The organism is Pseudoselenomonas ruminantium, assembly GCF_900113715.1.
Lineage (GTDB): Bacteria > Bacillota > Negativicutes > Selenomonadales > Selenomonadaceae > Selenomonas_A > Selenomonas_A caprae.
Window position 1 is genome coordinate 1 of record NZ_FOQK01000026.1, and the last position, 47116, is coordinate 47116.

At 53.6% G+C, this 47116-nt stretch carries 52 protein-coding genes, 1 pseudogene and 1 other annotated feature; of the genes and pseudogenes, 9 read left to right on the top strand and 44 right to left on the bottom strand.

From position 1 onward, the window contains the following. Positions 1-335: 335 nt before the first annotated feature. The 8 genes from BM181_RS12090 to BM181_RS12125 all read right to left on the bottom strand — a co-directional run bounded on the left by BM181_RS12090 (position 336) and on the right by BM181_RS12125 (position 6426). Positions 336-671 (bottom strand): hypothetical protein, encoded by a 336-nt coding sequence (locus BM181_RS12090; protein ID WP_143092190.1) that lies wholly within the window; start codon positions 669-671, stop codon positions 336-338. Between the two features lie 15 nt (positions 672-686). Continuing rightward, on the bottom strand, positions 687-1100 hold the full coding sequence (locus BM181_RS12095; protein WP_075445301.1) for a UPF0158 family protein: 414 nt from the start codon (positions 1098-1100) through the stop codon (positions 687-689). Between the two features lie 84 nt (positions 1101-1184). Next, positions 1185-2081 (bottom strand): prephenate dehydrogenase, encoded by an 897-nt coding sequence (locus BM181_RS12100; RefSeq protein WP_075445303.1) that lies wholly within the window; start codon positions 2079-2081, stop codon positions 1185-1187. Then, entirely contained in the window at positions 2078-3091 is a 1014-nt protein-coding gene (aroF, locus tag BM181_RS12105) for a 3-deoxy-7-phosphoheptulonate synthase (protein WP_075445305.1), read from the bottom strand. The genes BM181_RS12100 and aroF overlap by 4 nt, the downstream gene beginning before the upstream one ends. Before the next feature lie 84 nt (positions 3092-3175). Next, positions 3176-3407, bottom strand: a binding site (T-box leader). Between the two features lie 96 nt (positions 3408-3503). Next, the gene (locus tag BM181_RS12110; RefSeq protein WP_075445307.1) at positions 3504-3956 is read right to left on the bottom strand and encodes an N-acetyltransferase; all 453 of its coding nucleotides are present in this window, start codon (positions 3954-3956) and stop codon (positions 3504-3506) included. A gap of 35 nt (positions 3957-3991) precedes the next feature. Continuing rightward, on the bottom strand, positions 3992-4627 hold the full coding sequence (gene nth, locus BM181_RS12115) for an endonuclease III (RefSeq protein WP_075445309.1): 636 nt from the start codon (positions 4625-4627) through the stop codon (positions 3992-3994). A gap of 76 nt (positions 4628-4703) precedes the next feature. After that, positions 4704-6065, bottom strand: a complete 1362-nt coding sequence (locus tag BM181_RS12120; protein ID WP_075445311.1) for a PFL family protein — start codon at positions 6063-6065, stop codon at positions 4704-4706. A 91-nt stretch (positions 6066-6156) separates the two neighbouring features. After that, a complete protein-coding gene (locus BM181_RS12125) occupies positions 6157-6426 on the bottom strand; it encodes an ACT domain-containing protein (protein WP_075428198.1) in 270 nt (89 codons plus the stop codon). A 206-nt stretch (positions 6427-6632) separates the two neighbouring features. Between BM181_RS12125 and dat the strand changes: the two genes are divergently transcribed. Next, a complete protein-coding gene (gene dat / locus BM181_RS12130) occupies positions 6633-7493 on the top strand; it encodes a D-amino-acid transaminase (RefSeq protein WP_075445313.1) in 861 nt (286 codons plus the stop codon). A 20-nt stretch (positions 7494-7513) separates the two neighbouring features. Beyond that, positions 7514-8302, top strand: coding sequence for an acyloxyacyl hydrolase (locus tag BM181_RS12135; RefSeq protein ID WP_082336302.1), 789 nt, complete (start codon positions 7514-7516; stop codon positions 8300-8302). Between the two features lie 73 nt (positions 8303-8375). Here the strand turns inward: BM181_RS12135 and BM181_RS12140 are convergent, their stop codons facing one another. From BM181_RS12140 to BM181_RS12165, 6 genes are all read right to left on the bottom strand, one after another. After that, positions 8376-9695, bottom strand: coding sequence for a Na+/H+ antiporter NhaC family protein (locus tag BM181_RS12140; RefSeq protein ID WP_075445315.1), 1320 nt, complete (start codon positions 9693-9695; stop codon positions 8376-8378). Positions 9696-9777: 82 nt separating this feature from the next. After that, on the bottom strand, positions 9778-10428 hold the full coding sequence (locus tag BM181_RS12145) for a potassium channel family protein (RefSeq protein ID WP_075445317.1): 651 nt from the start codon (positions 10426-10428) through the stop codon (positions 9778-9780). Between the two features lie 13 nt (positions 10429-10441). Next, a complete protein-coding gene (locus BM181_RS12150; RefSeq protein ID WP_075445319.1) occupies positions 10442-11758 on the bottom strand; it encodes a TrkH family potassium uptake protein in 1317 nt (438 codons plus the stop codon). A 166-nt stretch (positions 11759-11924) separates the two neighbouring features. Further along, positions 11925-12356 (bottom strand): flavodoxin, encoded by a 432-nt coding sequence (locus BM181_RS12155; protein WP_075428203.1) that lies wholly within the window; start codon positions 12354-12356, stop codon positions 11925-11927. Between the two features lie 38 nt (positions 12357-12394). Then, on the bottom strand, positions 12395-12928 hold the full coding sequence (locus tag BM181_RS12160; RefSeq protein WP_075445370.1) for a DUF3793 family protein: 534 nt from the start codon (positions 12926-12928) through the stop codon (positions 12395-12397). Between the two features lie 800 nt (positions 12929-13728). Continuing rightward, positions 13729-14403 (bottom strand): YczE/YyaS/YitT family protein, encoded by a 675-nt coding sequence (locus BM181_RS12165; RefSeq protein ID WP_082336303.1) that lies wholly within the window; start codon positions 14401-14403, stop codon positions 13729-13731. 255 nt (positions 14404-14658) lie between these two features. Between BM181_RS12165 and BM181_RS12170 the strand changes: the two genes are divergently transcribed. Together BM181_RS12170 and BM181_RS12175 are read left to right on the top strand one after the other, a co-directional pair. Beyond that, positions 14659-15765 (top strand): HAD family hydrolase, encoded by a 1107-nt coding sequence (locus tag BM181_RS12170; protein WP_075445321.1) that lies wholly within the window; start codon positions 14659-14661, stop codon positions 15763-15765. Positions 15766-15841: 76 nt separating this feature from the next. After that, the gene (locus tag BM181_RS12175) at positions 15842-16447 is read left to right on the top strand and encodes a DUF1847 domain-containing protein (RefSeq protein ID WP_075445323.1); all 606 of its coding nucleotides are present in this window, start codon (positions 15842-15844) and stop codon (positions 16445-16447) included. A gap of 24 nt (positions 16448-16471) precedes the next feature. On the opposite strand, the gene pstA is transcribed toward BM181_RS12175, so the two are convergent. The 3 genes from pstA to BM181_RS12190 are packed head-to-tail and all read right to left on the bottom strand — an operon-like array spanning position 16472 to position 19120. After that, positions 16472-17320, bottom strand: a complete 849-nt coding sequence (gene pstA / locus BM181_RS12180; RefSeq protein ID WP_075445325.1) for a phosphate ABC transporter permease PstA — start codon at positions 17318-17320, stop codon at positions 16472-16474. Then, positions 17320-18237: a phosphate ABC transporter permease subunit PstC gene (gene pstC / locus BM181_RS12185; protein WP_075445327.1), complete on the bottom strand. Its 918-nt coding sequence runs from the start codon at positions 18235-18237 to the stop codon at positions 17320-17322. Before pstC ends, pstA begins: the two co-directional genes overlap by 1 nt. 16 nt (positions 18238-18253) lie before the next feature. Next, positions 18254-19120 carry a phosphate ABC transporter substrate-binding protein gene (locus BM181_RS12190; protein WP_075445329.1) on the bottom strand — a complete coding sequence of 289 codons (867 nt, stop codon included), beginning with the start codon at positions 19118-19120 and terminating at the stop codon, positions 18254-18256. Between the two features lie 174 nt (positions 19121-19294). On the opposite strand from BM181_RS12190, the gene BM181_RS12195 reads away from it, so the two are divergent. Continuing rightward, positions 19295-21097, top strand: coding sequence for an ATP-binding protein (locus BM181_RS12195; protein WP_075445331.1), 1803 nt, complete (start codon positions 19295-19297; stop codon positions 21095-21097). On the opposite strand, the gene phoU is transcribed toward BM181_RS12195, so the two are convergent. The 7 genes from phoU to BM181_RS15620 all read right to left on the bottom strand — a co-directional run bounded on the left by phoU (position 21081) and on the right by BM181_RS15620 (position 26436). Then, entirely contained in the window at positions 21081-21785 is a 705-nt protein-coding gene (phoU, locus tag BM181_RS12200) for a phosphate signaling complex protein PhoU (RefSeq protein WP_075428211.1), read from the bottom strand. The two genes, BM181_RS12195 and phoU, sit on opposite strands and share 17 nt — an antisense overlap. 1 nt (position 21786) lies before the next feature. Then, positions 21787-22536: a phosphate ABC transporter ATP-binding protein PstB gene (pstB, locus tag BM181_RS12205; RefSeq protein WP_075445333.1), complete on the bottom strand. Its 750-nt coding sequence runs from the start codon at positions 22534-22536 to the stop codon at positions 21787-21789. Positions 22537-22628: 92 nt separating this feature from the next. After that, on the bottom strand, positions 22629-23309 hold the full coding sequence (locus BM181_RS12210) for a winged helix-turn-helix domain-containing protein (RefSeq protein ID WP_075428213.1): 681 nt from the start codon (positions 23307-23309) through the stop codon (positions 22629-22631). A gap of 18 nt (positions 23310-23327) precedes the next feature. Next, positions 23328-23573, bottom strand: coding sequence for a DUF1653 domain-containing protein (locus tag BM181_RS12215; RefSeq protein WP_074514564.1), 246 nt, complete (start codon positions 23571-23573; stop codon positions 23328-23330). Beyond that, positions 23566-24024: a YaiI/YqxD family protein gene (locus BM181_RS12220; RefSeq protein WP_075445335.1), complete on the bottom strand. Its 459-nt coding sequence runs from the start codon at positions 24022-24024 to the stop codon at positions 23566-23568. Before BM181_RS12220 ends, BM181_RS12215 begins: the two co-directional genes overlap by 8 nt. Continuing rightward, positions 24021-24953 (bottom strand): DMT family transporter, encoded by a 933-nt coding sequence (locus BM181_RS12225; RefSeq protein ID WP_075445337.1) that lies wholly within the window; start codon positions 24951-24953, stop codon positions 24021-24023. The genes BM181_RS12220 and BM181_RS12225 overlap by 4 nt, the downstream gene beginning before the upstream one ends. Positions 24954-25098: 145 nt before the next feature. After that, positions 25099-26436, bottom strand: a complete 1338-nt coding sequence (locus BM181_RS15620; RefSeq protein ID WP_256211378.1) for an MBL fold metallo-hydrolase — start codon at positions 26434-26436, stop codon at positions 25099-25101. Positions 26437-26818: 382 nt separating this feature from the next. On the opposite strand from BM181_RS15620, the gene BM181_RS12240 reads away from it, so the two are divergent. Then, the gene (locus tag BM181_RS12240) at positions 26819-27148 is read left to right on the top strand and encodes a DMT family transporter (RefSeq protein WP_075428215.1); all 330 of its coding nucleotides are present in this window, start codon (positions 26819-26821) and stop codon (positions 27146-27148) included. A gap of 200 nt (positions 27149-27348) precedes the next feature. Here the strand turns inward: BM181_RS12240 and BM181_RS15320 are convergent, their stop codons facing one another. Beyond that, positions 27349-27549, bottom strand: a complete 201-nt coding sequence (locus BM181_RS15320; RefSeq protein WP_177207209.1) for a hypothetical protein — start codon at positions 27547-27549, stop codon at positions 27349-27351. Positions 27550-27635: 86 nt separating this feature from the next. Continuing rightward, complete coding sequence (locus BM181_RS12250) at positions 27636-28088, bottom strand: virulence activator alpha C-terminal domain-containing protein (protein WP_082336304.1); 453 nt, start codon at positions 28086-28088, stop codon at positions 27636-27638. On the opposite strand from BM181_RS12250, the gene BM181_RS12255 reads away from it, so the two are divergent. Continuing rightward, the gene (locus BM181_RS12255) at positions 28074-28919 is read left to right on the top strand and encodes an alpha/beta hydrolase (RefSeq protein WP_075445339.1); all 846 of its coding nucleotides are present in this window, start codon (positions 28074-28076) and stop codon (positions 28917-28919) included. The two genes, BM181_RS12250 and BM181_RS12255, sit on opposite strands and share 15 nt — an antisense overlap. 206 nt (positions 28920-29125) lie before the next feature. On the opposite strand, the gene BM181_RS12260 is transcribed toward BM181_RS12255, so the two are convergent. From BM181_RS12260 to BM181_RS12335, 17 genes and pseudogenes are all read right to left on the bottom strand, one after another. Further along, positions 29126-29518, bottom strand: a complete 393-nt coding sequence (locus BM181_RS12260; protein WP_075445341.1) for an MATE family efflux transporter — start codon at positions 29516-29518, stop codon at positions 29126-29128. Further along, positions 29515-29676: a hypothetical protein gene (locus tag BM181_RS15180; protein WP_218150121.1), complete on the bottom strand. Its 162-nt coding sequence runs from the start codon at positions 29674-29676 to the stop codon at positions 29515-29517. Before BM181_RS15180 ends, BM181_RS12260 begins: the two co-directional genes overlap by 4 nt. After that, positions 29664-29846 (bottom strand): annotated as a pseudogene (locus tag BM181_RS12265) (MFS transporter); the annotation flags it as partial. The pseudogene BM181_RS12265 and the gene BM181_RS15180, both read right to left, overlap by 13 nt. A gap of 187 nt (positions 29847-30033) precedes the next feature. Further along, positions 30034-31314 carry a purple acid phosphatase family protein gene (locus tag BM181_RS12270; RefSeq protein WP_075445345.1) on the bottom strand — a complete coding sequence of 427 codons (1281 nt, stop codon included), beginning with the start codon at positions 31312-31314 and terminating at the stop codon, positions 30034-30036. Between the two features lie 23 nt (positions 31315-31337). Next, the gene (locus BM181_RS12275; RefSeq protein WP_082336305.1) at positions 31338-32225 is read right to left on the bottom strand and encodes a carboxymuconolactone decarboxylase family protein; all 888 of its coding nucleotides are present in this window, start codon (positions 32223-32225) and stop codon (positions 31338-31340) included. 139 nt (positions 32226-32364) lie between these two features. Next, the gene (locus tag BM181_RS12280) at positions 32365-33069 is read right to left on the bottom strand and encodes a hypothetical protein (protein ID WP_075445346.1); all 705 of its coding nucleotides are present in this window, start codon (positions 33067-33069) and stop codon (positions 32365-32367) included. Between the two features lie 53 nt (positions 33070-33122). Continuing rightward, positions 33123-34166 (bottom strand): aldo/keto reductase, encoded by a 1044-nt coding sequence (locus tag BM181_RS12285; RefSeq protein ID WP_075445348.1) that lies wholly within the window; start codon positions 34164-34166, stop codon positions 33123-33125. Positions 34167-34403: 237 nt separating this feature from the next. Then, complete coding sequence (locus BM181_RS12290) at positions 34404-35528, bottom strand: DUF362 domain-containing protein (protein ID WP_075445378.1); 1125 nt, start codon at positions 35526-35528, stop codon at positions 34404-34406. Positions 35529-35822: 294 nt separating this feature from the next. Continuing rightward, on the bottom strand, positions 35823-36788 hold the full coding sequence (locus BM181_RS12295; protein ID WP_075445350.1) for a type I phosphomannose isomerase catalytic subunit: 966 nt from the start codon (positions 36786-36788) through the stop codon (positions 35823-35825). 30 nt (positions 36789-36818) lie between these two features. Beyond that, positions 36819-37529: a GntR family transcriptional regulator gene (locus tag BM181_RS12300; RefSeq protein WP_075445352.1), complete on the bottom strand. Its 711-nt coding sequence runs from the start codon at positions 37527-37529 to the stop codon at positions 36819-36821. 107 nt (positions 37530-37636) lie between these two features. After that, positions 37637-38983: an S-layer homology domain-containing protein gene (locus tag BM181_RS12305; protein ID WP_075445354.1), complete on the bottom strand. Its 1347-nt coding sequence runs from the start codon at positions 38981-38983 to the stop codon at positions 37637-37639. Positions 38984-38998: 15 nt separating this feature from the next. Then, entirely contained in the window at positions 38999-39718 is a 720-nt protein-coding gene (locus tag BM181_RS12310) for a GntR family transcriptional regulator (protein WP_075445356.1), read from the bottom strand. Further along, positions 39715-41058 carry a glycoside hydrolase family 26 protein gene (locus BM181_RS12315; RefSeq protein ID WP_256211379.1) on the bottom strand — a complete coding sequence of 448 codons (1344 nt, stop codon included), beginning with the start codon at positions 41056-41058 and terminating at the stop codon, positions 39715-39717. Before BM181_RS12315 ends, BM181_RS12310 begins: the two co-directional genes overlap by 4 nt. Before the next feature lie 21 nt (positions 41059-41079). Continuing rightward, positions 41080-42480, bottom strand: a complete 1401-nt coding sequence (locus tag BM181_RS12320; protein WP_075445360.1) for a glycoside hydrolase family 1 protein — start codon at positions 42478-42480, stop codon at positions 41080-41082. Positions 42481-42483: 3 nt separating this feature from the next. After that, positions 42484-42807 carry a PTS lactose/cellobiose transporter subunit IIA gene (locus BM181_RS12325; protein WP_075445362.1) on the bottom strand — a complete coding sequence of 108 codons (324 nt, stop codon included), beginning with the start codon at positions 42805-42807 and terminating at the stop codon, positions 42484-42486. Beyond that, on the bottom strand, positions 42804-44126 hold the full coding sequence (locus tag BM181_RS12330) for a PTS sugar transporter subunit IIC (RefSeq protein WP_075445364.1): 1323 nt from the start codon (positions 44124-44126) through the stop codon (positions 42804-42806). Before BM181_RS12330 ends, BM181_RS12325 begins: the two co-directional genes overlap by 4 nt. Positions 44127-44133: 7 nt before the next feature. Continuing rightward, positions 44134-44442 (bottom strand): PTS sugar transporter subunit IIB, encoded by a 309-nt coding sequence (locus BM181_RS12335; RefSeq protein ID WP_033170080.1) that lies wholly within the window; start codon positions 44440-44442, stop codon positions 44134-44136. A 236-nt stretch (positions 44443-44678) separates the two neighbouring features. Between BM181_RS12335 and BM181_RS12340 the strand changes: the two genes are divergently transcribed. Then, a complete protein-coding gene (locus BM181_RS12340) occupies positions 44679-45707 on the top strand; it encodes an SGNH/GDSL hydrolase family protein (protein ID WP_075445366.1) in 1029 nt (342 codons plus the stop codon). After that, positions 45697-46014: a hypothetical protein gene (locus BM181_RS15325; RefSeq protein WP_177207210.1), complete on the top strand. Its 318-nt coding sequence runs from the start codon at positions 45697-45699 to the stop codon at positions 46012-46014. Before BM181_RS12340 ends, BM181_RS15325 begins: the two co-directional genes overlap by 11 nt. 172 nt (positions 46015-46186) lie before the next feature. Here BM181_RS15325 and BM181_RS12345 read toward each other — a convergent pair whose 3' ends face one another. Next, a complete protein-coding gene (locus BM181_RS12345; RefSeq protein WP_082336307.1) occupies positions 46187-46882 on the bottom strand; it encodes an MmcQ/YjbR family DNA-binding protein in 696 nt (231 codons plus the stop codon). Between the last annotated feature and the right edge of the window lie 234 nt (positions 46883-47116).

The window sequence follows — 47116 nt, forward strand, 5'->3', positions numbered from 1 at the left end:
TATATCCATTAGACATGAATCCGAATAAAATTGCTTTCAGCATGTTGGCCGGGTTGTATCTGATGCGTCCAGTGATATGTTTCGGAACATTTTTCAGATACTTCTCCAAGTCGATTCCCTCCATGAATCTGTCGAAAACCAACACTGGGTCGCAAATATCCAGATAATCTGAAATATATAGTGGCAAAATTGCCTGTTTTGATTTAGAATAGTTGGTGGTTGAAATTTTCATGTGGTATGTAAATTTTACCATAAAAGGCGGTCCGCCGACTCTTTTGAGTCAGCGGACCGCCTTTGTTACTAGGGATGTGTTATTTCACAGCCCCTGCTTGCCTTCAGTGAAGGAACATGTACCAGACGGCGATGATGCCGCCAGCCACGGTGGCTATTTTCTCTAATTGATCGGTGCTTGTGCTCTGCAGCCAGTCGGTGTTCACATCAATGACATCGAGGCCCTTGCGCACGAGCCAGCGCAGGGCACAGGCCAGCAGATAAGTCAGGGCGATCTTCACCAGCACCATGGCGATATTCACGGCCAGCCCGATGATCAGGCAGACCAGGGCTGCGACGAGCACGATGCCGGCCACCCCCGTCAATATGGTCATGACGGCGCCGCTGACAAGGGAGGCACCGAGAAGGAACACTACCACCAGTATCGCTAGAACTCCCATAAGGAACACCTCGCTTTACTCCTCATATTCCAGTGCGTTTTCCTCGCACCAGTCGCGGGCAGTCTCGATGAGCTGCGCCTGCAGGTATTTTTCCCAGACCGGCTTCAGCAGCAGATGGCGCACCTGATGGTTGAACCGCGTCACCGCGCCACTGCCCTGCAGGGCATCCTGCAGGCGCTCCCTGACGTCTTCCCGCTCCCGCGAGGCAGCAAAGCCCTGCATGAAGCCCCGCAGGTCCTCATCGATGACATTGGGGACCGGGATGTAGTGCTCCCAGTCCTCTTCAATCGTGAACACATGCTCCAAGGCCTGTTCTTCATCCATATCATCAGCCACCACCATGACTTTTCCCTTCGCGATGTCGACATAACTCTGCCGCACATCCGACTGCGCCATAGCGGCCGCTAATTCTTCCAATTTGATCTTCATAGTATATCCTCCGTTGTTTTCCTCCTTATTATACGCATAATCGCTGAGAAAAAACAAGCCTTCCCGCTAAGGAAGGCTCGCGTATCAGTTGGGATCGAATTTCTTCGTGGCATTTTCGAGCAGGCTGTCACGCCGCTGCTTCGAGGCAGCAAAGTAGTCGTGCACCGCCTGGCGATCGTGCTGCTCACAGGCCGTGATGACTTCGCCGAGGATATGCTGCAGCTCCTTGAGATTGGCTACGATGGCCTCCCCATTGGTCATGCAGATATCGGCCCACATGTCGGCATTCGAGGAGGCAATGCGCGTCGTATCGGTAAAGCCGCCGCCGATGAGCTTGATGCACGAGTCCAGGTCGCCGCCTGTGCGGTTGAGCAGCGTGACGAGGGCCGCCGCCGTCACATGCGGCACATGGCTGATGACCGACGCGCAGCGGTCGTGGCGCGCAATGTCCAGCGTCGTGAAGTTGGCCCCCGTATGGCGCAGGACGCTCATGAGCTTATCGTGGGCCTCCTGTGGCGCCCCCGTGTCCTCGACGATCACATAGGCCTTGCCGACGAACAGGTCCTTCTTGGCCGCCGTGACGCCGCTCTTTTCGCGGCCAGTCATCGGATGGCCGGCGATATAGTAGACATCCTGGGGCAGGATATCCCGCAGATGACGCCAGATATACTGCTTGGTGCTGCCCGCATCGGTGAGGATGGCCCCTTTCTTCAGATAGGGCAGGATCTTTTCCACCATCGGCACGATCTGCAGGACCGGCGGGCTCAGAAAGACAATATCGGCGTCTTTGACCACCGCCTCGATATCCGCCGTCGCATAATCGACAGCACCAAGCTTCATCGCATTATCCATCGAGGCTTGCGTGCGGCAAAGGCCTGTGATGTAGATATCCTCGCCCATCTTGTCCTTGAGGCACAGTCCCAGTGAGCCACCGATCAAACCGACGCCGATGATGGCAAGGTTTATCTTCGCCCGGCTCATAATTTCCGGCCCATGACAGCGGCGATCTTGCCCAAGTCCGCCATCAAGCGGTTGAAGTTCTTCGGCGTCAGGCTCTGGTCACCATCGGAAAGGGCGACCTCCGGATGCGGATGCACCTCGATGATCAGGCCGTCACAGCCAGCGGCGACAGCGGCGCGGGCCATCGGCTGCACCATCTGCCAGCGTCCCGTGCCATGGCTCGGGTCAACGATGATGGGCAGGTGGGAGAGCTCCTTGATGGCTGCCACGGCACTGAGGTCGAGGGTGTTGCGCGTGAAGGTCTCATAGGTGCGGATGCCGCGCTCACAGAAAATGACGTTCTCATTGCCGCCCGCGAGGATGTACTCGGCGGCATTGAGCCACTCGCTGATGGTTGCCGACAGGCCGCGCTTGAGCATGACCGGCTTGTTGACCTTGCCCAGTGCCTTCAGCAGCTGGAAGTTCTGCATATTGCGCGCACCGACCTGATAGACATCGGCATATTTGCCAACGAGCTCGATATCATCCTTATCGACGATTTCGGTCACGACCTTGAGGCCCACCTCATCGGCGACTTCGCGCAGCATCTTGAGGCCATCCTCGGCCAGACCCTGGAAGTCATACGGGCTCGTGCGCGGCTTGAAGGCGCCGCCGCGCAGGAACTGGGCACCGCCGGCCTTGACGGCCTTGGCTGCCTCGCGCAGCTGCTCGATGCTCTCGACCGAGCAGGGGCCGGCCATAACGACGAGATTCTCGCCACCGACCTTGACGCCAGCCACATCGACCACCGAGTCCTCCGGATGCCAGGTACGGCTGACGAGCTTGTACTTCTCCGTGATGCGGACCGTCTTTTCGACGCCTTCCATCATGTTCATCTCGAGATTGGCAATCTTTTTCTTGTCGCCGATGACACCGACAATCGTGACTTCCTCGCCCGTCGATACATGGGGCTTGAGACCGGCTGCTTCTATCTTCTTGATGACCTTATCGATATTTTCCTTGGTTGCGCTGGGGCTCATTACAATGATCATATTCATTCCCTCCAAAATTCTTAGCGATCTTTCACCGAAAACCATTCCGAAATGAAGTATTGCCACCAAAAAAGCCCGCCCCTCTACAGGGACGAGCTGATATACCCGTGGTACCACCCTGCTTGCTGCTGCAAGCCTCTCATTTCGGATACTGACATATCCTAGCCTATGATAACGGTGGCATTCCGGCGCGGCCTACTGCTTGTTCAGCCTGCTGCTCAGGAGTGTATTTCCATTCAGGTCTCCACGGTGTCTCACCAACCCACCGCTCTCTGCCGAAGCCACTGGATGTACTTCTCTCCGTCTGTGCATTTCACTTGTTGGTTAATACTATAACAGTTCATCAGCGCAATGTCAACACATTTTGTAAATGTTACTCTGTAAAATCCACTGGTACTACACGTTTATTCCATCAGACCTTGACCATCGCGATCTCGTCGCAATTCGGGAACTTCGGACAGTCGATGCATTCCTTCCAGACCTTATGCGGCAGTTCTTCCTTCGTGATGGTCTCGAACCCCAGCGTCTGGAAGAAGCCCGGCTTGTAGGTAAGGGTGAAGACCTTCTCCACCCCCAGCTGCTCGCCCTCAGCGATCAGCCGCTTCACAATCTCCGCACCGATGCCCTGCCGCGTCTTCTGGGGCGCTACAGCCAGGGTGCGGACCTCAGCCAGCCGATCCCAGATGATATGCAGGCCGCCCACGCCGGCAATCGTGCCGTCCTCATCCTCGGCCACGATCATATCGCGCAGCGTCTCATAGAGCGTATTGCGCGAACGGGCCAGCATCACACCCTCTTCCGCATAATCAGCCACCAGCTGATAGATTGCCTCGATGTCTTTAAACGTCGCCTTACGATATTTCACTCAACCATCTCATTTCCTTTTCAGTTCTAGTTTCCTTATGCCGGCTCGCTGCTCGGACAGACAGGCGCCAGCGGGCATTCGGTGCAAAGCGGCTTGCGCGCCTTGCAGATCTTGCGCCCATGCCAGATCAGCCAATGATGGGCATCCGACCACTTCTCCCGGGGGATGGCCTTCTGCAGGCCATGCTCGACCTCCAGCGGCGTCTTGCCCGTCGCCAGCTTCAGCCGGTTGGCGATGCGGAACACATGGGTATCCACCGCGATCGCCGGCTGATGGAAGGCCACGCTCATGACGACGTTGGCCGTCTTGCGTCCGACACCGGGCAACGACTGGAGCGCTTCGAAATCTGCCGGCACCTCGCCCCCGTACTGCTCGCAGAGCATCTGGCAGGCCGCCAGGATGTTCTTGGCCTTGTTGCGGAAAAGCCCGCAGTCGCGGATTTCCTCCTCGAGCTGCGCCAGCCCCAGCGAGAGTATCGCCTCGGGGGTCGCTGCCTTCTGGAACAGCCGCGCCGTCGTCACATTGACGCGCTTGTCCGTGCACTGCGCCGACAGGATGACCGCAATCAAGAGCTCAAAGGCATTGCGGAAGATGAGCTCAGGCTTGGCCCCGCGATAGAGCCGCTCGAGGATAGCCAGCTGCTCCTGCTTGATTTTCTTTGTTACTCGCATCGCTTTCCCCTTCAAAATACGGATAAGCCTTCCCCAGCAGAGGAAGGCTTATCGGATACTAGCTTAGGTTGCCCGCTTAGTTCGTCAGGCTGCGGATCGGCGCCGGGATGCGGCCGCCGCGCGCGATAAACGCCTCCGAGCTGTACTGGTTGCGGACCGGCACGATCGGGCAATAGCCCAAAAGGCCGCCATACTCGACCATATCGCCGACCTTCGCCCCCGGTACCGGGATGACGCGGACCGCCGTAGTCTTGTTGTTGATCATGCCGATAGCTGCCTCATCGGCGATGATGCCGGAAATCGTAGCTGCCGAGCAGTCGCCCTCGATGGCAATCATATCGAGGCCGACGGAGCATACGCAGGTCATGGCCTCGAGTTTCTCGATCGAGAGGCTGCCCGACTTGATGGCTGCGATCATGCCCTCATCTTCACTTACCGGGATGAAGGCACCCGAGAGGCCGCCGACATGCGAGGACGCCATAAGGCCGCCCTTCTTGACCGCATCATTGAGGAGTGCCAGTGCCGCCGTGGTACCCGGAGCACCACAGCTCTCGATGCCCATCTCCTCGATGATGCGCGCCACGCTGTCGCCGACTGCCGGCGTCGGTGCCAGCGACAGGTCGATGATGCCAAAGGGCACACCCAGGCGCTTCGATGCCTCACGAGCAACGAGCTGGCCGACACGCGTGATCTTGAACGCCGTCTTCTTGATGGTCTCAGCCACTTCCGTGAAGTCAGCACCCTTGAGGTTTTCCAGCGCATGCTTGACAACACCCGGGCCGCTGACGCCGACGCTCACGACCTTGTCCGCCTCGCTGACGCCGTGGAAGGCACCAGCCATGAAGGGATTGTCCCCCGGCGCATTGCAGAACACGACGAGCTTGGCGCAGCCCAATGCCTGCGTATCACGCGTGAGCTCCGCCGTGCGCTTGATGACCTCGCCCATCTCGCGCACGCAATCCATATTGATGCCCGTCTTCGTCGAGCCGAGATTGACCGACGAGCAGACAAGATCCGTCGTCGCCAATGCCTGCGGAATCGAGTTGATGAGCACGCGGTCGCCATGGGTAAAGCCCTTCTCGACCAGCGCTGAGAAACCGCCGATGAAGTTGACACCGACAGCCTTGGCGGCGCGGTCCATGGCCTCAGCGACCGGTACATACGAATCGGTCTTGCAGGCATCGGCCGCAATGGAAATCGGCGTTACCGAAATGCGTTTATGAATGATAGGAATGCCATACTCCGCCTCGATATCCTCACCGGTTTTCACGAGGAACTCTGCCGATTTCGTAATCTTGTCATAGACATTCTGGCAGAACTGGTTGATATTCGGATGCGCGCAGTCACGGAGCGAGATGCCCATCGTGATCGTACGCACGTCGAGCTTGTTCTCCGTAATCATGGCATTTGTTTCTAAAATATCATCTATCGTTATCACGTGTCTAAAATCCTCCTAATCGATTCCATCCATTGACATGTCAACCTGACCCGTCAACTTGACATGTCATTTGACCGGTCATTTTGACTGGTCAGATATTGTGCATGATGTTGAAGATATCCTCATGCTGGGCCTTGATGTCCACGTTGATTTCCTGCCCGCGCTCCTTGAGCGTCTTCTGCAGATCCGTGAGCTTGATTTTGCTGCCGCTGATCTCAGCGATCAAAATCATATTGAAGAACCCATCCATGATATTCTGGTTGATCGACAGGATATTGACATTGTTCTCGGCAAGAATCTGGCTGACCATCGCAATGATACCGACACGGTCTTTACCAACGACTGTCACTACAAGTTTCATTTACACATTTCTCCTTTTCATTCCTAAGACTACGACTCATTGTGTAAACCATAGAACAATGTGTCAACACAAATCATTTTCCCCCATTATACCAATAGAATACTGAAAAACCAAGTATTCCGCGAAAATTCTTTCGAAAAAATCATGTCATATGTCCCCGAATCCGATATAATAGAGCTATGACTAGTAATCAGGAGGCATCATTTATGGAATATGGTTTTTTCAATGGCGAATTCATCACACTAGATACCGCGAAAGTACAGCTTGAGGACCGCGGCTATCAATTCGGCGACGGCATCTACGAAGCCACGCGGGTCTACAACGGCAAATGCTTTGCGCTGGACCGCCATCTGGCCCGCTGCCGCCGCTCGCTGCGCGAGCTGCGCATTCCGATTACCTATATGGATGAGGAACTCACGGCCATCCACTACGACCTCATCCAAAAAAGCGGCATCCAAAACGGCGTCATCTATTTCCAGATTACGCGCGCCACGGCCCCGCGCACGCATTATTTCCCCGACCAGGTCATCCCGAATCTTTCGATGACCATCCGCGAATCAGAGCCCAACCGCAAGTGGCAGGAAGACGGCATCGCATGCATGCTGGCCGAAGACATCCGCTGGCTGCGCTGCGACATCAAGAGCCTGAACCTTTTGGGCAATGTATTAGCCAAACAGGCCGCGCATGAGAAAGGTCTGCAGGGTGCCATTCAGTTCCGCAAGGATACGGATCTGATTACCGAAGGCTCAAGCAGCAACTTCTTTATCGTCAAAGACGGCCTGATTTGGACGCATCCGACTGACAACCTTATCCTCAAGGGCGTCACGCGCTCCATCCTGCTCGAAGAAGTCATCCCGCAGCTCGGCTATACCGTCGTCGAAAAAGCCTTCACGCCGGAATTTGCCCTAAGTGCGGAGGAAGCCTTCGTCACGAGCACCAGCCTCGAAGTCACACCAGTCGTCAACATCGACGGACACACCATCGGCAACGGCACCCCGGGCAAAATCACCCAGAGCCTGCTCCAGGGCTACCGCGAGCTCGTCCAGAAGGAATGCTATAACGCTTGACGAAAGGGATGTGACAGAACATGCGAACAGGGATTATTCTCGCCGGCGCGCTCCTGGCGGCCTCTTGGGGAACCGGCGCCGCACAGGCAGCAGCCGTTGACGCAGCAACAGTACCAGCAGCATCAGCACCTGCAGCACCAGCTGCCAGCAGGGAATACCAGCTCACGGACAAGGCCAGCCCTGCCATACCGGCCGCGCAGCTGCCGGAAAACACGGCGCGCCCTCAGGACACGCCCAAGGCGTCCCCGGCAGCAGCAGCCAGCACAGCAGAAGCGCCAGCTCCGGATTCCCGCCCCCCAAAGGCAGCCAGCCAGCCCAAGAACGAGATCGAAGTGCAGTTTGATTATCTGCATCACTGCTATTTCGATAAGCGCTACATCGATAACTACAACCTGCATATCTATAAGAAATGGAAGCGCATCCATGCCCTCTCCATCTATGGCGGCGTAACCATCACAGGCGCCAGCGGCTATCTGATTGAGGACAGCCAGCCGGACGTACATAAAAACAGCGACGCCTTTGGCATCGGCCCTTCCGTTTTGCTGCGCTTCGAAAAACGCATCACGGGCAAGCTCTATGCCGACCTTGACGCGTCAGGCTCCCTGCGCATCTATGGCAAGGCCCATCCTGCCGGCGGCCGCGCCTTCGACTTTCTCTGGCGCATCGGCCCCCGCCTGACCTACCGCTGCACCGATGACATGGCCATCAGCCTGGGCTATATGTTTGCCCATATGTCAAACGGCTTCAGCGATCATAACCCGGGCTACAATGCCGCCGGTATTTCCCTGGGCTTCCAGTATCGTTTCTGACAGGCACCATAAAACAAAAAGGAGCTGCAAAGACGCGGCGGATCGATCCGCCACATCTTTGCAGCTCCTTTCTTTAGGCGCGCTTGGCGCCCATGGCAATCCACGCCAGAACGGCGACCGCCAGGAAGAAGGGATACAACAGATACGGTATAATGCTGAGACTTGTGATGCCCGCAATGGCTGACGCAATCAGCAGCTGCGCACCATAGGGAATGATGCCCTGGGCGATGCAGGAGCAGGTATCGAGCAAGGAGGCACTATCGCGTGCCTCGATGCCATACTCCTCGCTGATGTTCTTGGCAATCGGGCCGGCGACAACAATCGCCACCGTATTATTCGCCGTAGCCACATCCATCAGCACAGTCAGCAGGCCGATGCCCAGCCGCCCGCCGCGCTGCCCCTTGAAGTGCTTGCGGATGAAGGCCAAGAGCGCTGCAAAGCCGCCGCCGTCCCGCATGATGGCGCTGATGGAGGCCGCCAGTATCGTGACGATCATCGTCTCGAACATGCCGTTCGTACCAGCTCCCATAGCCGAGAACGCCTTCGACAGCGACGTCGTCCCCGTGGCGATGCCCAGGACGAAGAACAAGGTGATCCCTGTACCCAACACCAAGAAGACATTGCGGCCCGTAAGCGCCATGAGGAGAACGAGGAAATACGGCAGGGCCAGCAGCAGCGAATAATCAAACTGCCCCAGGTCCGCAGGTGCCCCCGACAAGGCCAGCACAAAGAGCACCATGAGCGTAACCACCGCCGCCGGCAGGGCCAGCTTGAGATTCGCATAGAACTTGTCCTGCATGCGCGTGCCCTGGGTCCGCGTCGCCGCGATCGTCGTGTCCGAAATGAACGAGAGATTATCGCCAAACATCGCGCCGCCGACCACCGAGCCGACCGTCAGCGGCAGGCTCAGCCCGGCATTCTGCGCCACCGAAGCGGCAATCGGCACCAGTACCGTGATCGTGCCGACGCTGGTGCCCATCGACATCGAGATCAGGCAGGCAATGAGGAACAACCCCGGCACGGCAAAGGTCCCCGGTACGAAGTTCAGCAGCAGGTGCGCCGTGCTTTCCACACCGCCAGCGGCTTTGGCAATGCCGCTGAAAGCGCCGGCCATCAGGAAGATAAACAACATGATCGTGATATTTACATCCCCGATGCTCCTGGCACAAAGCTGGATGTTCTCGATAAAGAGCCGCCGCCTGTTCTGGACAAACGCCACGATAAGGGCCAGGCCAAAGGCCACGACGACCGACATCACGTAGAAGCCCATCTGCCCTTCCACTGGCTCGATATACTCATACCAGATCCCCGCGCCGAGATAAAGCGCCAGAAACACCAATATCGGCAGCAGCGCAATCGCCCGCGCTTTAGGCTGCCCTGTAATCTGTTCCATAGATTCCATCATCCTTTGTCTCGAAATAACTGCATACAGCTCCCTATTATACGGCAAATGCTGTTGCCAAGGCAAGGGATGCTTAAATCTGGAAATACTTGTGCATATCCTCATGACGGCCGATCACCAGGATGGTATCCTCCGCCACCAACCGGGTCTGGGGAGTAATCTCGACGTTGAGCGCCCCCTGCTGCTTGATGCCCAGCACGTTCACATGGTAATTCTGACGGATCTTGAGCTCCCCGATTGTATGGTTGCACCACTCCGCCGGCATCGGCAGCTCGTAGACCGCATAGCGGTCGCTGAGCTCAAAGTAGTCGAGCAAATGGTCATAGCCATAGCGGATGGCCGTCCAGCTCGCCAATTGCTTTTCCGGATAAACCGTCTCATCGGCGCCGTTGCGCAGCAGGAACTTCTCGTGGATGCCGCGCGAGGCGCGCGCCACCACATATTTCGCCCCCATGTCTTTCAGCAGCGAAGTCGTCTCCAGCGAGCTCTGGAAATCATCGCCGATGGCCACGATGCACAGGTCGAAGTTGCGGATGCCCAGAGACCGCAGGAACTCCTCATCCGTACTGTCTGCCACCAGGGCATTCGTCACATAGGGCAGCACCATGTTCACCCGTGCCTCGCTCTTGTCCACTGCCATGATCTCGTGATGCAGTTCATGCAGCTTCTCGGCCACATGGCGGCCATAGCGGCCCAGTCCGATCAATAGTACCGTTTTCTTCATATTCTCTACTCTCCTAGCCTACCGTAATCTTCTCTTCTGGCAGCCGTCCCCGGTTCGGACGGTATTGGTTGTTCAGCGTATAGATCATCGTCAGCGCCCCCACACGGCCAAAATACATCAGCCCGATCAATATGAGCTGCGACGCGACGCTCAAATGCTCCGTGAGCCCGATGGAAAGCCCCACGGTCCCCAGTGCCGAGGAAGTCTCGACCATGCAGTCGATGACCGGGATCGCATCGATCTCACTGATCAGAAAGGTGCTGCCCGCAAACAAGCCCAAATACAGCAGGAAAATCGTCACTGCCTGCTGCAGGCTCTGGGGGGCGATGCGCCGCTTGAAGCAGGCGATATCCGTCTTCATGCGCAGCGATGCCACAGCCGAAGCCATGAGGACAAAGGCCGTCGTGACCTTGACGCCGCCAGCCGTCGACCCCGGCGCACCGCCTGTGAGCATCAAGCCCACCAGGACGATGCGCCCGGCCTCCGTCAGCGACTCGATATCCATCGTATTGAAGCCGGCCGTCCGCGGGGTCACAGCCTGGAACAGCGCCATCAGGACCCGCTGGGACAGAGGCTCTGCCGCCAGATCGCGGAAAAAAAGCAGGGCTGCAGGCAGCAGGATGAGCAGCACCGTCATGCAGAGTATGATTTTCGTCTGCACATGATAATGCTTCCAGCGCCAGCCCTTGTCAAAAAGGTCCGCCCAAGTGATGAAGCCCAGCCCGCCGGAGATGATGAGGCCGATGATGACCAGATTGACGACGGGATCGCCCGCATAGGCCATCAAGGAGCCGCCGCCGCGCTCGCCCATGAGGTCGAAGCCGGCGTTGCAGAAAGCCGAGATCGAATGGAAGAAGGCCATCCAGAGCCCCTCCCCAAGCCCATAATCGCGGCAGAAAACTGGCGCCAGCACTGCGGCGCCTGCCAGCTCCAGACCCACGGTCAGCCGCAGGACAAACCGCAGGATACGGACGATGCCGCCGAGCTGGGAGCAGCCCCACGCCTCCTGTATCGTACTGCGCTGACGCAGATCTATCCGCCGCCCCGAAGCCATGGTAAGGGCCACAGCCATCGTCACGACGCCCAGGCCGCCGATCTGGATCAGCACCAGGATAACCGCCTGTCCCCAATGCGACCAATAGAGGGCCGTGTTCTCCACGGTGAGCCCCGTAACGCACGAAGCCGATACGGTGGTGAACAGGGCTGTCAGCAGCGGTGCCCCCTGGCCGTCATTGGTAGCAGCCGGCAGCATCAGCAAGCCCGTCCCCAAAACAATCAGCAGCAGGAAGCTCAAGCTGATTATCTTGAAGGATGACAATCGATTCAACATGATAAGCAATCCCTTTCCCTAGAGTCAATCGGCAGAAACATCTTCTAACCTCTATTAGCATAGACACCCCGGCGGTCTCTGTCAACAAAAATAAGCAGCCCGTAACCAAACCGTTACGGGCTGCTTCCCACATTCCTTATTCACAAGATTCCCTTAGCATCTTCCCTCAGAACTGCGCCGAGAAATCCTTGCCGAGCTGCTGGCAGGCTGCGATGCCGTCGGCATCCGGTGCATTCTCGATGGCCAGGCCATCATCGAACAGCTTGGCACCATCCTTGCGCGTCCGCTCGGCCCAATCCTGCATCCAGGCACCGCCGCCCCAGCCGTACGAGCCAAACAGCGCCACTGGCTTGTCCTTCAGCAAGGGCTCCAGCTCCGTGAAGAAGGGCTCGAAGCAGCCTTCCTCCAGCACCTCATCCCCCATTGCCGGGCAGCCCAGCAGCAGACCATCGTAGCTGCCGACCTCGTTGATATCAAACTGCTCCACCTCGAACAGCTTCGCCTCGCTGCCTGCCTGTGCAGCCCCTTCGGCAATAGCCTCCGCCATTGCCTGCGTGTTTCCCGTACCCGTCCAATAAATGATTGCCATCTTTGCCATGTAACAATTCCCTCTTTCTTGTCCATTTGCCTGCGGCCTCAGACCGCACGCACCAGTTCCTCAAAGCGGCGGCCCCGCTCCAGCTCGCTGCAGAAGTGCTGCGAGCAGTCCGTATAGCGGTCGAACAAAGCACGCGTACGCTCCTCGTTGGCATATACTTTCCAATAGCCGCTGAAGGCGTAATCACGTCCCTTATGCTCAATAAAACCAGCTACATCCTCCGGCGGATAGCCCAGGAACAAGCCGATCTCATGCGGAAAAGTCTTGCGCAGCCGCATGCGCAGCCGTAAATGCTCCAGCAGTTCAGCCAGCGTATCCTCACGCCGATAGCCGTATGCTTCCAGCAGCTTCATGGCCTCTGGCTGGCGCAGCTCCTTTGACAATACGCCCGGCCGGTAAAAAAGCAATAAAACATACTCCTCGCCCTCTGACACCCGGAACACCGAAATTCCCTTGCAGCGGAAACACGTCGTATACGATGCCAGCAGCGCATCGAAATCCTCAAAGCAGCTTTTGCGGAACGACAAGAGATTCGCCGTCTTGATTCCCAGCAGCACCGGCGCCGCATGCATGCCGAGCACCTGTTCAAAATCGTCTTTCGCCAACCATCATCACCTCTTGCAAATGATATATATTCTCATTTATGTAATCATTATAACGAAAACGTTTCTCAATTGCAAGCAGAAATTTGACTTGTCAAAATAAGGCGAACTTGACTTGTCAACGTAAAGAAACTTGACTTGTCAAAACAATACAGCGCGATCTGCACGGCAAAAATCTATAATAAATTGCAGTTTGTCGATTGGTTCGTGCGGAACGGAATCCCGATAGTACGCTGCTCGGGGTTCACGGGGTAGTACTTTTTCTGTTTCCGCTAAATGGACCGTACGACCAGAACTACGGACTTAGTTACCTGCTCCCGTCACCAGGTCGCGGCGTACACATCGGAGTCTAGCTTATGCGCTTACGGCCCAGTCCTGCTGCGCAGGACAGTCGCTCCAGACAGAAAGAAGCACTACCCCGTTCGCCCCTTTGGTAATGGAAATCTGAGATGGTACGAACCGTTTCTCCCGCAGCAAGCACATCGATGTAATTCGTTGCCTATCGCCGGAAAGGAACAGGCTTGTTCCAACATATCGGAGGGCGAGGGTGGGTACACTTTCTTCGCAGCGGGAGCGACTGCCCGAACGCAGTGAGGGATGGCCCACGGCAGATACTATCTAGAACGACACGATGTATTGGCGTGCCGCCGGCCTGCCCGGCACATGCAACTAGATACGTACGGAAGCGGAGAAAAAGTGCACCCGCCCCCGCCCAAGCTGAGCTCTATCAAGTTTATTTTAAGCACGTATTAATCGGCAAACTGCAAGTTTCAGTGCTCCATATTTTTTCTTCCATAGAGCCATGGCTGACTGATATGTTTGTTGAAGAATTCGATAAGCGGACCTGTCCCGCAGGCGAGCACCAGCGTGCCGAGGCCGACGATGCTGCCGCAGGCAAAGCCGATGGTAACGGCGCAGATATCGATGAGCACACGAACCGTGCGGAAGGACATCCTGCCGTTGGTGCGCGCTGCCAGGATCCAGCCGATGGCATCATAAGGCCCCATACCCAGCCGCGAGCTCATGTAGAAGGAACAGGCCAGGCAAGTCAGCAGCACGCCGCTCATCAGCAGCAGTCCCCGCAGCAGCAGCGATGGTTCGCTGAACACGGCCAACGGTGCCAGCAGCGCATACCAGAAGTCTGCGATGATCCCCAGCAGGAACATATTGACCAGGGTCCCCACGCGGATATAACTGCGGTCGAGCCAGAGCACTGGCAGGATGAGCAGCAGATTGAAGATAATCACGCAGGTACCATAGCTAAGGCCGGATACATTGGCATAGCCCAGGTTCATGCAGGAAAACGGATCGTTGCCACACAAACTGAACCGCATGAGGACCACCGAAAATCCCATGGCCACATGCGCGCCAAGAATTGCCGCGATCCTTCTGCGCATAAAAGATTCTTTCGTTTCTTCCCAAGAAGCCGTTTCTGTCATCCCCATAATCATCCTCCTCCAATATTTCTGCCATTATTGTATTCGCTTTGCCAAAAACAGCGCAAGCGATTTGCTCGTTTCGGGCCATTGTTGCAAAGAAATTCTTTACCTTTCAAATTTTATGAAACAATGTTTCGAAAGCAACGAATAATTTTTATCTGTTCATTTTTTTCTACATTTTTGCAGGATTTAGGATTGTTTCATCTAATTCTGTCAGATAGACTGTTTATGTGAATGAATCAGGAAAGGATCGATGTATTTATGAAAAAGATTTATGCCAAGAAAGCCGCTGGCCGCGTACTGCTGGCACTTTCGCTTATGACTGCTTCCGTCTGGAGCACGGCTCCCGCCGTGGATGCCGCCAGCCGTGCCGAGGTAGCAGCGATCCATGTGCAGAAGGCCGCCGACTTCAAGTATTGGAATGACAATTCTCCCACCATCGCCGCACTGACGCAGTTCGTGGAGAATGCTGTGAATCCGGCGAGCAGGGAGTATATTCCGCCAGAAGCCCGCATCGCTACCTTCGATCTCGATGGCACGCTGTACTGCGAGACAGCCCCCTATTATTTCCAGGAGATGATGTTCCTGCACCGTGCCCTGGAGGACAAGGACTATCAGGCGTCCCCGGAAATGAAGGCCGTAGCGGAAAAGGCAAAGCCCTATATCATGAACAAGAAGCCGATTCCCGCTGAGCTCAATGCCCAGATCTCCAAATACACCCATAAGGCCTATATGGGCATGACCCCGGACGAGTACAAGGCTTACGTCAAGAAATTCATGGACACCAACGAAGTCGGCCTTTCAAACCTCAAGCGCGGCGAGGCTTACTACCTGCCGATGGTAGAGGTCGTTTCCTATCTGGAGTCCAACGGCTTCACGGTCTTCCTGAATTCCGCCTGCGAGCGGGAAATCCTGCGCTGCCTGGCCGAAGATGTCCTGCACATCCCCTATTGGCATATGATCGGTTCCAATGTCGCCTACACCACTACTGCGATGAAACCTGGCGAGACGCCGGACAAGCATACCTTCGACAAGACGAAAGACAAGATTGTCCGCACCGATAAGTTCCTCGGCGAGAACGGCAAGACCAGCAAGGCCATCAGCAATATCGTCGAGATCGGCCAGCAGCCCGTGCTGTCCTTCGGCAACTCCTCCGGTGACGTCGGCATGCTCGAATATACGCTCCAGAACAACCGCTACCCGAGCATGGCCTTCTTCGTCCTTTGCGACGATACCGAACGCGAGCTAGGCAATCTGGAAAAAGCCAGCAAGCTCAAGGCCACTGCGGTCAAGAATGGCTGGCATACCATCTCGATGCATGAGGAATTCAAAACCATCTATGGCGACAACGTAAAACGTACCAAATAAAAGCATCCATATAGTATAATGAAGGTGCCCGGCAATTGGCCGGACACCTTTTACTAACTTCAGGAGGGATTTCATTATGAAAGCCGATTGTGCCAACTGTCCATCACATGCCTGCTACACCAAGGGGGTCAACTGCACGGGTATTGACCGTGAAACGATTCTTGCCGCCTACAGCGAGGAAGAACGCCGCATCATGAAAGCTGCGGCGTATGTCGAGGGCACCTTTTACAGCAACATCACGCGCCTGCAGGAAATCGCCGAATTTGCCAAGGCCATGGGCTATACGAAACTCGGCATGGCCTTCTGCATCGGCCTCAATGCCGAGGCCCGCTACATTGCCCGCTACTATGAGCAGCAGGGCTTTGAATTCTTCAGTGTCTGCTGCAAGAATTGCAGCTTCAACAAAAAAGAGCTTGACCTCAAACAGGTCAAGCCCGAGCTGGCACACGAGGCCATGTGCAATCCCAAGTTCCAAGCCAGGCTCCTGGCGGAAAAAGACACGGAGCTTTTCATCTCCTGCGGCCTCTGCGTGGGACACGATGCCATCTTCAACAGCAGCTGCCCCGGCCCCGTCACCACGCTGGCCGTGAAGGACAGGCTGCTGGCCCACAATCCCCTCGGCGCCATTTATTCGCGCTACTGGAAGCGGAAGCTGGGCATCATGGAAGATGGCGAAGTATAAGTCCGGCGCGAAAGCGGCCAGCCATCAGCCTGCCCGCCGCTGCCAAAATCTGACGGACAGCAGCAGCACCATATTGAACGCCAGTATGATCAATAGCAGCAGGGCACCGATTCCGTCGGCAATGATATCCCGATCGGGGACCAGGCCTGTGCTCATGAGATACCATAGATGCACCGCCAGTGTTTCTCCCCCCGCCATGACATCGAAATCAAACCTATGGCGCGATACCGTAGTGCCAGCGGTGAAAATCAGGATGGCCGTCTCGCCCAAAGCCCGGCCGGCCGTGAGGGTGATGCCCGTGAGGATGCCCGGCAGCGCCTTCGGCAGGATCACCCGCGTGATGGTCTGGAGCTTTGTCGCTCCGAGCGCCAGACTCGCCTCCCGGTAGGATTTGGGTACCGTACGGGTGGCCTCCTCCGTGACCCGGACCAGCAGCGGCAGGTTCAGCAAGACCAGCGTCAAAGCGCCGCCCAGGATGCTGAACCCCAGCCCCAGCACGTTGACAAACAGTATCATGCCAAACAAGCCCAGGACAATCGAGGGCACCGTAGCCAGGCTTTCTACGGACAGGCGGATGCACTTCGTCAGCTTCGTTTCTTTGGCATACTCAGCCAGATAGATGCCAGCCCCTAACGCCACAGGGATCGAAAGCCCCAGGGAAAGTGCCAGCATGTAGAACGAGTTGAAAAGCTGCGCCCCCACGCCACCGCCAGCCAGGATATCGCTGGATTTGCCGAGCACAAAGTCCAGCGATAAGACTGGCAGGCCCCGATAGAGGATATAGCCAAGGAACACGGCCAACAAGCCAAGGATGGACAGGCCCGCAAGCCATAAGACCACCACGGCCGCTTGATTCTGCATTCTTGTATCCATCAGGCAAATCTCCTTTGTCCAAACCGCCGTACCAGAAGAATCATCGCCAGCGAAAGCAGCAGCAGGACAAACGCCATCAAGAACAGCGCATTGCCCCAGACCGAACCGAAGGGCGTATTGCCCATCTCTACCACGATGTTGCTGGTAAGGGTCGCCGTCGGTGAAAACAGCGACACCGCCAGCTGGGGTGTGTTGCCAATCAGCATCTGCACCGCCATGGTTTCGCCGATGGCCCTGGCCATAGCCAGCACCACGGCGGTCAGGATGCCTGGTGCCGCGGCGGGCAGGACAACATGCTGCACAGTCTGCCACCAAGTCGCCCCGAGGGCCAGGCTCGCTTCCTCCAGCGATGGATCCACCGCCTGCAGCGCATCGGTGCTGATGGATAATATCGTCGGCAGGATCATGACAGCCAATACCAACGAAGCTGCGAGCAAACCAAAGCCCGTCGCCTGCCCAAAGGTTTCGCGCAGCCATGGCACCAGCACCACCAGACCAGCATAGCCATAGACCACCGAAGGGATGGCTGTATAGAGATCTATCGCCGGCCGCATGATATGCTGGAGCCACGTCGGTGCCACCTTGGCCAGGAAGATCGCCCCCATGAGCCCCAGCGGCGCTCCGATAAGGATGGCCAACGCCGTCGACAAAAAGGAGCCGAGGATGAAAAACAGTGCCCCGTACTTCCCGGACAACGGGTCCCACTGCCCGGAGAAGAAGAATTCCAGCGGGCTGACCTCGGCAAACGTCTGCAGTCCCTGCTTGCCCACCAAAAAGATGATCGCAAAGATCACGATGGACATCACGCAGGCAGCTGCGCCAAAGAACCAGCGCCCGCACGTATCGTAAAACAGTCTGCGCCGATGCCCCTTATCGTTTTTCTTTGCCGCCATCTGACTGGCTGCTGCCTGTTCCATAAATTCCTCCCGCCCCTCACGCTTTTAATTTATTGATAGGGATGAATCCCAGTTTTTCCACCTGCGTGTTCTGGAAGTCATCGCTGAGGATATAGTCGATGAACGCCTTGACCGGACCCTCGGGCTCGCCCTTCGTATACATATGGCCATAGCCATAGATGGGATATCTCCCCTCGATGATATTCTGCGGCGAGTATTCCACGCCGTCAAACTGCAAGACCTTCACGCTATCATCGGCATAAGGCGCATCCACATAGCCGACAGCCCCCGGCGTATTGCTGACAGCTGTCCGTACCGCCCCATTGGAGTCCTGGATGATCGCGTTATCCGTAAAGGACTGCCCCGCCAGTACCACTTCGCTGATGGCCGCCCGGGAGCCAGAGGATTTGGCCCGATGGATCAGCGTGATGGGCCGGTCCTCGCCGCCGACCTCCTTCCAATTGGTGATCTGGCCCGTCAAGATACCGATGGCCTGCTGCCTGGTGAGATTGTCTACCTTATTCTCTTTATCGGTGATAAAGACAAAGGGTTCCACTACGACCTTATGATCCACCAGCCCCTTGTCCTTATAGGCAGCAGGCAGATCCACATCGGAGGTGCCAATCTGTACCGCTCCCTCGGCGGCCTGATTCATTCCTGTGAACGAGCCGCCGCCAGCGACATTGACCGTCACCTGCTTGTGCTTCTCCTGAAAGGCTTCCTGTGCGGGCTTGAGGAGCGGCAGCAGCGCCGTCGACCCCGAAACGGTGACCTTGCCGGCAAGCTCTGCCGTTGTTCCCGCCTTGTCCCCCTCAGACTGGGTGCCGCCACAGCCTGCAAGCAGGACTGCCATGCTCATAGCCACCATTCCTAGCGAAATCATCTGTTTCATTCTGCTGAACATTTTTTCTCCCTCCAACTGATACGATTCCCGAAGGCATATCCTTCGTTCTCCTTTATCCTAGCAGGCTCTCCCTCTCTGATTGTTGTGTCTTTGTTAATTCTTTGTAAAAACATGATATGGCCCCAGCCTTTATGCTAGAATGGACATAACTCAGAAAAAGGAGGCTGACTTCTGATGTTCCACTCCCGCATCACCCGCAGATGCCTGGCATCACTCCTCTTGGCGGCCCTTACAGCGCTGACGATCACAGGCCTATATCTGCTCCATTATTTCCACGCCTATACCATGAAAAAAGAACAGGACGCCCTCGTACTCAATGCCCAGATCATCGAGCAGATGCTTGCGGCACAGGATTTCCAGGACTCCCATAAGTTCCCCCCGCTCTTGCAGCAGCTCAGCAATAACACAGGCCTGCGCATCACGATCCTGCGCGTGGACGGCACGGTGCTCGCGGATACCTCGGAACCAGCCGCAACCCTCGACAACCATTTCCAGCGCCCAGAGGTCCAGCAGGCTTTCGCCCACGAATACGGCACCGCTATCCGTTATAGTGCTACGCTGGGCGAGAACCGCATGTATGTAGCCATCCCCGTATATGCCGAGGGCAGGCTCATGGGAATCATCCGCACCTCGAACTCCCTGGCGGCTGCCGAAGCCTCCTATCGGACACTGGAGCAGGCCCTGATCGCCGCCATCTTCCTGTCTATTGCCATCGCCCTCCTCCTGGCCATCTGGCTGGCCAAACGGCAGGTTGCTCCGCTCAGGCGCCTAAGCCACGATGCCGCCATCATTGCCCATGGCAACTACGGCCATCGCATCACTTGGCATTCGGAGGACGAATTCGGGCAGCTGATCCAGACCATCAACCTGCTGACCGAAAACCTCGGCCGCAGGATTGCCGGGGCACGGGCTGAAGCCGAGAAACTCAGCTTGGTGCTGGAGCAGATGGACAATGCGGTCATGCTCATCGACCAGCAGGGCCATATCACCGACACCAACCGCAAAGCACAGGAACTGTTCGGCCTTGGAAGCCAGCCGCTGAAGTGCCATAGCATCCACCTGCTGGGCAGTGCCGGACTTTCCGAGACCGCCCAGCGTGTAAGCCGCAGACAGCAGCCCGAGACCATCACCTATGTGCACAGATCTGGCCAGCAGGCGACAAACGCCAGCCATACCTTCACGATTTTCCTGACGCCCTTCCCCGGCAGGGATGCCTCCGAGATCCTGGCGGTCTTCCACGATATCTCCCTGCTGCAGGAAATCAACGAGCGCCAGGCGGAGTTCATCAGCAATGCCGCCCATGAGCTCAGTACACCGCTGACATCGATTTCCGGCTTTGCCGAAACCCTTTTGGAGGATGACTGCCGCCAGCCGGAGCTGACGCAGCATTTTGCCCAGGTCATCTATGACCAGGCCCAGCGCATGAACCGCCTGATCCAGGACCTCCTGCAGCTGGCCCGGCTCGAAACCCTCAGCCAGCGCCAGGACCTCTGCCTGACGCCTGTTCCCGTACAGGAGGCCATCTGCGCCGTCCTCTCCCAGCTGGCCCCCTCCTTCCAAGAAAAAAAGCAGACGGTCCTGTTCCCGTCTGCTGAAGATGACTCCTTGAAGGAGCTGCAGGTTGCTGCCATCCCTGAGTTATTCCGCCAGATTCTCCGCAATCTGCTTGAAAACGCCAACAAATATACACCGGCCGGCGGCAGGATCAGCATCGGCCTTGAGGCCACACCCCAAAGGCTGGCCATCCGCATCACCGATAATGGCATCGGCATTGCCCCCGAGCATCTGCCGCGGATCTTTGACCGCTTCTACCGTATCGACAAGGCCCGGGCCCGCAGCACCGGCGGCAACGGCATCGGCCTTTCGCTGGTCCATTACCTGACGGAGCTCTTCCATGGCTCCATCCAAGCCGAAAGCACCTTGGGCCAGGGCACGACCTTCACCCTGCATTTCCCGCCGTTCAATCCCCAGGCTTGACCTGGCCCCGGCTTGCCGGGCAAGCCGGTTTCTTTTGCTGGATGCGCGCTGCCGTTTCCCGGTAGATGACCCATTCGGCGATGTTCACGGCATGGTCGCCGATCCGCTCGAGGAACCGGGCGATGAACAGCAGCTGCGTGATGCGCTTCTGCCGCGCCGCCTCCGTCGTCACGAACTCGGACAACGCATAAAACGCACGCGCGAAGACCTCGTCCATCTTCTTGTCCAGCCTGCGGACCTCATCAGCCAGACAGACATCATGCTCCCGGTAGGCCCGCATCGCCTTGGCCACCATTTCCACCGCGCAGGCTCCCAGCAGCTGCACCCATTTCATCCGCTCACTGTCCAGCGGCACCGTGACGTTCTGGACGGTCTTGGCGATATCGTAGGCATGGTCGCCGATGCGCTCGATATCTGTCGCTATCTTGAAGCCCGCCACAATGACACGCAGATCGTGGGCAATGGGCTGCTGCTTGGCAATCAGCAGGATGCAGCTGTCCTCGATATCGACGATCATATCATCCAGGACATCGTCTGCCTGCATCACTTCACAGGCCAGCTCCGCATCTCCCGCCAGCAGGGCTTCCATGGCCAGCTGCACCTCTGTGCAGGCCTTATCGCCCATCACCGCCACTTTTTCCTGTATGATATCCAGCTCATGGATGTATTCCTTCCGCGTCTGTTCCATATCAGCCAAACCTCCCGGTGATATAATCTTCCGTCTTCCTGTCCTGCGGATTGGTAAAGATCGTATCCGTCACATTATGCTCGATGAGCTTCCCGTTCAGGAAAAATGCCGTATAGTCCGAAACGCGTGCCGCCTGCTGCATATTGTGGGTGACCATCACGATGGTATAGGCCTGCTTGAGTTCCTGGACCAGTTCTTCGATCTTCATGGTCGAGATGGGATCGAGCGCCGAGCAGGGCTCATCCATCAGCAGCACCTCCGGTTCGACGGCCAGTACGCGGGCAATGCAGAGACGCTGCTGCTGACCGCCGGACATCCCCATAGCCGGCGCCTGCAGGCGGTCCTTCACCTCATCCCAGAGGGCTGCCCGCCGCAGGCTGCGCTCCACGATCTCATCCAGCCGCTTTTTATCCTTCAACCCGTGGACACGGCAGCCATAGATGACATTCTCGTAAATGGACAGCGGGAACGGATTGGGCCGCTGGAACACCATGCCCACGCGTTTGCGCAGGGTGACGAGATCCGTATCCTCCGCATAGATATTGACGGCATCAAGCTCGATCCTGCCATCGATACGAACGCCGCCAATCAGATCATTCATGCGGTTCAGCGTCCGCAGGAAGGTCGACTTGCCGCATCCCGATGGGCCGATCAAGGCCACGACACAGTTTTTGGGAATCTCCAGGGACACATCATACAGGGCCTGCTGCTCGCCATAATAGAGATTCAGATTGCTTGTCCTCATTTTCATCTTGGGGCCTCCTCTGTTTTTCGGTTACCCCAAGCATAACAAAAGCGCAACCATGAAATGTTGCGCTTTTGTTATATTCTTGTTAAGAGTCATCAACACCGCGCGAAGCGGTAGCCTACGCCACGGACTGTCTCGATCCGCTCGGAAAGGCCCGGCCTTTCCCCCAGCTTCGCCCGCAGATGGCGGATATGGACATCGACAGTGCGGGTGTCACCATAGTATTCATAGCCCCAGATCCGCTCCAGCAGCTCATCCCGGGAAAAGGCCCTGCCGGGGCTCGTCACCAGAAGTTTCAGCAATTCAAACTCCTTGGGCGTCAAGACGAGTTCTTCCCCCGCCAGCCAGGCCTGATAGGAGGAAAAGTCCAGCCGCAGGCAGTCGATCTGCAAGGTCTCCTCCTGCGGCCCCTCCTGACTGGAGCGGCGCAAGACCGCTTTCACGCGCGCCATCAACTCGCGGACGGAAAAGGGCTTGACCACATAGTCATCCGCCCCTAATTCCAGCCCCAAGACCTTGTCGATTTCCTCGGCCTTTGCCGTCAGCATGATGATGGGAATCCTGGCCGTCCTTTTATCAGCCTTCAGCCGCCTGCACACTTCCAGCCCGTCAAGCCCCGGCAGCATCAGATCCAGCAGGATGAGATCCATGCCCTCCGCCTTTGCCAACGCCTCCTGGCCATCCTCCGCCATCAATGCTTCATAGCCATGCTTTTGCAGCTGGAACGCCAGCAGCTCCCGTATGCTCTGTTCATCGTCTACTGCTAAAACCTTCATCGGCACCACCTCTTGGCATCATTTGCATTCAAACCGGTATTTCTGCTCTGCCTGGGGATATTTCGCATGATCCACCTCGCTCATGAACATGGCTAGCGGCCGGCAGAATATGCCATAGTCCCCATAAAGCGCCTGATACACGCAGTACAGCTCCTCCGTTTCGGTATGGATCACCGGGCAGGCGATAATCTTGTAATCGTTGTGTTTGAAATGCTGCCATATCTCGCCCGCCTGCGGGATTGGCCGCCCATATTGTTTATCCATCGCTTTCCTCCATAATCTTTTTCAGCAATCCTTCCAGTTTTGCCTGGTACTGTATATTATCTTCCACGGAGCGCTTCCGTGGCCCTTTCCAATGGCTTTTACTCGAGGCACGACGTGCCTTCTTCCCCAGATGGCGTTCCATCAGCAGCCGCTCGATATTTTCATTGGTATACTGCCAGCCATTCTGGTGAATAGCATACGCCTTCTTGCCCAAAGCCATGGCTGCCACTCCATAATCCTGCGTAACCACCAAATCGCCAGACCGGCAGCAATTGACCAGTGCAAAGTCCACCGCATCGGCTCCTGCGCCGATTATCTTTACCTCGCTATAAGCAGACTGCAGGATGTGATTGGTATCGCATAGCAAAACCACTGGCACCGAATATTTTGCCGCCACTTCTTCTGTTTCCTTGACCACCGGGCAGGCATCTGCATCGACAAATATTTTCATAGCGAAGCTCCTTGTCTTGGATTTGCCAGGGCCAGCTTTTCTGCGGCGGTGGTGTTGCCGCCCCGCATAGCCAGCACCACCCCGCTGGCAATAAGGGCAAAACCTGGCGCAAAATAGCTGGTGATTGCCTCGCCGAGCAGGAAATGCCCCAGCAGCGTTCCCACCACCGGCTGGAAGAACATGAAAAGGCCGCCGATAGAGGCATCCATATAGGTAAGGCCCTTGCTCCAAAGGACAAAGCCGGCAGTCGTGGAAACCACTCCCACATAGAGCACCGAGCCCCCTATCTCCGGCCGGGCCAGCGCGGCAAGATCCGCTTCAGCAGCCAGCCACCAGAGGCCATAAGGACTCAGCGCCAAAAAGGCAATCAGCACACTGTAAAAAGTCAGGGCAAACACCGAATAGCGGCTCAGCAGCTTGAGCAATATGGACATCAGAGCCCAGGTAACGGCGGCAATACTGAGGTAGAGCCCGCCCAGCAGGCTGCCGCTGCGCATATTATCGGGATCAACCACGATGAGCAGTACCCCAACGGTGGCCAGAACCACCGACAACAAGCGGCTGAGATTGAACCGCTCATGGAGCAGCAGACAGCCAAAGACCACCATGAACGCCGGGGTAGCTGCTGTTATGACAGACCCCATTTGCGCAGAAGTCAGCATAGTGCCGGATTCCTGGGTGACAATCGACAAAGTGTTTCCCGTAAGGGCCGAAAGCAGGAGCAGTTTCCAGTCCTTGCGCTCGATCTTCCACGAGATTTTTTGCTGGTACATGAGAAATACCAAGGGGATAAGCGCCACGCCATACCGCATCCAGACCAAGGCCACAGGCGCAATAACCCCTGTCGTCAGCCGGACGGCGATGAACATGGCGCCCCAGATACTGCCCGCCAGTGACAACAGTACCGAACCGATAAGCAGATTACGCAATAGATTCCTCCTCCTTTGTTCCTCGATTATAACGCGTTGCTGGTATAAAGTAAATCCAGCCCACAGAAACAGCCGGCAGGTTGACCAGTCAATCTGACTAGTCAACCTGCCGGCTTACAGAGAACTGCCACGAGCAGATATCGCGTCAGGCCAGCCAGGCTGTCAGTTTCCCCATGCGCTCCCCATAGGCCACGAACAGATCCCTGAAAGATCCGATATCCTGGCTCATGCCCACAGGGCCGAGATGGATGATTGGCTTGCCATAAGCCTTGCCCCCCGAATAAGTCATCATGCCCTGCACCATCATGAACGTCAGCATTTCCCGGATCGCATTTTCCCCGCCACCGTGGATATACTGCTCCGTGGCAAAGGCTCCGCCCACTTTATAGGCCAGATCCAGCTTGGAGCCTTTCTCCTCGAGCCAGGTTTTCATTTTAGCGGTGACCGAAGCCATATAGGTAGGCGAGCCGAGGATAATAAGGTCTGCCTTTTCGATATATTCCGCATCCGCCTCATCGATATGAAAACAAGCAGGCTGCAGGCCAGCCCTTTGCACGCCTTCGGCGATAAAGGCGGCCGCCTTCTCCGTGGTATGCGTGCGCGAATCATAGAGGATGGCCGCCAACAATGGCACCCCCTCCTCCTGTCCGCTGCAGATTGCCGAGCCGGCAGCAAAAGTATCAAGATACATGGGCCAAACACCAGAGCTATGGCACGCATCCAGGGAACAATGGCACAGATTGAAATACGCTACGCCAAGATTTTTAAGCTCTTTAACGGTTTGACTGACACACGCCTCGCTGGCCCCTGCCAGATGAATGCCGCCAACCACACGAAGGACTTGCTTTCCCGTCCGCTCCTTGACAGCTGCCACCATATTCACAATTCCCCTATGGGAGCATCCTACGACCATGCAGAGGCCATTTCCCTCCTCCAGCAGCAGGCAGATCTCATCGGTAAAGGAATCCGGTTCCTTCGCTGCCCCACGCACGAATTTTTCAGGGATATGCTCAAAGTCCGTCGTTCGCGCAAAACCAGTGAAGAGGGTTGCATGATTGTCCAGCCTTATCATATCCTGGCATTCGCGCTGCTCGATACCCCAGGCAGCCAGATCGTCCGCCGTAAAGCCGCAGCCCTTATACAGGTATTCATCCTTCTCCCGATCATAGGAATACTTCTCCTGCCAGAAATCCGGGCCGGTATAAAGCACCTTGGGTTTTACGTGCGCCAGCAGCGCAGGGAACCCACCCGCATGGTCATAATGGGAGTGGCTCAAGGCGACAAAATCCACGGCAGATAGGTCTACGCCCATCTTCTCCGCATTGCGCCAGGCCGCCCCGGTATGCCCGCAGTCAAAGAGGAACTTGCTCTCCGGGGTCTCGACGTAAAAGGAAAGGCCATGCTCCCCCTCCAGTTCCCAAGGCTTTTCCTCCACCCAATCATCAATCAGGACCCTTAACGTATATTTTGCTTCATATGCCATGACAAATGCCTCCAATGGTAAATCAATATGTAAACATCATAAAGCATACGCCCAAAGCTGTCCAGCTCAGGACTTCTGCCACCCTCCGCGAATATCTTTGCTTTTCTCTTCCCGCTTCATTCCACTCCCTAACATCGCTATGCAGATCCTGCCAAGGGTCCAGGCAAGATTCCTGCCTCAGCTGATTTGACATGTCAAAAAATCAAATCACGGTTGACATCCATCAGCCTATTTGCTAGAATCAATACTCGTATCGGACGGCAAGCAATCGCCTGCTTGCCAGATAAGGTGTCCATAGACACACACCGGAACGGGTTATTCAGGCCAGATAAGATCGCATTCTTATCTGGCCTTATTTTTTTTTCGAAAGGATTTTAAACACATGCTAAAAGGTTATCTTCTGCTCGCCATCGCTATCGCCCTGGAAATTGTTTCCACCTCTATGCTGAAAGCCTCCTGCGGTTTTACCAAACTAATGCCCAGCGTTGCTTTCATAGCGGGAATGGGAACCTGTTTCTACATTTTTTCCAAATCCTTGCTGCTGCTCCCCCTGGGCATTGCCTATGCAATATGGGCTGGCGTCGGCACAGCTCTTACGGCGCTGGTGGCGGTATTTATCTGGCATGAACAGATGGACCTTACCACCGGCTTGGGCATCTTGTTCATCATCATAGGAGTGATCCTGTTAAACATCCGCAGCATCACCAGTTGATAGCGGCACATCATCCCAGCCAGGACGCCCCATAGTGCCCTGAATCGGCAACTCCCTAGACCTCGTCTCCCCGTGCTAAGTTCCCTTAAAGCAGCCTCTTCTTTTATTTCATATTCTCCCACCAGCACGCAAGGTTCTGTTTTTTCCCACGGGCCAGAACGGCCTTCCAGGAAGGTACCGAGGCAGCCCGCAAGGATATTTTAGTAGAGCAGCGTGCCCGCCTGCAGGAACAGCTGGAAACCTTGCAACCCACCATTGAGCGGCTGGATTACAAGATTACCCATTACGATGAAATTCTCAAGTGCTCGGAAAAACTCAAATCTTAATCCCCATATCCCCAAAATGCAGAAAAATGGTGCCAACCGCAAAGTTAGCACCATTTTTCTTTTTGCATCACTCAAAAGCCAGACCATCAAATCAGATTTTTACATCTTCTGCTGAAGCCTTGATTTCCTCACCGCCATTGCCCATGGCACAGCATATCTAACTATTTCGGAAGTTTGGCCTGCTCCTCACGCAACCATTGAAGCCGCTGCTTCTCCCTGTTAATCGCCTGACGTAAAATCAGAGAATGACCATAGTGTTTCGCCTGTTCCGCTTCCCATGCGAACAGAGCTTCCCACCTCGACTCCAAATATTGCAGCTTTTCCTCGTGACGGGCTATTTCCTGAGCAAATAACTCCTTCACCAAAGGATTTCTGGCATCATTCAGTAAATACAGCTTCATGGAAAACTCATCTCTGGTTGGGGGCAGAGCATTTAAAGGCTCACTCAGCCAAGCCGATAATTCCTGTTCTCCTTGAGGCAGGATTTTATAGTAAGTTTTGGTCATTTTCTGTCCCACAGTATCCGCATGGGAAGCAATAAGGCCGCTACTTTGATGCCAGCTACAATCGCCTGAAAAAATAATATCGGAGGTAAGAGCATGAAACTTTTTCAATTGAGAAAACTTATTACCGCTTCACTGTTAACCATGGGGCTGATGACCATAGGCACGGGAGTCAGCCTTGCCCAAAGCAAGGATTTGAGCATTCAAGGTGACCATGGTAAACTTTCCGCTATACTTCAGACTCCTGATGGAGCAAAGGATTACCCACTGGTGATTATCTGCCATGGTTTTACTTCTAACAAGGATACGGAGCTGATACATACGCTTGCCAATAATTTAGAAAAGAATGGCATTGCCAGCCTCCGTTTTGACTTTAACGGCCATGGCAAAAGTGAAGGCCTCTTCCAGGACATGACGGTACTCAATGAAATCGAGGATGCTAAAAAGGTTTATGATTACGCTGCCAAACTCCCCCATGTGACATCCATTTCCCTGGCAGGCCATTCCCAAGGCGGCGTGGTGGCCAGCATGACTGCGGGTATTCTTGGCACCGAAAAAGTCAAAAGCCTGGCTCTAATGGCACCGGCAGCTGTACTGCGAGATGATGCCATTCGCGGGATTTGTATGAATGCTCATTATGACGCTAATAATCTCCCAGAAACTATTCCTCTCTATAACAACCTTCAACTAGGCAAAAATTATGTTCTGACCGCCCAGACGCTCCCAATCTACGAAACAGCAGTCAGGTACCAGGGGCCTGCCTTCATGATTCACGGCACTGGGGATGTCATCGTCCCCTACACTTACAGCCAGCGGTATCACAGAATTTATTTCAATGGCCAGCTAAAGCTTGTTCCCGGAGAAGACCATGGCTTTACCCATGATATCAAAGGTGCTTGCCAAGCAGTAACTGACTACTTTGTTACACAACTAAAAAAATAAAACTACAATGGATACCTATTCAGATACCTTTTATATCATGCAAAAATAAATATTAATAAACATGGGCTGATGCAAAGAATGCTTTGCATCAGCCCACTCATTATGCTTAGTTCTAAAAATGTGCCTGTATGTTCTGATTATCAAAATAAAATGGCGTAGACATATATCATTCCAGACGATGTGCCATATTATAAAACATCATTTTCTCAGGACTGACTGGTCAGCAATTTTCTGCCCCAATCAGACTGACTGTTCCGGTAGAGAAACAAGGCAAAGATACCGCTGAAGAGGCTGGCTATCGGCGGCATCAGCTCTCCGCCCTCATTCTGACTGAAAAGTTCTGCCATATACGGCCCGGCCAATTCCATAAAGAAGAACGCGGCCACTGCCATAACGAACGATGCCCAAAGGATGCGGCGGAAAATGGCCTTGAGCCGTGCCTTCTCCCCTGCCCCATGACAATAACTCAAGGCAGGCTGCAATGAGTCACAAAGGCCGAAGTTCAGCATACCGATGATGCTGTCCACATACATGACGATGGCAAAGGCGGCCACCGCTGAAGTCCCGCCGCATTTGAGCAGGAAAAAATTCAGCATCATTCCTGCATGACAGGCTCGCCCAGGGTCGCAAAGTTCTCACTGGCAAAGAGACCGTTGTTGCTTTCAAGGTAAAATTCCAGCTTGCGCGCATGAAGCCAGTCTACGACACGGCGGCTCTGCTCCGGCGTAAGCAGCTGATTCATGAGATACCGATGCACAAGAGCAGCATCCCCAGCACATCCTCGCCGATAGCCAGTCTTTCCCTTAGCAAGGGGACCAGTGGCGCCCAGGACGCTGCCCCGAAGCCGCCGATAAAGAACAATGCCCGCGTGGCGTGCTGCCGCATTTTCCCTGCTGCATACCGTTCTTTGACTTTTGACCGGTCCATTTTCTCGTTCATGCCATTGCCTCGTTTCGTTCAAATAGTTCCAGATAATCCCCTGCTAAAGCATGGCTGTCACGCCGATAGTCTTCGCAGCAGCCTTACTAGAAAGCCCCGTCTTTTAAAGCTGCGGGCAGGAAATAAATCTATATTATAAAACCCTGACTGCATTTTTCAACAGTCAGGGTCAGCGTTATTTTGCTTTTGTCACTTTCACCGTATCGATCACCTGTCCATCGGGCAGGAAACATTTGACCGTTATCGCTTCGTCCGTCACCTGCATGGTAAGGTAATTGTCCGTTTCGGGCTGGGGCGCCACTACCTCATCCAGCTGATGGTCAATCCATAAGCCGGGATAACGCACATTGCCGGCTACGCCCGTCAATATATAAAGAGGTCCCTTACTATCCCGCTTAAAGCTTTTGATATGTCCCCGGTTGCGGTAGGTATGCAGATGGGCAGTAAAGACAATATCAATGCCCAATTCATCAAACAGCGGCATGAAATTCCTGCCTAAATCCGAAATTCCTTCCTGCCGTTCCGGACGTTTGTGGATGCGGTATTGCAAGACATCCTTATGCACCAGCACGATTTTCCATTTCTTGCGGCTCCTGCCAGCATCTTCCCGCAGCCAGCTCAGCTGCTCTGCCATAAGGCCCGGCTTGAACGCCTCGGTTTCGTCCCACTGGCTGTTGAGCACCATGAAATGCACATCGCCATAGTCAAAGGAATAATAGTAGCGGGAAAAATCCCGGCTGTTGTTTTCCGGCACTACGAAATAATGAAGATAGGCCTCTGGCAGCCGCACCTTCCAATTCTGGTCATAGGTTTCATGATTGCCCATCAAGGGCACAAAGGGAATGCGGTCAATCATGCCATTTACCCCATGGAACCAGGCCTGCCATTGCGTATGGTCTTCGCCATTGTCCACGATATCGCCCATATTGATAAAGAATGCCGCCTGCGGATTGCGCTGGGCAGCATTTTGCGCTAATGCCTCCCAATCGCTATAATCGCTGGACTGGGAATCGGGGAATAGCAGGCATTCAAAATCTCCTGTCCCCGCCGTATGCAACGTATGCCAGCCGCTGGCAGCCGTATCCGTCACCACACGGTACTCATAATCCGTATCGGCCTGCAGTTCCTGCAGGTTCGCCAGATATTGATTGTTCTTCACGCCATCGTCAGTGAAGAAATCCTCCAGCGCAGGAACGAGCTGAGCCTCCGCCTGCCCCTTAACACGGTATTCGATGGCCGGATTTACCAGGACATCCTCCGCCTGCCACATGATGGTCCGGCTATGGGCAGCATCGGCAGTGATAAGCTGCCGCAAAAACTGCGCATCCAAGTCCCCGGTCAGATTGCGGACACTATTAGCCGCCTTGCGGTACCAGGTGCTCTTGGCGAAAAACATGCCACCCGCCAGCAGCGTCAAAGCCCCCAGTCCTCCCGCAATAAAAGTCCTTCTCTTCATCGGCTCCCTCTTTTCCTATAACTTTACGGCAGTTTGTTGTATTCCTGCGCCGCTACAGGTTCGCACCATTCGTTAGAAGTATTCTCGCCCGGCACTTCCACAGCGATATGCTGGAAAGCAGAATCCTTGGCCGCGCCATGCCAATGCTTGACATTCGCGGGGATATGCACGACATCGCCGGTCTTCAGTTCCTGCGCAGGCTTGCCCCATTCCTGATACCAGCCGCGTCCGGCCGTGACCAGGAGCATCTGCCCGCCGCCCTTGTCGGCATGATGGATATGCCAGTGATTGCGGCAGCCCGGCTCAAAGGTCACATTGCCGATGACCACCTGTTCCGTAGAAATCATATGGAGATAGCTCTTGCCGTCAAAATACTGGGCATAGTTGACATTTTCGCTGCCGACGGGGAACATGCTGGTTTCCTTGATGGCTTCCAAATCCATCGTATCGCTTCCTTTGCGCTCTGTATCCTTAGCTGCCGGTTCGTTATAGACCTCTTTTGCCAGATTGAAGGCAGCCCAGGCCTTGGGCCAGCCAGCATAGAAGCCCAGCTGGGTAATGACTTCTGCCATTTCCGCTTTGGTCACACCATTCTTCTTTGCCGACTGCAGATGATATTTGAGTGAGCTGTCCACCATGCCGCTGGCCACCAAGGCCGAAACCGTCACGATACTGCGGTCATGCAAGGAGAGTATGTCATTTTTCGACCAAACCTCGCCAAAGAGGATATCGTCATTATAGCGGGCAAAATCGGGAGCAAACTCACCAAGCTGCTGCCGTCCTGCCGTCTGGGTTACTTTCACTGCGATACGTTTGTTGTTATTTGCCATTGCTGCTGCCTCCACCGTCAAAAAATTCGCTGACATAGCAGTTGCGGCTGCCAGCCCTGCCGCGATGATTCTTTTCTTCATCCTGGTCTCCTTTTCCTGCTTCTTTCACACATCAAGGAACTGTCCCTGACTTCCGTTCTAATCTAGCACTTGAAGCTTACTTCAAGTCAAGCAAAAATTTCATCTGCTTTCATAACGCCGTTGTTCAGCTTCTTCTGCGTTATTTCCTGCTTCTGCCCAAAACGATTCCGCCCAGCACATAAAGTCCCAGCATCCCCGCCAGTAGCAGTACATAGATGCCACCCGGCTGATTGGCCGCCTCTGTCGCAAAGATGTGCTTCATCAGCAGCCGGTCGCCTGCGCGGTTCATGAACGAACCCCATACGCCAGCCACCAGCACAAAAGCGGCCAGTGTGCCAGCCAGCAGCCGTCCGGCCATTTTCGGCAATGACCAGTTTATGCGCTTCTGCCATTGTCTTTTCCAGCCTTGCCAATGCAGGCCCCAATGCAGGCCACTCAAGATCAGCAGCGCATACGGCAGCGAAACATGATATTGATGCAGGGCAATGCTGCGCTGCACGGCCAGCGGCATCACATCTTTGAGCAGATAGTTGGAAATCCCCAGACCGGACAGGATAGTTACCAGCACCCCCAGGATAAGCAAACCATCGATGACCGTTCCCAAAAGCCGCCCGAAGCTCCAGCATCCCTGCCGCAAATTCTTGAGCCAGCTGCGGTTCTGATACAAATGCAGCAGGACCAGCAGCAGCCAGGCCACGCCCAGGATTTCATGCAGCAGTTTGGGAATATAATGGAAACTCATCACCGCAATAAACACCACAGGCAGGCATGTTGTCACCACTAAGCGCCCCGGCACAGTCAATGCGCCTCTGCCGGTGACTTTCAAACACTCGCGTCTATTCATATACACCACTTCCGTAACGAAAAGCTTTTCCCCTTCTCATATGCTGGATAAACTCACTGCATCCCCTGGGGCGCATTTTTCATCCAGACCTGCTCTTTTTTATTGCCACTTTCTGTATTCTGTGCCATTACCCCCACCAGCTTATGCGGGATATAGCATTCTTCCAGATAAGCAATATCTGCTTTTGCAAGCTCCAATTCTACCGCCTTGACCGCGCCATCGATATGATGGCGCTTGGTCGCCCCGGCCACCGGTGCCGTTACCTTCGTCAGCAGCCAGGCCAAAGCGATTTCCGTCATGGATACGCCATACGTATCGGCAAGCTCTGCCACGCGCAGGATGATTTTTTCATCAGCTTCAGCCGTGCCATCGTATTTGAGCTTGGCATAACTATCCTCAGCAAGACGCTTGGACATTTCCCCGGGCCTTCTAGCCAGCCGGCCGCTGGCCAGCGCACTGTAAGGCGTCATGGCAATGTTGTCCTCGGCGCATAATTTTGCCATCTCCCGTTCTTCCTCGCGGAACAACAGATTGTAATGGTTCTGCACCGACACAAACGGAGCAAAACCTTCCTTTGCCGCCAGCGCATTGGCCTTGGCCAGCTGATAGGCATAGCAGTTGGCAATGCCGATATAGCGGACTTTGCCCTCCTTCACCTGCTGCGTAAGACCATCTAAGATATCATAAATATCGGTCTGATAATCCCACATATGGTAGATATACAGATCCACATAATCCATACCCAAATGCTGCAAACTCATATCCAGCTGTTTGGCAATATGTTCCTGACCGGTCACACCAGCTTTGATTTCCTGCGTACTGCGGGGCAGGAATTTTGTCGCGACCACCACCTCGTCCCGCGAGGCATAATCGCGCAGCGCTCTGCCCAGATATTCCTCGCTGGTGCCGTTCTGATAGGCAATGGCCGTATCAAAGAAATTTATCCCCTGCGCCAAGGCATGCTTGATTATCTCCCGGGTGGCAGTTTCGTCCACCGTCCAGCTATGCTGTCCCGCAGCTGCATTGCCAAAACCCATGCAGCCTAAGCAAATGCGGGATACTTCCAAATCCGTGTTACCGAGTTTCGTATATTGCATTGCCACACACCCTCCAACGTTCCATGACTGAGCTCCTAAAGCACCGGCAGCAAGGATTTCCTCCCGCCGTACGGGCCTTTCCTCTGCAAAAATCCTAGGTAGCGGATTCCTGCCTGTGTAAAATGACACTGTGTAACTTTTCTTGTTGCTTGTATTATATAAATAAAATGACACTATGTCAATATTGTTGCCAAAAAATTTGACCGTCATGTCTAACGGTCAAATCTTTGCTGCCCATCAATTACCGTCCGGCACCCAGGTACCCTTGACGCCCTTTACCGCCTCGGCAGCCGTGATGACTTTGTCCCCATTATCAATATCAATCAGCTGATAGCGGTCATTGCCCATGCCCATTTTCTTCATATAGGTCAGCTGACGCATGCTATGGCGTGATTCCATGCGCTCCACCAGGTCATGCCTGCTTTCTTCGGGCAGCGCATAAACACAGTCGACACAGGCCTGGTCAGCGGCCAGGATATCGAGCGATGCCACAATGCCAATATCCGGCGTGACCACAGGCTGGGCCGAGGTTCCCGCACAGTCACAGTCCACACTCATATTGCGCATGACATTGATAAAGGCGATTTTATCCTTGAAGTGGCTGACTACAGCCTGCGTCGACTCAGTCATGCGCTCCATGAATTCCTCGTTATTGACGCCCCATTGGGAGCCCGAGTCCCCGGCATGAATCATCTTCTTGCCGATTTTGCCATCGGCGCAGCCAATGCCCAGATTCTTATTGGAACCGCCAAAGCCGCCCATCGCATGGCCTTTGAAATGCGTCAGCGTCAGCAGCGAATCATATGCCAGCATATTCTTGCCCACGGACATCTCCGTAAACCACTTGCCGTTGGGCACCGGCAACATTGCTGTCCCCTCGGCATCCGTGATATCCACCGTGGTGAAAGCCGTCCAGCCATTGACCTGCAAAGTTTGCCGGTGTTTTTCTGTCGTATCGCGGCCTCCGCCATAATAGGTATTGGTCTCGATGATGGTGCCTGCCGGCAGACGCTTCTGCAAAAGTTCCTTTACCCAGGGGCGCGGAATGATATTCGGGCCCTGCGGCTCGCCGGTATGCAGCTTGATGGCCACTTTGCCGCCCAGATCTTTTTTGACGCGGTCATAGATTTGCAAAAGCCCTGCCGCTGACAAGTCACGGGTAAAGTAAACCACTGACTCTGCCCCCTGCCGTTCCTGATAGGGAACATAACGTTCACCGCCGGTACCGGCCACCTTTTGCTTCCCATCCGGCTTTTTTACTGCCGTATCGGCCGCCAATGTCGCACAGCCCGGCAGCGCTGCGAACGCCACGGCCATACCAGCCAGCTTCACAAAATTCCTGCGCGTCATGTTTCTCTTCATCACTTCATCCTCCCTGCTATATTCTACGGCTTTCTGCTCGATCATATGTATTCCCTTGTTTTTACTCTACTACTTAAAGCTTACTCCAAGTCAAGCCCTTCCCTATATTTTTATCCGCCAGTAATCCTGCACCATTTGCTTAAAATCCTAGCGACCGTAGAAATATTTCGCCACACCGGAATCCGATACCTGCCGCCAAACAGCAAAAAGCGGTTCACAAACCCCAAAGAGTTTGCAAACCGCCTGTCAATAATTGCCGTCCCCACTTATGGAAATGGGGGCAGCTTATACGCGTTATAATTTGCTTAAAATAAACTCTGCCTGTCCCTGCAGCTGATATCTTCCCAAGCCAGCCGGCACAAAGACCGTCCTTCCTTTTGCCACTTTGAGAGACGCATCATTTACGGTAAGCGACAAAGTGCCATCCAGTACCGTCAGGCAATGGAAGGAATCCTCGCCAGCGCACATAGTGCTGTCTCCCTGCAGACTGCCATGATATACTTTGAAATACTTGCATTCCGCCAATAATCTGATATCCATATCCGGGAACAGGTCAATATCCACCGTATTTCCCGACACAGCCTGCGGCACTTCGAGCTTGGTTACCGCCAAAGCTTTATCGATATGCAATTGACGCGGCTTGCCATCTTTGCCTACGCGCCCATAGTCATAGACACGATACGTCAGGTTAGAGCTTTGCTGTACCTCATAGATCAGGATTCCACTGCCAATGGCATGCAGCGTACCTGCCTTGATGAAGAACACATCCCCTTTATGCACGGGGACTTTGTTGCAGACCTCCAGCAGCGTATTATCCGCAATGCGCTGCTCGAATTCTTCTTTGCTGATTTTCTGCTGAAAACCATAGATAAGGCTTGCATCGGGTTCTGCATCGACCACATACCACATTTCCGTCTTGCCCTGCTCGCCTTCTTCCCGCAGCGCATACTCATCGTCCGGATGAACCTGTACCGACAAATCCCCCTTGGCATCGATGAATTTGATCAGCAGCGGGAAATAATCCCTATCCTGCGCCTTGCTTCCGAGCACAGCCTTCCCCGCCCCGGCCAGAAATGCCGCCAGGGTTTCGCCTTTATGCGCACCGCTATCGATTACGCTCAATCCTGCCTCATGGCAGGAAAGTTCCCAGCTTTCTGCCACGATATCCAAATCGGATTCCTTGCCGTATTCGTTCTTCAAACGGTTGCCGCCCCAAAGATAATCCTTCAACGGTGCTTTTAAAAGCATAGGTTCCAACATCAATACATCACTCCATTTTCTAAATTACCTTCAACGAATGCTCACCGAACGGAAATTGCTATAATCGCCACGATGGCGGGCAATCGAATACTCAAATGGGCGGCCATCATCCAAAAAGGCCACCTGTGTGACTTCCAGCAGCGGCAGTACGCCTTCTATCTGCAGCTGCTCGCGTTCTTCATCCGTAGGCATTACAGCGCGCACTGTGCGATGCGCCGATTGAATCTTATAGCCCAAATCCTTCTCGATATAACTGTAAATCGATTTTTCCAGCGTCTGCCGCTTGAGGCCTGCAATCAGCTGGATCGGCATCTGTGTGTATTCCACCACCACAGGCCGGTCATCCAGCAATCTCACTCGGATAATATCATAGACAAAATCATCCACAGCCAATTGCAGTTTAGCTGCCACCTCAGCCGTAGGATGGATGATCTCGAATCGCAAGATTTTCGAAGCGACCTTGCGGCCCTTGAACGTCGCCGCGAAACCAGAAAACTGGTTTGCCATGCTCAGTTCTTTCACATCTTCGTCCTTGAGCGATTTTACAAAAGTTCCCGACCCGCGCCGTTTGACTACCAGTCCCTGTTTAACCAATTCATCGACAGCCCGTTTTATCGTTATGCGGCTAACGCCATATTGCTGGCACATTTCTTTTTCCAGTGCCAGCTGCTCCCCTGGAGTATATTTGCCTTGTTGTATATCCTCTCTAAGTTCTCTGGCGATTGCCTCATACTTTAACACGACTGCCGCCCTCCTTACTTCTATATGCATATATTATATAGCGAAATGCTTAAAAGTACAAACGAGCGCAGATTCGCGGCTTGATTCAGATGTCCCATAATGAGTCATCAAAAACTGAACAGCAAGTTTGTGAAATAGGCAGTACGATGTGCATTATTATCATACGCTTCATTTATCGCTGTACCATTAAATAAATAACCCTGTATTTGGATATTTTTCGTGAAATGATACCAAAGACTGGCCTCAAAACCTTTGCGGCCTGGTTTTTCACTGCCATTGACTACACTGCTCATAATAAGGGCATCCGATCCAAGATACCGGTAGCCTATAGAACCGCCGAATTTTTTATTTCCCCAGGGACTGCCATTATATACCAGCTTAACATCGTAGGCTTTATTCTGATAATGCTGATTGCCATGCGAATAAAAACCGGTCATTTCCAAATTATCCGTCAGGCGCTGGCGTAAATTTACGGCCACTATGCCCAAATGACTGTCACCATAGGCGACTGGTGAATGCAGATTATAGTAGCCTAAGCCTGCCATCGTATCCTTCGTAAAACGATGCTCTACAGACACGCCCCAGACTCGCAGCTTTTGATCCTTGAAACCCGTTTCTGTGCCCCCCGCACCTGTGCCAACGTATTCAAAATCTCCGCAATCCCCATGACGGCGAAACGCATCGGACCAGACCGAGGACATATCCGATACCTTCTCATGCAGATTGCCACCATAGGCTTTTAGCGTACTTTTTCCCACCTGATAGTCTAGTTCCAGGCCTTTTGTTCTGGCATTGCCTACAACTCCATCCTGTAACCCAGGCGTAAACAGCCCCAGCGTAGCTGTCGTGCCCTTAACCAGCGGCCCTTTAGCATACAAGTGATAAATCATATTGGATACTTTTGCCTGGGAAGCTCCGTATGCATCCGAGAATTCTTTCTCACTGTTCCAGCCATCATTGCCTCCCCACTTCGTATCAATACCGGCATGAACATTCCACGTATCATTAACTGCCGCATCTACATTGAGGAACAATTCTTTTTCCCACCAAGTATGCTCATCACTGTTGCCTCTCATGGCTTTTTGGGCAAAAACGCCACTCCATTTTACCCGGTCTGCATTCCTTTCCAGATTGGCGACTTTAACCCCAAGATTCTCAAGTTCCGCACTAAACTCTGCTGATAATTTCTCTAACAACATCTTATCCTTGCCACTGCTATTTTTTGCCCGGGCTCTTGCCACCATCTGCGCCATTTCATACCGGGTAATATTACGGCTGCCCTGAAAGTCTTTATCGCCATAACCTTCAATGATACCATCTGCTGCCAACTGTGCTACAGCATCATAAGCCCAATGATCTGCCGGAACATCTGCGAAAGGATTGGCTGCCGCAAAACAGTTTACTGTCAATCCCATTCCTATGGCAAAAGCCGTTAAAAAACATTTTTCCTTCATATTATTTCTCCCCCATTATCTTACCGACACTGCCTTAAAATCCATCTTGTCACCCCGGTGGCGGGACAAGGAATATTCAAACGGACGGCCATCGGATAAGAATGCAGTCTGCTGTACCTCCAATACTGGCATTTTTCCCGTTATGCCCAAAAGTTCCTGTTCCATCTCCGTAGGCATAACAGCTCTCACGGTACGATGCGCGAACTGGATATGCATCCCCAGAGTCCCTTCGATATAACGGTAAAGCGAATCTTTTAAATGCTTTTCCTTCAAGCCAGTAATGAGATCCATCGGCATCTGTGTGTATTCGATGACCACCGGTTCGCCATCTGCACAACGCAGACGCTGGATATCGTAGACAAAATCATCCGGGGAGATTTTCAACTGCCCAGCCACTTCCACGTCAGGATGGATTATCGCAAAGTGCAAGACCTCCGTATGTATCTTGTGCCCGGAATAATATTCCGAGAAGCCCCCGAATTGAGAAAACTTACTGCGTTTGCTTACGGCACTGTCGTCGACGGCCTTGACAAAAGTTCCTGCTCCCCGGCGCTTTACTACCAATCCATCACGAACCAGTTCATCTATCGCATGTTTGATGGTTATACGGCTGACGGCAAACTCGGTACACAAATCCTTTACCAGGGGCAGTTGACTGCCAGGCAGATAATCGCCCTTACGGATAGCTTCGCGGATTGTGTCAGCGATCTGCTGGTATTTTGCCCCGCCGCTCATTTCACCGTACCTGCCTGCAATTTCTTATAGTCCGTATTGCCATCGGCAAAGATACTGGCCGGTTCGTTATAAAAGCTTGTAAATTCATCTATCATCTCATGCCCGCGCTTATCATCCACCATGTAGGGCATAAAGAAATTATGTTCCTCTTTGTCAAAATTGGCCCATACCATATAATAAGCAGCCTTATGTTCCCGGCAGATTTTTCCGGCCTTGGAAAACCACTTTTTATCCACATTATCCCGTACAGCCAGACTGCCACCTCTGCGCACACCGGCTTCTGTAAGGGCAATGACTTTATGCCGCTCCTGCCCCAGTTTTTCCATAACCGCCAACGTTTGGGAAAGATTCTTATACCAGCTGCCGCTTTGATCATCATCATAGCTATCCACACCGAATATATCCACATAATCATCGCCAGGATAACGGTCCAGATAAGCAGCCGCATCCGCAAAGGGGCCATTGGGCGAATACGCATAGAGGAAATTATGTACGCCTTTCACATCGCGCATATATTCTGCCGTATATTTCCACAATGCCAAGAAATCATTGCTGCTGATATTGCTGCCCCCCCACCAGAACCAGCTTCCATTATGTTCATGCAGCGGGCGGAAAATCACTGGGATATGCTTATCCTGCAGACACAGCGCAAAGTTTGCCACCATATCCAGATAAGCACGATAAACTTCATTGAGGTCTCCCCCCGGCAGAATCCTTTTTCCTACATCGCCGGTCAAGACATTAGGGCTATAGCCTTGAAAATCGTAAGCACCATTCACGCGCGGCTTTTTCGCTACGACCGCAAAATTCGGCATGTGCATCGATAAGGTGATGATTGCCCCCTGCTTGTCAGCATTTTCCGCAATCTCCACGAGTTTATCCGTATACGTCACACCAGCTGCCTTTTCTGCAGCCGTTACTTTCAACTCATCCCCCGTAAGCGATAACGAATCCATGCCCACGACACCCGCGATGCTGCCGGTCACATCCTTGCAGTCAGACTCGCTGCCGCTATCCACCCGAAACATCTTGTGGTGCGTGTCATTCTGATGGCCGTAGATGACTTTCCCTGCCTGCGGAACAGCCAACAGATACCGATAGAGCCTGGCTGCCTCTGGCGTCAGCTGTTTATCCACCACCTTATTGGTAAGCGGAGCCAAATTTTCCACTTGCGCCACCGTCAGCGCTTCCTTTTGGGCTTTGCCATGATCTGGCAGCACGCTGCGCTGCACATACGCTTTATCCTGCGGATTATCCAGCACACTGGCGTGTCCCACACCGGCAAATACTGGCATGCTCAAGGACAAGCCGACCGCCAGCGCCAACAATCTTTTTTTCATCAAGAAACACTCCTTCCGCTACTACTCCGTAAAGCCATTATGGGCAGCCAAATCCTTGAACCAGTATGCAGACTTTTTCAACGTCTTCTGCTGATTGGCCAAATCCAGCGCAATCAGGCCATAGCGGTTCTTATAGGCATTGGACCACGACCAGCAGTCAATGGGGGTCCAAAGATGGTAGCCGAAGCAATTCGAGCCTTCGGCAATCCCCCGATGCAGCCACGCCAGATGCTCTTTTATAAAATCGATCCGGTAATCATCGGCAATCGTGCCGTCTGCCTGCCGGAATTTTTCCTCGCCTTCCACGCCCATACCGTTTTCGGATACGTACCAGGGAATATTGCCATAATTGTCCCGGATGTTGATGGCAATATCGTAGATTGCCTGCGGATAGATTTCCCAGCCGCGATACGGATTCATGCGCCGGCCTGGCATTTCATACGGCGCAAAATACTTCTCCGGCAGCCAGCCTTCTGAATCATCAAAAGCCGTCTGCGCCTGCGCCCGGAAAGGCTGATAGTAGTTCACACCCAAAAAATCAACGGTATTCCTTTGGAGCAAGGCCAGTTCCTCCGGCGTACTTTCCCAAAGCACACCATCCTTGCGCAGGATTTCCACCAGCTTCGGCGGGAAAACGCCTTTGACGGCCGGATCAAGGAATGCCTTGTTCTTGAACGTTTCAGCAAACGCTGCTGCTGCCAGATTTTCGGCGGCATCAGACCGCGGATAGGCAGGGGTCAGGTTGATTACGATACCAATGCGCCCGCCCTGTTTTTCGCACGCCGACTGACGGAAGCGCTCAATCGCCATCGCCGAAGCCAAATTGAGATTATAGATGCATTGCACGGCCTTTTTCCCATCGACCTGCAGCGGATAATGGAACCGATACAGATACTCGCCTTCGGCTACTACCATCGGCTCATTGAAAGTCGTCCACTCCTTGACCCGGTCGCCAAAAAGCGCAAAGCACGTTTCGGCAAAATCAGCAAAAAGCACAGCAACCTTCTTATTCGTCCAGCCGCCATATTTTTCATAGAGCGCATAGGGCAGATCGAAATGATGCAGGTTAATGATCGGACGGATGCCCTGGCGCAGGAATTCATCGATGACTTCGTTATAGAAGCGCACACCATCGGCATCCGGTTCGCCGGTTTCCAAGTCCTTTATGAGACGTGACCATTGGATGGACGTACGGACAGAATTCAAGCCGGCCTGCTTCATCAGGGCAATATCCTGACGGAAATCATTGTAGAAATTAGAAGCCACATTGGGGCCAACGCCGGCAAAAAATGCCTCTGGCGCCTGATCATACCAGTAATCGAAGAGATTCCGGTGGGCCTTATGGAACCGCCCCTCCGACTGGGGGCCGGACGTAGCTGCCCCCCACCAAAAATTCTCTGGGAATTGATACTGCTTGGCCATAGATTACCCCTTCTTCACATCTTCATACAAATCAACCATCAATTTTGCCATGTCCCGCACCGCCAGCGAAGTCATGAAATGATCCTGGGCATGAATCAGCAGGATGCTTTTCTCGACCGGCTGCCCATCACACTCTGCGCTCATCATCGCCGTCTGGATATCATGGGCCTTGCCGATTTCCTGCCCCGCTGCTTCAATCGCTTTTCTTGCCTTTTCAATATCATGGTCTTGGGCCAATGCCTGTATCGCTTCAATCACCGCTGAACGCCCCGTCCCCGAATGCAAGATCAGCTGCATCGATTGTTCTACTGTCTTTTCGTCCATCATTCTTCCTCCGTATCCTTGATTTTATTGCCGGCAATGACAAATGGTGCATAGATGCAGATATCCATCGCCAGCCACACCAGCTGCAAAATGCCGCCAGCCAGCGATCCTGTCCCGATCGTACCGCCAAAGAACAGGGGCATCGTCCAGGGTACTACATATTTGAAGATAGGTACGAGCCCTGCCGAAACAGCCAGCCAGCCCACGATAGTATTGGCGAGCGGCGCCAAAATATACGGAATCAGCAAAAGCGGATTCAACACGATAGGCAAACCAAAAGCAATCGGTTCCTGAATATTGAAGAGCATCGCCGGAAAGCCAACCTTGGCCACTGCCCGCCAGCTGTCACGCTTGGAGAAGAGGAAAATGGCAATAAGCAGCCCCAGCACATGCATAAGCCCCGCTTCAAAGAAACCATTGGAGAAAATATAGGCCGCATCGCCCGACTGATTGGCCAGCTGCGCCGGCATATAGACCATATTCTGGATGGCTGCAGTCACATTATGCCCATGAATGCCAAACCACCAGAAGAACCAAACAATCCCCTGATAGAGCAGCGAGAAACCAATGCCCTGCGAAAAGCCCATCAGCGGTGCCTGAATCAGCGCATAAATCAAATCATTGAGCGCCTTGCTGCCCATAAACTCCATCTGTGCCAAGAACGTCGAAAACAGCGTAAACGTAAATAAGGTAATGAACACCGGCATCAGCACGGCAAAGGAATTGGCTACTGCCGGCGGCACGGTATCCGGCATCTTGATCGTAAGCTTCTTGTTCTTCGATAGATTGATGAACATTTTCGAGGACACCGTAGCTACGATAATTGCCGTAAGCACCGCTTTATTGCCAAAATATGACAAGTCAAAGGCACCAACATCGCCTACGCTCTGCGGTGTGACAATGATAAAAGCCCCCAAGGCCGTCAAGGCATTGGCAAAGGGATCGCCGCCCCAGATTGTCCCCAGCCGATAGGCAAAAGCTGCCACCAGCAGGAAAGAGAACACGCCGAAACCTACTGTCACGACGTTATTGCATAACCCTTGGATGACCTGCATGCTATGCACAAACTGCGAATTCTTATAGGCATCACCAGCAGTATCCAGCCCGGTAAAAGCTGCGCCTAAGTTAAGACCATTGGCTCCCATCACCGTTCCCCAGGGATCTAAAAGAACCCACTGAACGATGCCAAAGAAAGAACCAACGATAATGAACGGCAGCAGCATGGAAAACGCATCCCGCATTGCCAGCAAATACTTATTGCCGGAAATACGCGCAGCCAGCGGCATCATTACCCGTTCAAAACCAGAAATCACTCCGCTCATGATCCGCTTACTCCTTTCCCAGCAACTGCAATGCTTTTGCTAATACTTTATCGCCACGGATCATTCCATAGTCCTGCATATTGATGACCTCCACAGGGCATCGTCCTGCAAGGATTTTCTCCACATCGCCTTTCATATGGCGGATCTGTGGTCCCAGCAGCACAACATCCGCTTCCGCTGCCCTTTGATCCAGCACCTCCACGCTGAACGCCTCAATATGCGTATCCGCCAAGGACTTAGCCGCTGCAGCCTCCTGCATTTTCTTCACCAGAATCGAAGTCGACATACCTGCATTGCAAACCAAAAAGATGTTCATGTTTATTCCTCCTCTATAAACTTTATGTAGGAATTTTTTATCGTTTCATCTTCCTACGCCCTTATTATATTATTAGTCAATCCCTTTGTCAATAAAAGATATAACTTTTGTTACTCATTTATATTACATTATCACTTTTCATTATATCCTTTGTTGACATCACGCCCTCTCTGTAACTATAATGAATCTGATAATGGCATAGCTTACCCTTATTTTTCTGAAAGAAGGTATTTTATATGATGGTTCGGAAAATCCCTGCCAATGCTTCCGGAATCCAGTATTTTGGCCGCTGGGAAAAGTCTCCGGCAGCCTGCCGGTGTGCACAAGGAGCTACCTATATTAAAGCGAATTTCACCGGCCATTTGCTTATGGCCGATTTAATAGATCCTGGAAATTGGTGGCGAGTCAGCATCGATGACAGTCCATTTCGGCGTTTCCGTCCGCAAGGAGAAAACACCCTGTTAGTGGAAAATCTCGCTGCCGGCAAGCATAAGGTTCTCCTGGTACGTTCCACCGAAGGCTATATGGGCATCAGCGAGTTTCGCGGTTTTTCGCTTGCGCCTAACGAAACAATGCTCCCACCTGCTCCGCCCAAGGCACGCAGCTTGGAATTCATTGGCGATTCCATTACCGCCGGCGCAAAAAATGACGGTCCGCCCGATGCCCCCTACGATGATATTGAAGACAACGATATGGCCTACGGCCCGCAGCTGGCCCGAATGCTCAATGCTGAATACAGCGTATTGGGCAAATCTGGCGAAGGTGTCATCCACAACTGGGATGAAGACTGGCCTGGTCATGGGGTCCATACTGCCGATCGCTATCCCTGGACATTTTATAGTGATAAAAAATCTCCCGCCCATCATCTTTGGAATCCGCAAAACTTCCCCATAGATGGTATCCTTATCTCGCTCGGTACGAATGATTTTGGTGACGAGGAACATCCGCCTGCCCGCGAAGATTTCATTTGCGGCTATAAAAATCTTCTGCAAACAGTCCGGCAAATAAATCCCCACACCCCCGTCATCGTCATCGAGCCTGTCCCCAGTTGGCTGCCCCCCGAAGCACGCCACTGGATAAAAGCAGCCGTAAACGAATGCCAAGCCCTTGGAGATAACAATCTCTATTTCATCCCCCTGAACGAGGAAAAACCGTTGCTGGAAGCTAACGATTATGCAGGTGACAACACCCATCCCCTACAAAACGGGTCAAAAAAAATTGCCCTTTATCTAAAGGACAAAGTTGCCGAAATCCTTGGCTGGTAAGCCGGCACGCCAGACCACTTTTCTATTTTGGCGCAAAACAAAAACAGGTTCTGCTTTGTTGCAGAACCTGTTTTCATATATTTGCTTCGATCGTATCGTTTTATTTTTGCCGCGAATAAAGGCAAAACCGGCACCACAGAGCATTGCCCAAGAGCAATGCAGCTACCAGCCAAAAAAGATTACGGATGCCGATACTGGCAAAACCTGCGGCAGAGAATATAGCACCGGGCTGGATTGTCGACGCCAAGCTCGGCAATATAAAGCGGCAGGATTGGTGCCATCTGACTCATGCCAACAGATACGATAAACGATGCAATACAACATATAAAAAGATTTTTCTTCCATAACAGCGTGGTCGATGCCATAAAAAGCGCCTCGCTTGTAAATGATATGTCTTATTATCATTATAACATGCGCAGCAAATCCAACGATTAAGACATTTGCCAGTCCCCCAAGAAACAACTTATTCGGCCTCCATATCAACGCCCTTTCTTAGGCTTTGCCAATGCAAAGCTTTCGTCAATTCTTTGCTGAAGCTCCCTCATCGGTATACTGCCATCCAGACATATGGTATACCAGTATTTCCGATTCATATGCCAGCCCGGGAAATACCGCTCTCCATCTACTAAGGCGGCCACCTGCTCTGCCGTACCATGCAGATTCATGATACGGATAGGCTGGCTGCCGCCAATGCCGATTTTGCTGGGATGCACCTTCATAAAGAGCGCATACCATTTCTGCGACAAATGCGAACGGATAACCGCCGCGTCCATGTCCTTCCACGGATATTCGAGTTCATCGCCATAAGCAGTCTGCACATACTGCAAAAGCTCCTCTACATACGGTCCATGAAAACTGCCATGCTCGCCGCAGGATGCACCAATGCGGTCAAGGATTGCCCGATAAGCAGCCCGGACTTCGCCTACAAAAGCTCCCTGTGCATTTTCCACCAGATGCAGCACATAAGGCTCCTCTGACTCCGTGTCCATCAGCAAAGTGGACACAGCACCATCTATGCTTACCTTTACATGCAGCCTAAAACTGCCTGCCAGCAAATCTTCTGCGTAGAAATATGCATCTCCATCACGGCGAAAGCCAAAAGGCTCCAGCTTATCTGCCAGCAGTTTTGGCATTTCCCCGGCCGCCAGCTCATACCAGACATCAGACTTTCTCATTGACGCCTCCTTCTTGCTTGACATAATAAAAGGTCTTCTATGACTTGTTAATAGTTTATCATAGAAGACCTTTTGATTCGATAGGATATTGTAGAGACCCCCATAAGTTAGACCAAGGAATCTAACTTATGGGGGTCTTTTTATGGCAAAATATAGTGCAGAATTTAAATGTAAGGTAGTCCAAGAGTATTTGAATGGACATATAGGATATACTGCCTTAACAAAAAAATATGA

Coding starts and splice junctions, on each gene's coding strand:
- BM181_RS12090 (WP_143092190.1), bottom strand. CDS start 671: ATGGGAGTTCTAGCGATACTGGTGGTAGTGTTCCTTCTCGGTGCCTCC.
- BM181_RS12095 (WP_075445301.1), bottom strand. CDS start 1,100: ATGAAGATCAAATTGGAAGAATTAGCGGCCGCTATGGCGCAGTCGGAT.
- BM181_RS12100 (WP_075445303.1), bottom strand. CDS start 2,081: ATGAGCCGGGCGAAGATAAACCTTGCCATCATCGGCGTCGGTTTGATC.
- aroF (WP_075445305.1), bottom strand. CDS start 3,091: ATGATCATTGTAATGAGCCCCAGCGCAACCAAGGAAAATATCGATAAG.
- nth (WP_075445309.1), bottom strand. CDS start 4,627: ATGCGAGTAACAAAGAAAATCAAGCAGGAGCAGCTGGCTATCCTCGAG.
- BM181_RS12125 (WP_075428198.1), bottom strand. CDS start 6,426: ATGAAACTTGTAGTGACAGTCGTTGGTAAAGACCGTGTCGGTATCATT.
- dat (WP_075445313.1), top strand. CDS start 6,633: ATGGAATATGGTTTTTTCAATGGCGAATTCATCACACTAGATACCGCG.
- BM181_RS12135 (WP_082336302.1), top strand. CDS start 7,514: ATGCGAACAGGGATTATTCTCGCCGGCGCGCTCCTGGCGGCCTCTTGG.
- BM181_RS12140 (WP_075445315.1), bottom strand. CDS start 9,695: ATGGAACAGATTACAGGGCAGCCTAAAGCGCGGGCGATTGCGCTGCTG.
- BM181_RS12145 (WP_075445317.1), bottom strand. CDS start 10,428: ATGAAGAAAACGGTACTATTGATCGGACTGGGCCGCTATGGCCGCCAT.
- BM181_RS12150 (WP_075445319.1), bottom strand. CDS start 11,758: ATGTTGAATCGATTGTCATCCTTCAAGATAATCAGCTTGAGCTTCCTG.
- BM181_RS12155 (WP_075428203.1), bottom strand. CDS start 12,356: ATGGCAAAGATGGCAATCATTTATTGGACGGGTACGGGAAACACGCAG.
- BM181_RS12160 (WP_075445370.1), bottom strand. CDS start 12,928: ATGCATGCGGCGCCGGTGCTGCTGGGAATCAAGACGGCGAATCTCTTG.
- BM181_RS12165 (WP_082336303.1), bottom strand. CDS start 14,403: ATGGGGATGACAGAAACGGCTTCTTGGGAAGAAACGAAAGAATCTTTT.
- BM181_RS12170 (WP_075445321.1), top strand. CDS start 14,659: ATGAAAAAGATTTATGCCAAGAAAGCCGCTGGCCGCGTACTGCTGGCA.
- BM181_RS12175 (WP_075445323.1), top strand. CDS start 15,842: ATGAAAGCCGATTGTGCCAACTGTCCATCACATGCCTGCTACACCAAG.
- pstA (WP_075445325.1), bottom strand. CDS start 17,320: ATGGATACAAGAATGCAGAATCAAGCGGCCGTGGTGGTCTTATGGCTT.
- pstC (WP_075445327.1), bottom strand. CDS start 18,237: ATGGAACAGGCAGCAGCCAGTCAGATGGCGGCAAAGAAAAACGATAAG.
- BM181_RS12190 (WP_075445329.1), bottom strand. CDS start 19,120: ATGTTCAGCAGAATGAAACAGATGATTTCGCTAGGAATGGTGGCTATG.
- BM181_RS12195 (WP_075445331.1), top strand. CDS start 19,295: ATGTTCCACTCCCGCATCACCCGCAGATGCCTGGCATCACTCCTCTTG.
- phoU (WP_075428211.1), bottom strand. CDS start 21,785: ATGGAACAGACGCGGAAGGAATACATCCATGAGCTGGATATCATACAG.
- pstB (WP_075445333.1), bottom strand. CDS start 22,536: ATGAAAATGAGGACAAGCAATCTGAATCTCTATTATGGCGAGCAGCAG.
- BM181_RS12210 (WP_075428213.1), bottom strand. CDS start 23,309: ATGAAGGTTTTAGCAGTAGACGATGAACAGAGCATACGGGAGCTGCTG.
- BM181_RS12215 (WP_074514564.1), bottom strand. CDS start 23,573: ATGGATAAACAATATGGGCGGCCAATCCCGCAGGCGGGCGAGATATGG.
- BM181_RS12220 (WP_075445335.1), bottom strand. CDS start 24,024: ATGAAAATATTTGTCGATGCAGATGCCTGCCCGGTGGTCAAGGAAACA.
- BM181_RS15620 (WP_256211378.1), bottom strand. CDS start 26,436: ATGGCATATGAAGCAAAATATACGTTAAGGGTCCTGATTGATGATTGG.
- BM181_RS12240 (WP_075428215.1), top strand. CDS start 26,819: ATGCTAAAAGGTTATCTTCTGCTCGCCATCGCTATCGCCCTGGAAATT.
- BM181_RS12255 (WP_075445339.1), top strand. CDS start 28,074: ATGAAACTTTTTCAATTGAGAAAACTTATTACCGCTTCACTGTTAACC.
- BM181_RS12260 (WP_075445341.1), bottom strand. CDS start 29,518: ATGATGCTGAATTTTTTCCTGCTCAAATGCGGCGGGACTTCAGCGGTG.
- BM181_RS12270 (WP_075445345.1), bottom strand. CDS start 31,314: ATGAAGAGAAGGACTTTTATTGCGGGAGGACTGGGGGCTTTGACGCTG.
- BM181_RS12275 (WP_082336305.1), bottom strand. CDS start 32,225: ATGAAGAAAAGAATCATCGCGGCAGGGCTGGCAGCCGCAACTGCTATG.
- BM181_RS12280 (WP_075445346.1), bottom strand. CDS start 33,069: ATGAATAGACGCGAGTGTTTGAAAGTCACCGGCAGAGGCGCATTGACT.
- BM181_RS12285 (WP_075445348.1), bottom strand. CDS start 34,166: ATGCAATATACGAAACTCGGTAACACGGATTTGGAAGTATCCCGCATT.
- BM181_RS12290 (WP_075445378.1), bottom strand. CDS start 35,528: ATGAAGAGAAACATGACGCGCAGGAATTTTGTGAAGCTGGCTGGTATG.
- BM181_RS12295 (WP_075445350.1), bottom strand. CDS start 36,788: ATGTTGGAACCTATGCTTTTAAAAGCACCGTTGAAGGATTATCTTTGG.
- BM181_RS12305 (WP_075445354.1), bottom strand. CDS start 38,983: ATGAAGGAAAAATGTTTTTTAACGGCTTTTGCCATAGGAATGGGATTG.
- BM181_RS12310 (WP_075445356.1), bottom strand. CDS start 39,718: ATGAGCGGCGGGGCAAAATACCAGCAGATCGCTGACACAATCCGCGAA.
- BM181_RS12315 (WP_256211379.1), bottom strand. CDS start 41,058: ATGAAAAAAAGATTGTTGGCGCTGGCGGTCGGCTTGTCCTTGAGCATG.
- BM181_RS12320 (WP_075445360.1), bottom strand. CDS start 42,480: ATGGCCAAGCAGTATCAATTCCCAGAGAATTTTTGGTGGGGGGCAGCT.
- BM181_RS12325 (WP_075445362.1), bottom strand. CDS start 42,807: ATGATGGACGAAAAGACAGTAGAACAATCGATGCAGCTGATCTTGCAT.
- BM181_RS12330 (WP_075445364.1), bottom strand. CDS start 44,126: ATGAGCGGAGTGATTTCTGGTTTTGAACGGGTAATGATGCCGCTGGCT.
- BM181_RS12335 (WP_033170080.1), bottom strand. CDS start 44,442: ATGAACATCTTTTTGGTTTGCAATGCAGGTATGTCGACTTCGATTCTG.
- BM181_RS12340 (WP_075445366.1), top strand. CDS start 44,679: ATGATGGTTCGGAAAATCCCTGCCAATGCTTCCGGAATCCAGTATTTT.
- BM181_RS12345 (WP_082336307.1), bottom strand. CDS start 46,882: ATGAGAAAGTCTGATGTCTGGTATGAGCTGGCGGCCGGGGAAATGCCA.